Source organism: Xenorhabdus sp. PB61.4 (assembly GCF_963894935.1).
GTDB lineage: Bacteria > Pseudomonadota > Gammaproteobacteria > Enterobacterales > Enterobacteriaceae > Xenorhabdus > Xenorhabdus stockiae.
Map to the genome: position 1 here is coordinate 1 of NZ_CAWQJR010000002.1, position 57671 is coordinate 57671.

25 protein-coding genes (1 of these 25 running past the window's edge) are annotated in these 57671 nt (G+C 46.8%); 4 read left to right on the forward strand and 21 right to left on the reverse strand.

From position 1 onward, the window contains the following. Positions 1-201 precede the first annotated feature (201 nt). On the forward strand, positions 202-339 hold the full coding sequence (locus AACX68_RS00685) for a hypothetical protein (protein WP_228858246.1): 138 nt from the start codon (positions 202-204) through the stop codon (positions 337-339). Between the two features lie 32 nt (positions 340-371). On the opposite strand, the gene AACX68_RS00690 is transcribed toward AACX68_RS00685, so the two are convergent. Then, positions 372-959, reverse strand: a complete 588-nt coding sequence (locus tag AACX68_RS00690; RefSeq protein ID WP_228858247.1) for a GNAT family N-acetyltransferase — start codon at positions 957-959, stop codon at positions 372-374. Between the two features lie 593 nt (positions 960-1552). Between AACX68_RS00690 and AACX68_RS00695 the strand changes: the two genes are divergently transcribed. Next, complete coding sequence (locus AACX68_RS00695; protein ID WP_228858248.1) at positions 1553-2188, forward strand: hypothetical protein; 636 nt, start codon at positions 1553-1555, stop codon at positions 2186-2188. An 11-nt stretch (positions 2189-2199) separates the two neighbouring features. Here AACX68_RS00695 and AACX68_RS00700 read toward each other — a convergent pair whose 3' ends face one another. From AACX68_RS00700 to yfcD, 16 genes are all read right to left on the reverse strand, one after another. Then, positions 2200-3054, reverse strand: a complete 855-nt coding sequence (locus tag AACX68_RS00700; RefSeq protein ID WP_228858275.1) for a DMT family transporter — start codon at positions 3052-3054, stop codon at positions 2200-2202. Between the two features lie 82 nt (positions 3055-3136). Next, on the reverse strand, positions 3137-4327 hold the full coding sequence (locus AACX68_RS00705; RefSeq protein ID WP_228858249.1) for a hypothetical protein: 1191 nt from the start codon (positions 4325-4327) through the stop codon (positions 3137-3139). 194 nt (positions 4328-4521) lie between these two features. Continuing rightward, positions 4522-5619: an ABC transporter permease gene (locus AACX68_RS00710; protein WP_228858250.1), complete on the reverse strand. Its 1098-nt coding sequence runs from the start codon at positions 5617-5619 to the stop codon at positions 4522-4524. Next, complete coding sequence (locus AACX68_RS00715) at positions 5612-6559, reverse strand: ABC transporter ATP-binding protein (protein WP_228858251.1); 948 nt, start codon at positions 6557-6559, stop codon at positions 5612-5614. Before AACX68_RS00715 ends, AACX68_RS00710 begins: the two co-directional genes overlap by 8 nt. Before the next feature lie 10 nt (positions 6560-6569). Further along, positions 6570-8141: a condensation domain-containing protein gene (locus AACX68_RS00720; protein ID WP_228858252.1), complete on the reverse strand. Its 1572-nt coding sequence runs from the start codon at positions 8139-8141 to the stop codon at positions 6570-6572. Next, on the reverse strand, positions 8138-12967 hold the full coding sequence (locus tag AACX68_RS00725) for a type I polyketide synthase (RefSeq protein ID WP_228858253.1): 4830 nt from the start codon (positions 12965-12967) through the stop codon (positions 8138-8140). The genes AACX68_RS00720 and AACX68_RS00725 overlap by 4 nt, the downstream gene beginning before the upstream one ends. Positions 12968-13004: 37 nt before the next feature. Beyond that, positions 13005-19745 (reverse strand): non-ribosomal peptide synthetase, encoded by a 6741-nt coding sequence (locus AACX68_RS00730; protein WP_228858254.1) that lies wholly within the window; start codon positions 19743-19745, stop codon positions 13005-13007. Between the two features lie 65 nt (positions 19746-19810). After that, a complete protein-coding gene (locus AACX68_RS00735; RefSeq protein WP_228858255.1) occupies positions 19811-32842 on the reverse strand; it encodes a non-ribosomal peptide synthetase in 13032 nt (4343 codons plus the stop codon). Positions 32843-32974: 132 nt separating this feature from the next. Further along, positions 32975-33763: an amidohydrolase gene (locus AACX68_RS00740; protein WP_228858256.1), complete on the reverse strand. Its 789-nt coding sequence runs from the start codon at positions 33761-33763 to the stop codon at positions 32975-32977. Between the two features lie 31 nt (positions 33764-33794). Next, on the reverse strand, positions 33795-35027 hold the full coding sequence (locus AACX68_RS00745) for an SDR family oxidoreductase (RefSeq protein WP_228858257.1): 1233 nt from the start codon (positions 35025-35027) through the stop codon (positions 33795-33797). A 42-nt stretch (positions 35028-35069) separates the two neighbouring features. Further along, positions 35070-35837: an SDR family NAD(P)-dependent oxidoreductase gene (locus AACX68_RS00750; protein WP_099108418.1), complete on the reverse strand. Its 768-nt coding sequence runs from the start codon at positions 35835-35837 to the stop codon at positions 35070-35072. Beyond that, on the reverse strand, positions 35834-38956 hold the full coding sequence (locus tag AACX68_RS00755) for a PfaD family polyunsaturated fatty acid/polyketide biosynthesis protein (RefSeq protein ID WP_228858258.1): 3123 nt from the start codon (positions 38954-38956) through the stop codon (positions 35834-35836). Before AACX68_RS00755 ends, AACX68_RS00750 begins: the two co-directional genes overlap by 4 nt. Then, the gene (locus AACX68_RS00760; RefSeq protein WP_228858259.1) at positions 38953-43401 is read right to left on the reverse strand and encodes a hotdog fold thioesterase; all 4449 of its coding nucleotides are present in this window, start codon (positions 43399-43401) and stop codon (positions 38953-38955) included. The genes AACX68_RS00755 and AACX68_RS00760 overlap by 4 nt, the downstream gene beginning before the upstream one ends. A gap of 177 nt (positions 43402-43578) precedes the next feature. Next, positions 43579-49599, reverse strand: a complete 6021-nt coding sequence (locus AACX68_RS00765) for a type I polyketide synthase (RefSeq protein WP_228858260.1) — start codon at positions 49597-49599, stop codon at positions 43579-43581. 187 nt (positions 49600-49786) lie between these two features. Beyond that, complete coding sequence (locus AACX68_RS00770; protein WP_228858261.1) at positions 49787-50785, reverse strand: DUF6347 domain-containing protein; 999 nt, start codon at positions 50783-50785, stop codon at positions 49787-49789. Between the two features lie 879 nt (positions 50786-51664). Beyond that, positions 51665-52183 (reverse strand): NUDIX hydrolase YfcD, encoded by a 519-nt coding sequence (yfcD, locus tag AACX68_RS00775; protein WP_228858262.1) that lies wholly within the window; start codon positions 52181-52183, stop codon positions 51665-51667. Between the two features lie 126 nt (positions 52184-52309). On the opposite strand from yfcD, the gene AACX68_RS00780 reads away from it, so the two are divergent. Both AACX68_RS00780 and AACX68_RS00785 read left to right on the forward strand, forming a co-directional pair. Beyond that, positions 52310-52927 carry a glutathione binding-like protein gene (locus AACX68_RS00780; protein WP_228858263.1) on the forward strand — a complete coding sequence of 206 codons (618 nt, stop codon included), beginning with the start codon at positions 52310-52312 and terminating at the stop codon, positions 52925-52927. Between the two features lie 373 nt (positions 52928-53300). Next, the gene (locus tag AACX68_RS00785) at positions 53301-54215 is read left to right on the forward strand and encodes a TIGR01777 family oxidoreductase (protein ID WP_228858264.1); all 915 of its coding nucleotides are present in this window, start codon (positions 53301-53303) and stop codon (positions 54213-54215) included. A gap of 26 nt (positions 54216-54241) precedes the next feature. Here the strand turns inward: AACX68_RS00785 and AACX68_RS00790 are convergent, their stop codons facing one another. The 4 genes from AACX68_RS00790 to dedD form a co-directional block, all read right to left on the reverse strand. Continuing rightward, a complete protein-coding gene (locus AACX68_RS00790) occupies positions 54242-54826 on the reverse strand; it encodes a UbiX family flavin prenyltransferase (protein ID WP_228858265.1) in 585 nt (194 codons plus the stop codon). A gap of 170 nt (positions 54827-54996) precedes the next feature. Then, positions 54997-56514: an amidophosphoribosyltransferase gene (gene purF / locus AACX68_RS00795; RefSeq protein WP_228858266.1), complete on the reverse strand. Its 1518-nt coding sequence runs from the start codon at positions 56512-56514 to the stop codon at positions 54997-54999. 32 nt (positions 56515-56546) lie between these two features. After that, positions 56547-57035, reverse strand: coding sequence for a colicin V production protein (gene cvpA, locus AACX68_RS00800; RefSeq protein ID WP_099108427.1), 489 nt, complete (start codon positions 57033-57035; stop codon positions 56547-56549). A gap of 201 nt (positions 57036-57236) precedes the next feature. Next, on the reverse strand, positions 57237-57671 hold the 3' portion of the coding sequence (dedD, locus tag AACX68_RS00805; RefSeq protein ID WP_228858267.1) for a cell division protein DedD. The gene runs 258 nt beyond the window's last position; only the last 435 of its 693 coding nucleotides appear in the window; its start codon lies beyond the right edge, outside the window; the stop codon is at positions 57237-57239.

A 57671-nucleotide genomic window follows, 5' to 3' on the forward strand; every position in this document is an offset into this window, starting at 1 on the left:
GCATAAAAAATAAATAAAAGGAGGTATATAATTAGGCAGAGCGAAAAACAGTCGTGTTTTGCTCGGTAATTATTGATTTATTGAAGGTGCATTTTACAATCAGGTATATTTAAAAATATTTGCAAATACGAATTTTTACAAAAAAATAAATATAATTATTTAAAATCAATTAATTACATTAATTAAATCACAGATATTATCATGGCTATTCAGATAAACTGGCCTGATGATAGTTCAACAACTTCCGGTTACATGAATGATCTTCCCGTTAATCAACCAAATAAAGGCAATGTACTTTTTCAGGGAACTGAAACAGAAAAAAGTGCAGAAGAATATTGATACTTCTGCACTGGATGGAATCATTACGATACTTACTGCCTGAGCATTGCGTACATCATGGGACCATTGAAAGGCAGCGGATATTCAGCGGTGACTTCAAACCCCAGTCGCTCATAAATTCTGACGTTTTTTTCATTCGACGTTTCAAGAAACACCGGAAAACCTTCACGTTCAGCTCTCTCAAGCCCGGGTTCAATAACCGCACGACTCAGCCCCTTTCCCTGAAAGTCCGGGTCTACGGCGACTACCCCCAAAAACCAGCACGGAAAATCAGGGCGTTTTTTCGCCATAACGGCTTCAGATGCCTGCATTATGTTAGCTCTTTCTCCTGCGATCTTTTCAAATTCAACAGAAAGCGAAATAAAAACAGATGCTGCATCTTCAATACCGGGAGCCGTCCATATAGATACAGCCGTTCCATCATTAGTGGCCCAGACGTGCCCTACTGCCATACCGACTTTTCGAAGAAAGGCCTCCAGATAACGCTGCACTCTCTGCTGGTGACCATCCTCAGCCAGAAAATGCCGTACCAAAGAATATCCATCAAAAGCACGTGTCAATGTTTGTATGCAACGCGTTAGTTGTATTTCTGATATTTCTTTAGTCTCACAGACCCTCATGTTTTCGCTCCTTTATCTTATTAATACCCAATTAATCCTGGGATATATTCAGTTCAGAACGGCAAAATACATCTTTTAACTACAATAAGATTACTTAACAAATCATCATGCATCAATTAGATATATTTATCCAATTAACTTAATAATAATTTAGGGAAATTGAAAGCATGTCTCATTCAGGATAAAAGTCCAAAAACAAAACAATTCACTTATAAAAATACAAAATGAAAATAACAAGCAGCAACAGTGAAGTTTTTTTATCTGATAATGATGTTAATCACACGAAAAAAACCACGTTGTATTCAGAACATTCTTAACAACTGAAGAGATAGAAAGGAAAATCATCACATGCCATATTACTGGCTTTAAATATCATTAAAAATAATTTATTGAAAATAATATTAAGAATATCCATAAACAAAAAACAAATCGGTTTAACAATAGTTTAGACATCCCAGGTAAAATATATAACTCTGTTTATTTCTTGCGGGATAAACTTTTCGACTATATATTAATATTCAGCATGTTTATTTATTTTCTTTTAGTTTCCATTTTGTATGTAACCCGAACCCCCTTAAATATCAGGTAAAAAAATGCAGCAAACACACTTATCTATCTGGCGTTATTTAATATCACGGGATGTGATGCTCAACATGATTATACCCATTATTCTGTATCATGTTGCTTTCTCTGTAGGCGGTGTTGGTACTGCCTTGCTGCTGACAACAATATATTCAGTTATTCTCAGGATTATCAGTAAAACACAGAGTCTTTGGGTTGTAATCGCTCTGTTGTTAGTATCAGGGCTAAGTCATTATCTTTATATACACGGATATACCCTGTTTGATAAAAAACTAGAGGAAGTTTTCGGTTCAATTAGCAGTGCTGCATCACTGGTTGCAGTCTTCTGTTTTTATTCACTAATAGGAAAGCCGGCTGCAAAAACAATGGCGGAGCAAGCCATGCCGGGATTAAAAACTATCTCAGTTTATGGCAAGCCCATCTATGACAGAGTATGGCACGAAGTTTCTATCGTCTGGATTTTGGTCTACCTTTCAAAAGCTGTCGGGATTTATATTCTTGCAAATCGAGCCGGCTTTCCCATTGATACAATGATCACTTTTTGCGGAACACCACTGACTATGCTGATGATCCTATTCAGTTTTTATTGGCCCAGATATCGCTGGCGCTCGTATCGTAAGAAACAGGAGCGCAATAAATCAGAATAACGATATTCCTGTTACTTTTTTTCTCGGAAAACAAAAGCCAAACCTGTGATTATCGCTACCATTCCAATCATACTTAACGTAGAGAGTGCATTACCTAAAAATAAATAATCCATTAATGCGGTAACACACGGTACAAGATAAAACAGACTAGTGACATTAACTAAATTGCCTGCATTAATAAGCCGATAAAGTAATAACTGTGCAGCTACAGAAATAACTAACCCAAGCCATAAAACAGAGATAATCAAACCAGTGGTGAATTCAATATGAAAAGGTTTAAAAGGAACAAACAATAAGCATGCTATTAAACTTACACCATATTGCAAAGGCAGAACTTCTGAAGGCGACTGCTGAATTTGTTTCTGAAAAATAGCGCCTAAACTCATACAACCTAATGCTGACAAAGCAAAAAACGTACCCAGAAAAGAAAAATTAGTCATTACCAGCCCCTGGAAAACAACTAATATCAATCCCATTAGAGATAAAAACAAACCCAGTAAACGGCGAACGGAAAAATGTTTTTCTATCACCAACAGAGTAATAATAGGCTGAATCCCCATGACTGTTGCTAAAATTCCGGGGGTAATGCCATGCTCTAACGCAAGAAAATAAAAAATAGAATAGCCGGCAATCATCAATAAGCCAGTACCCGCAACTTTTCCGATACTTCCTGACGCCGGTAAGTAATGTTTTCTGAACACACAAAGTAATAAAAGGCAAAGAAAAGCGATGGCAAAACGTACCGTCAAAATGGCAAAAGAAGAGCTATAATCCAACCCCCAACGAGAAAAGATAGCGCCACTGCTCCACAATAGGACAAAAAGAGAAGTTGAACCGTAGGTTCTCCAAATATTTTTGGAGTTCATATCAAATACACCTATTATCCTGTCTAAAGGACTAATAAGTAGCATTTAATTAAGCATTTGTCATCAATCTTCAGATATTCATTCAGTTGCGTAAATTCATATTTTTCTCACTCTGTAACCTTTTGGCTAAAAACGTTTTTTCAATATAGTCAACAATAATATCACTCGCATTATGTTCAAAGATATCCCGGGAAAAATAAGCGTTAATTTTCTCTTTCGAGAGAAACTGGTCAATCATCTCCAGAGCGCGCTTTCTTTCTATAGGACGATTCATGAATAAATCGATGCATTTATCAGTTAACGCTAGCCCCTCTCTCTCTGATAAGTAAGCGGGGAGCTCAGGGTATCCATATTCCGGCTGCCATAGAAAACCATACTCAGGGGGATAATAATGTTGAAGATATATTTCTAACTGCAATTGCTGGCTATAATTTTGTGGTGGTAAGAAAAAAACATCTTTATTAAGCACAACACATTCATAAAATGTGGTAAGCCCCGCATTCGATAATACTTTACGGGCCCGCCGTAATTTTTTGAGAAAATCCTGTCTTGAAAAACAATCAACATGGATATGAGGGTGTGTTTCAGCGAGTATATTCTTCAGGTTTCCGATTGTTCTTCCTCCACCTGCAATCGTAATATTTTTTTCATTTTTCAAATTGGGAATAGAGAGTAATTCCTGAAGAAAATGGTAGTAAAAATCTGTTGTCTCGCTGTAAACCGTGTCAATGCCACCAAGAGTAATTAATACGCCTTCTAATGGATGATCATCCATTAAACATTGTTGCAAAGAATCAGAAAGAATGGGAGGTATAACTTGATAATCACCAAGTTTATCACGGAATTTGGCAATATTTCGTTCTATTCCATGAAAATCCTGAATGAATGTTTTTTCAGTTTGGCGCAGATCAGCGTGGAGATTACTCCACATCCAAAATAGCGTATCGATATAGACAATAGGTGTACCCAGTTGCGAAACAAAATTGATCGAGCCGGGGTTGGTATTGTTAATGTAAAGACTGGCTCCTGAAATCAGCTCAGAATAGCGTGAAAGCTCGGTAACAGAAGTCGTATCACACTCATAAATAATATCAAATAAATTCGATTTTTCACCTAATTGAGAGGAGGTGAGTGTACCTAATAAAATTAATTTAGCATCTGATATCAATTTATTTCTATGCTTTAATTGCTCCACAATATTTAATGTAGTCGATATCGGGCCAAAACAGAATGGTTCTGCGTCAAAAATAATGTATGGAATGTTTTTTAACATATCTTAATCTCACAAGATAATAAATAGCTTGTCAAAATGATAGGAGTATTCCTTACCCCGCGTGACACGCGGGGTAAGGAACACCGCATGCTGATACTCTCACTATTATGAAAAGGTATATATTTATATTTTCTATATCAAATTGCTTTCTATTATATCTTTTTCAAGTGGCTGCTTTGGCAGCCACTGACAGATTAATACCAGCGGAAAATTCGCATTCCTAATATAAAAGTCATGACACCAATGACAACCAGTGCAATAGATGCGGGTACAACCTGTAATAATTCCCCGCCTTCAATAAATACTTTACGCATATTATCAGCCAGAATGGTTAACGGCAGATATTCAACGATATTGACCATCCACTGTGGAAAGTGTTTATAGCTGAAAAAGATCCCCGATAACAAAACCTGTATCAGAATCGAAACTTCCAGTAAGCCATTCGCAGTCTGAGCCTTGCGTGCCCGGGATGCCACCAGCACTGCCACACCAGAAAAACAGATATTCCCGGCAAAGAGTAAAAGCAGGAAAGCGTAAAACGAACCCTGTATTTCTATATCAAAATAGATCTTAGCAAACTGATAAATAATCAGTATTTCAACAAAGTTGATGATAAGACAGGCCAGAATATGTGCCATCAGAAAGGTGGTCTTACGCATTGGCGTGATACACATCTGACGGGTGACCCGCGCGAGGCGTTTTTCTGCCAGTGCCCAGCCGACAGCAATTAAACAGGTTTCCATTATTGCCATCGCCAGTAACCCCGGTATCAGAAAATCCAGATAACGCAGCCCCGGTGTTTCCAGAATGAAAAGATTTTTATCTGTTGGTTTTCCCTCTTGCTGATTGAGCAGATAGTAAGTCAGCAGGGCATCACCATCCTGTGGATCGAGATAGTGAATCTGTTTTCCCTGCGCATTCTGTTCAATGAACATCTGAATATCACCCCGTTTCAACCCGAGAATCACCGCCTCACGGTCAGGATAATATTTAATATGATATTTGACCTTTACCAGATTATTCCGTTTGATTTCATCCTGATTGATAATACCGGAGATGGTGTGTTCATGCGCTGTAAACTGCTCTCCCCATTGTTTGATCTTCTGTTGTTCCGCGACTTCTGCTGGCAGAACAATGCCGATATACCTTTCGGGAATATCCTGTGATGAAAACGAAAGCCCTAATAGCCAGACCAGCAAAAGCGGAAAACCAAATGACCAGAACAGAATTTCCGGTTCACGGATATATTGCCTGAATTGTGTTTTCATCAGGTTGATCAGTGCACTATTCATGGAAGCGTCTCCCTGCCAGTACCATGAACAAATCATCCAGCGTTTTCTTTCTGATCACCAGTTCATTGATATCGGTACCGGCTTTTTTGGCACATTCAAAAAGCTCAGTCACAAAGCTGGCTGAATCGTCAATTATCATACGGATCCTGTTTTTTGATTCATCGTATTCATAACTTGATACCCGATTATGTAGGCTCAGTTCTTGCAAACGTTCAGGGAACCGGGTCGTCAGCTCAATCAGATCGCCGTTACAGTATTTTTTCAGTAATTCATCCATGCCACCCTGTGCAATAATTTCCCCTTTATTCATGATACAAATCCGATCACATAAATACTCAGCTTCCTCCATATAATGCGTTGTCAGCAGCATCGTGGATTTCTTTTCCCGGTTGAGTTTGCGCAGAATATCCCATGTATCATGCCGGAAACGCGGATCAAGCCCTGTTGTCGGCTCATCCAGTATCAGGATTTCCGGCTCATTCATAATGGCAACACCCAGAGCCAGCCGCTGGCGCTGGCCTCCTGATAACCCTTCCACATAAGTCCGGTGTTTTTCGCTTAATTCAACCAGTTCCATCACTTCCTGCACCCGATGACGTGAACAGCCATAGAAACTACCGAACAGAGTAAGCACTTCTTTTACTCTGAGCTTGTTGATAAATAACGTTTCCTGTAAGACTCCGCTGAGACGCCGGCGCAGATAAGGGGCATCATGCTGCCATGTTTTTCCCAATACCCTGACAGAGCCTGAATCTGCTTTTTTTAGCCCTTCCAGTATTTCAACCAGTGTCGTTTTTCCCGCACCATTCGGGCCAAGCAGACCAATGAACTCACCACGATAAACGTCCAGAGAAATGCCTTTCAGCGCCTGATAATCTTTGTAATGTTTCCTGACCTGATTAAACTCAATCACTTTCTCTTCTTGTTTCTGAATAGCCATTCTCTGTATCTCATTCAGTGATAAGTTGGGAGAGAGAAGATAGTTTTTCCTTCAGCAATCCGGTAAAACAGGTCATCCCTGCCTGATTAAAACAGCAGCAGTTAATTTGCATGATTGGTTTGCTATCTTCAGAAAGTGTGACGTAGATATTGATAGAGTCATTTTCCCATTGGGTAGAAATGGCCTGACCGGGCAGCGCCTGATGTTCCCGATGTTCACTTTTCCAGTAGCTGCTCAGGCGTAACCCATCCAGCCTGCTACCTGACGTCTCAGATTTGAATACATCCTGTAATATATTAATGTTTATCGTTGGTTGTGAAATTTCTACGCTGCGTCTGGCTCGGCGAATGATAGATTGCGGTGGTCTGGGTTCCATAAACAAAAAATCAGCCAGAAAATGCGGGTAGAGCCGGGCACGCCGGAATACCTTGCTGTAAAGCCAGCTACCTGCACGGATTGCCAGAGAATAAATACCGGGGCTGCGATGCCAGCGCTGTTCAGCCAGCACACCTACCGGCAAACTCCACGGGCATTCCATGTGGTCATAGGCCGATAAAATCTTTTCCCTGACCTGTTCCAATAAAGCAATTGTCGTCGCCTCATTTTTTCCTTCTCTATCCTTTAGGCTGTCCAGATTGACAGGCACCGGCATAACACGCAGCATGGGCGCCATCAATGTTTCACTTCCGGGCTGTTCCCTGCCTTCCAGCACTGAATTCAGCGAGAAACGGGACTGCCCTGTCATGGTGTAAATCACCTCTGCAACCAATGTCAGAAAAACCATCTGCAATGTTGCTTTTTGCTGTTTAGCCAGCGTGTCCAGCAAGTCATAGCTATTTTCAGGAAATGGCAGGTAAAACTCGTGATCGGTCAGAGTATTCTGGTTGAGATAGCGAGCAGGAAAACGCGCATAAGGATATCCCTTCAGATGCTGTCGCCAGAAAGCCAAATCTTGCTGACCATGTTGATGATGGGTTTCCCGTTCATAACCGACCCATTCATCAATTTGCATCTGATCCGATACACTTAACTGGCGTTTTTTTCCGTGGCATCCCTGTTCATAAAGACGCCATAGCTGTTGCTCAAACAGGTGTATGGCTCCGCCATCTGCCACAATGTGAGGAAAACATAAAAACAATACATGTTTTGATTCTGCCAATCGGAAAATCTGTGCCCGCAGATGGGGAGGCGATTTGAGATTAAATGGCGTATGCAGGAATTTCTGGCTATTTTCAGTCACCCGCTGTTCCTGCGTATCGGCATCATAAGCTGACAAATCCAGCAGCGGCAGATCAAACTCCCGCATCTGGCAAAGCCGTTGCATTGGTGCGTAATCCAGTATTTCCGTGCGCAGGGAAATATGCGACTGGATTAGCGTATTGATAGCCTGTTCCAGCACCGCTATCCGCAGTTCTCCTTCAATCAGAATACCAACCTGATTGTTAGCGGTATCCCCCAGTGCCGTCGATACAAACCAGAAGCAGTGCTGGGCATATCCTAACGGGAACCAGCTTCCCTTCTTGTTATTCCCGGTGCGGTGCAAATTCCGGGCTGCCTTGCCTCTTTGCATTCTGGCTATCATCGCCTTTCCTCCGGGTTGCCTGTCAGGTTGTCCGGCTGCACTTTGTTACGCAGATTGACCTGCTCAGCCAATTGTTCAATCGTGGAGTGCTCGTAAATAAACCCGACAGGAAATACCACCTGTAGCCGCTGTTTAATTTTTGCGATGATCTGCACTGCCATCAGTGAGTGACCATTCAGTTCGAAGAAATCATCAAACACCCCCAATGGGCCTATACCCATTTTTTCCTGCCAGATATCAGCAATAATTTCTTCCGTCTTATTGCGGGGAGCCTGATAAGCGACACTTAATACCGGGCGGGGATACAGATTCTGCTCGCCCGTGTTTGTCGTATTTTCGTCCTGTTCCGCTGGGGTATTGTTTTCCGCCGTGTGGTCAGTATCCGGTAACGGTAAGCCGCGGGTAGAAATCGCATAAACACTGTCCCCATGTGACAGTAATAATTCCAGCAACTGGCAACCCTCTTCCGGCAGAATACCGTGCCTGATACTTTCTTGTCCTTCATTATCCTGATACCACTGACGCAGGCTATCCACAGCCATTCCTACCTCACGCCATGCATCCCAGCCAATAGCAAGATAGCGGGTAGATTTTTTCGTGCCTGAATGTGACTTACTGAAATTTTGCTCATCCAAAACATGTTGATGGCGTGATAAAGCGTAAGCATCTTCAAAAGCATTGGCGGCACAATAAGCGACCTGTCCGATTGTGCCTATGTGGGATGCCAGTGATGAACTTAAAACGAAAAAATCCAGTGGACGGCGTTTAAACCAGTTATCCAGAACCTGTGTTCCCAGTACTTTTGACTGGAATACCTGAAGTGAGTCTTCGAATTTGCGATTCTGGATCAGCCCGCCATCGGCAATACCAGCACAATGAAAGATCCCGTGGATCTGCCCATACTGGAGAACAACATCAGTCAGCGCTTTGTTGACTCTTGAAGCATCCGCCAGATCGGCAGAAATGACTGAAACAGAAGCGCCCATCTGCTTTAACTGTTGTAACAGACGGATATGGCGTGAACGTTTATTATCAGCATCATGAGTTTCCAGCCAGTCTGACCATTCATTACTGGGCGGTAATTCACTGCGGCTGATGAAAATCAAATGGGATTGATAATGCTTCGCCAGATAGAGTGCTATTGTGGCACCAATACCGCCAAATCCGCCCGTAATCAGGTAATTTCCCCCATGTCTTAATAACGGGGACGCCGTAACAGGTAAGACTGCGGTTTCAGTCAACGGTACATAACGATGTCTTCCGCGAAGCGCGACGATATTATCCTGATCCTCCTGTTCTTCCGGCTGTCTGAGGATCTCTGTCAGTAATGCTGATATTACGGCATCAGATGGCTTAGGATTAAGCAAAGGCAGTGACCAGCGAGCAGGCAGGGCAACATCAATACTCCTGCACTGCACCTGTTCAAACTCTTTTGGAATGACACGACATGGGCCAAGTAGCAGGGCTTTGGCCGGATCGTTTCTGTCCTGCTCTGTAATTGAATGCAGTCGGTTGGAGAGGATATCAATTTTTAGTGCAACCGTTTTCAGTTGATCCACGTCTGTTCCATCTGTTGCTAAACGGTCTACCGCAAATTGCCGGGCAATATGTAACAGGGATTCATAATGGGTAAAGGCCGTGTTCAATGGAATGGAAGCTGAACGCGTTATTGACCATGCATGAATGATGTTAGTGACCTTCACTTTCCGGCTGTTAAATAAATCCGCCAATGTCTGATAGTCTTCGCTGTTCTGCGGATTGATGATGACCTGACGTGTATTTGTATCTGCTTTAAAACGTCCGCCCTCTATCACCTGCCAGACTTCACCACCCAATTGTGTCAGTTCAGCCGTTAGCTGTTTGCCTACTCCTGAACAGTCCATAAAAATCAGGAAAACCTGCCCATTTAACCGGGCATAATCTGCCACCGGTATGGTCATTTGTTTCCAGCGGATCTGGTGACTCCACTGCTCCAGTGGCAACCGCCCGTTATCTGAAGCCGTCTGTCTGGTGTGAGAAGACATGTTACGTGAGGTATCACTAACCCATGAGTCCAGACTGTAACGCTGACGCTGGAATGTATATCCGGGCAAAGGAAGGCGGTGGCGTTTCTGTGGCTGATAAAATGCAGACCAGTCGACAGATACCCCCTGTTGCCATAGCTGCCCTAATAGATTCAGCAAATGCTGCCTGTCCGGGATAGTTTGTTTGATACTTCGGGTACTGTTGAACACCCGCTGATGTGCCGCTGAACCTGTAAACTGTATTTTTGCCAGTCCGGTCAGAGCACTGCCCGGCCCGATTTCCAGTAAAACAGGCGCTTTTGAAGGCGAGGCTTTTTGCGAGTGAGATTGCTGTATATGAGTTTGTGGTAAATGAGAACCTGAAGTGACTTCCTGTTGAGATAATAAGCACGTCACTCCCTGACTGAATGCAACCGGTTCACGCAATTGGCGTACCCAGTAATCCGGCGACATCGCCTGTTCAGCGGTGATCCATGTTCCCGTTACACAGGAAATAAAGGGCAATTCTGGCGCTGATAGTGTTATGCCATCAAATGCCTGTCTGAACGGCTCCAGACACGCATCCATCATCGCACTGTGAAAAGCGTGGGAAGTATGCAGCGTACCGGACTCGATATTATCCTCCGCCAGACACGCTTCAAGCCTCAGTATGGCTTCTGTTTCGCCGGATACCACACAAAGTTCAGGCGCATTATAAGCAGCCAGTGTAACGCCCTCAGTGAGATAGCCCTGTAATGTTCTTTCATTAAGTTCTACCGCCAGCATTTTTCCGGCAGGCATCTGATTCATTAAGTGAGCCCGCCTGATCACAATCTTCACTGCATCTTCAAGAGTAAATACACCCGCAATACAGGCGGCAACGTATTCTCCGATGCTGTGACCGATGCAAGCCGTAGGACGTATCCCCCATGCCATCAACAACTGACTTAACGCATATTCGACAACAAACAGAGCTGGCTGGGTATAATGTGTCTGATACAACGCCGGGGTTTTATTCGCTTCAGTCGTATCGAAGATTAACGGACGGATATCGCGCCCCAGCAAAGGCAGCATCATTTCCGCACATTTATCCACTGCGGCCCTGAATATTGGCTCCTGATCGTAGTACCCCTTCATCATGCCGGGATATTGTGCTCCCTGCCCGCTGAACATAAAAATGACCGACGAAGCAACTGTACGTAACGTATTTTCCTGTGCTGTCCGGGATAAATAATTATCCAGCGCCGCTATTGCGCTGATGTGATCATGGCATACCAGACTGTGCCGGTAATCCATTTCATGACGGCCGACATGCAGGGTATAAGCAATATCAGCTAATGGCTGTCGGGGAGATTTTTCCAGCCAATCACGGAAGTTAAGTAACTTTGCCTGTAATGCTTGCGGTGATTTGGCTGAAAAAGAGAGCAACTGTTGCGGGTGAGACGGGCCTGACGGGGAAGTATCGGGTGTTTCCTGCAAAATCATATGGGCATTGGTTCCTCCAATACCAAAGGAACTGACTCCCGCCCGGCGTACGCCCTGACACTGCCACTCTTCACCTTTTGTCGGTATATAGAATCTGGAACCGGTCAGATTAATTTCAGGATTGAGGCGGGTAAAGTTGACCGCCGGTGGCAGATAACGGTGCGTCATCATCTGTGCAACTTTCATGACTCCCGTCACACCTGCCGCCGAGTCTACATGCCCCAGATTCGCTTTGACAGAAGCCACCGCACAGCGCGGCTGTTCTGTTTCCGGCTGCTCATAAGCACTGAGCAGGGCTTTCATTTCCATCGGGTCGCCAAGATGAGTGGCTGTGCCATGAGCCTCGATATAACTGATACTCTCTGGTGTCACATCTGCCACCAGCAATGCACGCTGAAGAACCGCGGCCTGACCGGCTACCGAAGGCGCAGTGAAACCGATTTTCTCTGCGCCATCGTTATTGACCGCAGAACCTTTAATAATCGCATAAATATGGTCGCCACTATCCAGTGCATCCTGTAACCGTTTCAGCACCACAACACCAACGCCATCACCGCTCAGAGTACCGGATGCCTCAGCATCGAAAGTACGACAATGTCCGTCATGGGAAAGAATGCCGCTACCCTCGAAGTGATAGCCACTGTGGGAGGGAAAACCAACGTGAACACCTCCGCCCAGTGCAATATCACATTCTCCGGCTAGTAAAGACTGGCAGGCATAGTGTAGCGCTACCATTGAACTGGAGCAGGCCGACCCGATAGTGAAGCTCGGCCCCCGCAGATTGAGCTTGTATGATACCCGTGTCGAAAGCAGATCGTTATTATTACCAAATAGCAGCATGTCCGGTAAATACGGCCCTTTGGCAGTGTAATGATTCAATAGATAATTCATAAAATAGCTGCTGCTGGAGCTGCTGGCATACACGCCGATTGGTCCCTGGAACTTTTCCGCTGTATAACCGGCATTTTCCAACGCCAGCCATGACGTTTCCAGAAACAAGCGCTGCTGTGGATCTATTGCCTGAGCTTCCCGCGGAGAATAACCAAAAAACTCAGCATCAAAATCTTCAGGATGCTCCAGTACGGAAACATTGCGGATAAAATCGGCCCGCGAACGGGCCTCCATTGATATTCCTTCTGCATCCAGTTCATCATCAGTCAATGGCCTGACAGACTCAACGCCCGCTGCGATATTTTGCCAGAATTGTTCAATATCACTCGCGCCGGAAAACTGTCCCGCCATACCGATAATGGCGATTTCAAAACCGTGCATTTCCAAATCAGACATTGATCCCATTGCCTGTTCCCTCTGAACGTTATTACCATCGCTGTTATTCATGATCCGTTATTCCTCATTCCCGCTATTCATCTTCCGGCTACCTTTTCTGCTGCATTTTTTTCTGCATTTCCGCCAGACGCTGACGGCCATCAGTGATGTTGTTCAGACTGGTTTCTTTGGCTCCCTGCGTCCTCTGCATGACCGCTGATGTTCCTGCGTTTTCACTCTGTCCATGCCCTCCGTTGATAAAGCGGGCAAGCTGGTGAATGGTGGAATAATTCAGCAAATCAATAATGGAGAGTCGGGTATGACCCAGCGCATGCAGTTTCAGATGAACACGGGCCAGCAACAGGGAATCTCCCCCCAGATCGAAGAAGTTTTGATTACAACCGGGAGATTCCATATCCAGCACTTCGGCCCAGACCTGCTGAATGGCAAGCACGACAGGATCGGTCAGTACATGCGTTTTTTCCTCAGCGACAGCGGGAACCGTCTCCGCTAGTGGGGAAACGTTACTCAGTTCATGATAAGCAGCCTGTTGTGGGATATCCTGCGGCAATCGGGCAATATCTAGTTTGCCGTTTGCATTCAGTGGCAGAGAAGAGAGAGCCTGAAAATAGGCCGGGATCATGTAACGTGGCAGCCTTTCCGCCAGATAATTGCGCAGCTCCATCGTGTTCAGAGCCTGTCCGACATGCAGAACGATATAAGCCGCGATCCGTTTACCCCGGTTTTCCTCAATCACCCGAACCGCTGCACGTTCCACATCCGGATGTTTGCACAGGACGGCTTCAATTTCCCTTGTTTCCACCCGATAACCTCTGATCTTGTTTTGGTCATCAATACGCCCAAGGTATTCAATGTTACCGTCAGGCAGAAAACGCCCGCGATCACCGGTTTTATACAGCCGGGCTGAGAGGGATTTATCAAATGGATTTTCAATAAACAGGGTTTGGTAGATGCTTTCCTGATTAAGGTAAGTCATCGCCAGACCCTCACCGCCAACGTACAGCTCACCCGCAGTACCAACAGGAACAGGATGAAGGAAGCTATCAAGGATATAAACCTGATTGCCCTCATTCGGTCTGCCGATTGGCACACTATGGCCTTCGGTTCCCCGGTAACGATAGCTGGTGGTAAACGTGGTATTTTCCGTTGGGCCATAACCGTTGATCAGGATCAGTTCAGGATAACGCTCCTTAATGCGGGCTGCGTGCCATGATGACATCGCCTCACCACCGGAAATCAATTGTTTTACCGGTTGCAATATCTGCGGGCGCTCATCAACAATCAGGTTAAGCAAGGATGCGGTCAGGAACAGGCTTTCTATCTGCGATTCCTTAATGATTTTTTCCAGCAGAAGAACAGACACCACACCTTGCGGGAAGACCACTATCGAACTGCCATTCAGTAACGGCCCCCAGATTTCCCATGTTGATGCATCAAAACTGACGGAAGCCAGTTGCAGATAACGCTTAAAGGCGCGGAAATCAACATAGCTGACATTTTTAACCAGACGAATAATGCCTTTTTGCCCGATCAACACCCCTTTCGGTTTACCGGTAGAACCAGAGGTGTACATGATATAAGCAGGCAGACCACCCTGATGTTCTGGATGAGAATTCAGGCAATCCGGCAGATCCGTCACCGGCATTTGTGCCAGAGCCGGCTGTTCTTCATCCAGCCATAGAACAGGCGGAAGATCTGACATAGTGTCAGGCAACTGCCTGTCTGTTACCCGCCTATCTATGATTAACAAATCACACTGAGCATCTTCTATCTGTTCGATAAGCCGGATATCCGGATCGTCGGTATTAAGTGGCAGGTAAACCGCGCCGAGTTTTACCAGTGCCAGCATCGAAACGATTAATTCAACACTGCGCCCCAGTAATAGCGCCACATACTGTCCTTGTTTCACCCCTTTTTCTGCCAGCAGATGTGCTAACTGGTTGGACTGTTGATGTAACTCCAAGTAACTCAGCCGCCGCTCACCGAATTCAACCGCGAGCACAGATGGTGTTTGGGCTACCTGTTGAGCAAATAATCCAGCCAGTGTTTCCGGTCCCTGATAGCCTGCGTCTCCCTGACTGAAATTTTCCAGTTTCTGTTGCTGCACCATTGGCAGGAAATGATCGGCGCAGTGCAATGCCTGCGGATCTGCCACCATCGCCGCAAATACCGCGCTATAGCATTCCGCCATCGTTGACACCAATCCACGGCTGATTTTATTTTCGTCGTAATCAAGTTGGATGGAAATTTGATCACTGGCCAGCGCCGAAGAGAGCGTGAGATGCTGAAAATGGACATCCAGTGTAAAATGGGTGCCTTCGTAAACGTCCTGCGTATGCAGCCTGTCCACCACTTCCAGCCCCACTTCCGCTGCCATCTGGCCGTAAACATGGAAATCAATATAGTTAAACAGCACCTCATCCAGTAATGGCTGCTGACCGAACTGGCGCTGAATTTCTGCCAATGGATAACGACGGTGCGGAATGGCTTCAATTTCGTTAGCAAAGACCTGCCGGATTAACTCGTTCCATGATACGGAGGTCAGGATTTGACGGAATGGGAGAATATTCAGGAACAGACCATACAGATGCTCTCCTCCCTGCGCTTCCGGCCGTCCGTTTGCGCTGATCCCGGTAAGAATGTCATTCTCTCCGCTGAAAATACTGATGACCTTGATGTGCCCGGCCAGCAGGACGCTTTTCAGCGGGACGCCAAGTTGCAGCATCAAATGACGTAACCCCTGATAAACAGCACTATCCAGCGTCAGGGAAACAGATTTCAGTTTCGGGCTGGTTGCTGGGGGATGAGCACTCTGAATACCCTCCGTATGCTGTTTACGTGGCAATTCAAGGATGGTGCAGTCATCCAGTTTCTGTGCCCAGTAATTTTTTTGTTGTTCATCAGCAATGGCAGCCCGCTCCAGCGCAATAAAATCACGATACTCCAGTGATTTTTTGTCCGGTGCCTGCCAGCTTGTCTGTCCTGTCAGCGTGGCATAACGGTTGAAGACTTCCACGATCATGGTGTTATAACTCCAGCCATCAAAGACCGGGTGACATTCGGTCATAGTAAACTGGAAGGAGTTATCAGTGCGCAGCTGAATGAAGAAACGCAGCAGGGTCGGATTCAGCAGATCAAACGGATTCACCCGTTCTGCTTCCAGTAATGCTTTTGCCCGCACATCCTGCTCTTGCTCCGACAAATGACGCAAGTCTTCTACAACAATCGGTAATTCAGCAAAGTCATAGACCAGTTGCAACGGCTCACTGTAATTTTCCATATCGAACGCCGTGCGTAGTACATCATGGGCTGCCACGGTCTGAGCGGTTGCTTCCCTGAATGCCTGCTCATTAAACGCCCCGTTAATACGCAGATGAGACGTTCCGGTACAATGATATACGTTGGCATCCGGCGACATATTCATATGGTAGAACATACCCGCCTGCATCCGGCTGAGCGGATAGGCATCAACGATTTTTTGCGTTCTTTCCTGTGTCTGTGCCTGCGCCTGTAAATGCAAGCGATCTTTCTCTGATATCAGGCTGAATGGTGCAATACTCTGCGCTGACAATTGATGCTCTTTGCGACGTTCATCAATCAGGGTTGCCAGTTCTGCTACTGTCTGGTGCTGGAACAGATCCGCCAGCGTCAGCAACCAGCCCTGCTCCTGTGCTTTGCCCGTAAGCTGGACACCACGCAGGGAATCCCCCCCCAGCGCAAAGAAATTATCATGGATACCAATTCGCGATACCGGCAATGTTTCCCGCCATAACTTCAGTAATTCACGTTCGGTTTCATTGCGCGCTTCCCGATATTCACTGGCGAGTTGCGGACGTACCTGTTGTGGTGCGGGCAGGGCTTTGCGATCAATTTTTCCATTACTGGTCAGTGGCAGGGCATCAAGGAAAATAAAGACAGATGGCAGCATGTAATCCGGCAGAGTACGTTTCAGCTCAGCCCTGAGCATATCGACAGACAATGCTTCATCCGAGCCTGTTCCTGTCGGCACAATATACGCCACCAGATGCGAAGTATGCTCACCTTCGTTCTGGTAGGCCATCACGACCACCTGTTCTATTTCATCAATACGTTTCAGGGCTGTTTCAATCTCGCCCAGTTCAATGCGAAAGCCCCGGATTTTCACCTGATGATCAGCACGTCCGAGATATTCCAGTGCCCCATCCCGCCGCAAACGTGCTAAATCTCCGCTCCGGTATAACCGCTGCCCTGCTTCTGCCTGCGGGAAAAGCTGCCGTTTATCGACAAAACGCTGGGCCGTCAGTTCAGGGCGATTCAAATAGCCCCGAGCCACACCAGCACCACCAACGTATATCTCTCCTACGGCTCCCAGCGGGGACAACCTGCCCTGTCCATCCAGTAAAAAAATCTCCAGATCGTCCAGCGCTTCACCAATCGGGCTTTTTCCGCCTTGCAAGGCATCTGCCTGCCTGATCCTGCGATAGGTCACATGCACTGTCGTTTCAGTGATGCCATACATATTGATGATTTCAGGCTGCTCATCGCCATGCTTTTTAAACCAGCCCAACAGATTAGCCGGCTCCAGTGCTTCACCTCCCAGAATCACATAACGCAATGACAGAGGTGAATTTATGCCGTTTTTATCCTCTTTATTCAATTGTTCATCAGCCGCCATAAATAGCTGGAAAGCAGAAGGCGTCTGGTTCAGCACGGTAACTTTTTCCTGTTGTACCCACTGATAAAAATGGCCCGGTGTCCGGCTGGTCCAATAAGGCACAATGCTCAGGCGTCCGCCGTGCAATAATGCCCCCCATATTTCCCATACCGAGAAATCAAACGCGCAGGAGTGAAAGAGTGTCCAGACATCATTTTCGCTAAAGGTAAAATGACGTTGACTGGCACTGAATAACCGCATGACATTAGCGTGCGGTATTTCCACGCCTTTCGGTACTCCGGTAGAACCGGAGGTATAAATCACATAAGCCAGTGCATCAGGCTGACAGGCCATATCAGGGTTATCCAGTGGCATAGTCTGAATAAAGGTTTTTTCGCTATCGATGCAGAGATAATCCACTTTTTCGTGGTCAAACAGAGTGCGGTATACAGGAATGCCGATAACCAGCTGAATACCCGCATCTTCAACGTAGAAACGAACCCGTTCCGGTGCATGGCTGCCATCGATGGGTACATAAGCCAGCCCTGCTTTTAATACGGCCAGAATAGCAACCAGCATCTCCTCGTCACGTTCCAGACAAAGGCCGATCAATGGCGTCAATTCTGCCGTTCTCTCCGTTTGCTGCCTGATTTTCAAAATATAGTGTGCCAGCTGATTGGCCCGCTGATTAAGCTGTTCATAAGTGAGTGTCTTGCCATTGTCAGTGCTCAGGGCAATGGCCTGTGGACGACGTATGACCTGTTGCTCAAATGCCTGATGTAAAGTTTGTGTCACCGGATGAGTGTTCAGACTGCGCGGCCATTCTTGCAGTAGCCACTGTTTTTCCGCTTCATTGATACATTGATACTCAGTCAGCGCAGCATGGGCGTTCCGGGCTATTTCCTGCAACAAAAAGCAGAAATTAGCCTCAATCTGTTTAATCGTTGCTGCATCAAACAGGTCAGTACTGTATTCAAATGTGCCCTGCAATTGTTCTCTGCCGTCTGCCTGTAAGACTTTTTCCATCGAGAGCGTCAGATCGAATTTGGCGTAATCCCCCGCAACCGTGAATGGCGTGGTTTTGATCCCGTCTAACTGCCATCCGGCAGAGTCTGAGCTATCAAAGGCAAACATGACCTGAAACAGCGGGGCATAGCTCAGATCCCGTCTGGGGTTGATAGCTTCCACCAGTTGTTCAAAACTCACCTGCTGGTGGGACAAGCCATCAAGTACAGTATTAAAAACCTGTGTCTGTAATTGAGTGAAATTCACATGAGGATCCAGCTCAATCCGGTAAACCAGTGTATTGACAAAGAACCCGACAATGCCTTCCAGCTCCAGCTGCCCACGCCCGGAGACCGGAGAACCAACAACCAGATCAGTCTGACCGCTATAGCGATAAAGCAGCAGGTAAAATGCACTCAAGAGTGTGGAGAACAGGGTTTTATTTTGCTGACGTGCCTGTTGATCCAGCGCCTGTGTCAGTTCAGGCGATAATGCGAAGCAGTGCGTTTTACCACGCAGGCTCAGACGACTGGGGCGTGGGTGATCAAAAGGCAGCGCGATAGGCTCAATGCCGGACAGTTTTTCTTTCCACCATACCAGCGATTCAGCTGATTCTGCATTTTCATGCTGATCGTGCTGCCATTCTGAATAATCAATGTACTGTATGGGTAACTCCGGCAATTCGGGGAATTTACCCTGTCGCCGTGCGTTATAACATGTTGTCAGTTCACGGCTGATAATACCGGCAGACCAGCCATCTGAAATAATGTGGTGCAGCACCATCACCAGATAATGACGCTCTTCCCCGTGTTCGGTTCCACACTGATACAGGGTAAAACGCAATAACGGAGCCTGCTGTAAATCAAACGGTTGCTGACTGTCGCGCTGCAAACGCTGCTTTTGCTCTTCTTCACTCAGCATAGACAAATCAACCGTGACCAGCGGCAAAGATACGGATTCATGGCAGCACTGATAAAGTGAACCATTCTGATATACAAAACCTGTGCGAAAAGACTCGTGTCTTTCCACCATATCGCTGATAGCCTGTGTGAGTGCCGGTATATCCAAATGTCCCTCAAGCACCAGCGCAGTTGTGATGTGATAAATGGCGGATTTTTGTTCGAGTTGTTCATGCAACCATAAACGTTTTTGCGCAAGGGATGCTTTAAACTGAAATGTATTTTCCTGCATAAAACCTCCGGCTAAATACCCGTGACTTTTCTGGTTTCGGGTATATTCCATTGTTATTGTGTTTTTTATTTCCGTCCGCGTACGACACGTTTTATCGTGTTGTACTGTGTATTCTTTTCGATCACCTTTCCGGTCATACGAGAATCCAGAAAATGAGCAAGTTGCTTAATTGTCTGGTGTTGCAAAAGTTCAGCCAGAGAGAGCCTGACTGCCAGTTGCTGTTCGATACGGGCTGCAATACGTAAGGCATGTAATGAGTGCCCTCCCAGAGCAAAGAAACTCTGATCGCGCCCAATCTGTTGTTGTCGTAGCACCTCACACCAGATATCCCGCAGATGGCTTTCCAGTGCCGTTTGCGGAGAATACGACGCGTTTTCTTCTTGTGGCTGATGGGAAGGATGCTGCAATCCGGACTGAAGTTCCGGCAAACGTGCCAGCAAAGCCCGATAATCAATCTTGCCATTGATGGTCTGCGGCATTTCATCCATCGGTACAATGACATGCGGCAACATATGAGCCGGCAGATACCGGCTGAGGAAATCGAGTATTTGCCCTGATATTTCTGATAGGGAGTCGGAAGGTATATCGTCATTTACTGCTGGCTTTAGTGAATCCGGTTTCAGGAACTCAGGTTTAAGAGACACACAAGCCACCAGCTGCATGTCTTCCTGTTTACCGGAATATGCTGTGTCGGAATATCCTTTATCGGAATAGGCAAGCAGTGCACTTTGCTGTACATATGGATGCTGCATCAGTTGTGCTTCAATCTCCCCCGGTTCGATTCGGTAACCCCGAAGCTTGATTTGCCGATCACGGCGACCAAGATAGAGCAGTTTTCCGTCCGGTAAGGCACAAACCCGATCTCCCGTGCGATAAACCCGTATGCTTTCCTGTGTTCCATCTTCCAGCGGAACGGACAATGTGATGAATTTTTCTGCCGTTAATTCAGGGCGATCCCAGTAACCCCTCGCCACTCCCAGTCCACCGATATACAACTCACCGGCCATGCCAAAGGGAGTCGGTGACAAATCATCATTCAGGACAAACAGACGCGTGTTGGCGATAGGTAAACCAATCGGCATCATGCCCTGTAAATCCTGCTGTTTGTCCGCACGATGGACACAGCAGCCGACGACAGTCTCAGTCGGGCCGTATTCATTGAATACGCCGATATCTCCTCCGTCCGACAGCCATCCCTGTACGGTTTCACAACTGAGCGCATCACCTCCGATCACCAATGAATGCACATAGGATCTCGCGGTAGCATCCAGATATTCCGATAACACGCCCAGATGAGCCGGCGTGATTTTCAATAAATGGCGATCTTTGGATGACGGTTGCTGTAATGCCGTTGCTATTGCAGCAATATCCGCATCATTCTTAATCACGGTAATGGTGCCGCCATGTAACAACGGCAGGTAAAGGCTGGTCAGGGTGGCATCAAAGCTGACGGAAGAATGGAACAGGCTCTGAGTTCCGGCCGTCACCTGATAACGCTGTGCGGCATCTGTCAGATAGTTAATCAGGCTGTGATGTTCAATCATGACGCCTTTCGGTGCGCCTGTAGAGCCGGAGGTATAAATCAGGTAGGCCAGTGCACTGGCATCATCAATGACCGGAGGTAACGCGTTCGATGGTAACGGCTCTGTCTTCTGATCCAGAGCCAGAGCTGTGATGTCATGTGTAAGACTGGCAGCCAGAGCCTGATAAGTCAGCACCAGACAGCTTTGGCTGTCAGACAATAAATAAGTGACCCGCTCCGTGGGATAAGAAGTATCAATCGGCACATAACAGGCGCCGATCCTGCTGACAGCCAGCATAACAGCGATATAATCCAGACCGCGGGGTAAATAAAGCGCAACTCTGTCTCCCGCTTTAACACGGTTGTGGTGCAAACGCAGGCTGATCTGTTCAGCCTTCTGCGCTAATTCGGCATAACTGACCTGCTGATGCCCATCAATCACAGCAATCTGGCGGGGAGAATTCTGAACCTGACGGGCAAACAGGCTATACACATTCCCGGCAAAAACAGGCAATGCTTCCCCTTGCCATTGTGTCAGTAGCTGCTGCTTTTCCCGTTCGTCCAGCAGGGCAATATCGTCCGGTCTTCCCGTCATATTATTGATTAACTGCTCCAACAGACGGATAAAATGCCCTGTCAGACGGGTCACGGTAGCGGCATCATACAAACCGGTGTCGTACACCAGCGTACCATGCAGGCCGTCAGAAAATGATGCCACCAGCACCAGTGGATAATTCGTGCTTTCCGTCGCCTGAGTAAATCTGAACAGATTTTTCTCTTCATCGGCCTGTTTGGGTTGCGGGTAGTTTTCAAACACCAGCAACGTCTCAAATTCCGGCAGTTCACAGGCTGATTTCAGATCAGCCAGCGAGATATCACTGAACCTTTCATGTTCCCGCTGCTGCTGTTGAATAGCGTTCAGCCAGTCTGTTGTCGTCTGATAATGGTGAGTAACAATATGGACTGGCAGTGTGCTGATTAACAGCCCGACCATTTTATCAATACCGGCTAATTCTGCCTGTCGGCCGGATACCGTCATACCGAACAGACACTCATCCTGCTGGCTGTAACGCTGTAACAATAAAGCCCATGCGCCCTGTACCAGCGTATTGATGGTTAAACGGTAACGACGGCCTGTTTCAGCGAGCCGCTCCGAAAGTACGGCAGGCAACCGGAAAGCATGACGTTGTTTTAACTGACTGGCAGCCCTGAGCGGATGAGCCGCGGGCAAGGATGTAGCTGCGCCAACATCAGCTAATTGTGCCTGCCAGTATTCCTGACACGCTCTGCGGTTATTTTGTTGCCAGCGAATAAACGATCGGAATGCCGGTGCGGATGGCAGGATATTATTCAGAGGCTGGGAAGCCTGCTGGTAACGAGAAGTATGCTGGTAAATAGATTCAACGGCTGTCAGTAACAGCCTGACTGACCAACCATCAAGAATGGCATGATGATGGCTGAACAGAAGCCGTATCGCCTCATCCGGTAATTGCAGCACGGTGATGCGAAACAGCGTTCCCTGCTCCGGTGTAAATTCTTCTGCCAGATCCGTTGCCAACAGGTTCTGATAATGTTGCTCAGCTTCCGGTCTGCTATAAGACCTTAAATCATGCTGACGCCAGTCCACTTCCTGATTAGGTGTGACAATCTGCAGCGGCTGACTGGCAAGTCTCATTTCAAAACGGCTGCGCAGAACAGGATAATGGTCAGTTACCTGCTGCCATGCTCTCTTTAAGCGGAGAATATCTATCTCATGCTGACTGAGCGTAAAGCAGAGTTGTTCGTGATACAGACCGCGGCCCTGCTCTGCCATTGAATGGAATAGCATCCCTTCCTGCGTGTAAGTCAGCGGGTAGATATCTTCTATTTCGCCATACCGTTGCTGCAACTGGTGCAGGGTTTCCGCATTCAGGCTGGCAAGCGGGAAATCAGATGGCGTGTATGTTGTCCAGTTCTGAGCCACGCAATGATCTGTCAGCAGGAGAAGCTGCTCTTTCATCACCATCGCCAGTTTATTGATGGTTTCATCCCGATAACACTGACGGTTATACGTCCACTCTATCTGTAATTGCCCCTCGTCAATGTAGCAATCTACTGCCAGCGCATATGAAGCGGTATTATCCGCGGCATAACGATCATCCAGCCCCATATCGGCAACACCCTGTAATGGTGTCTGATGGAAGGTACGGGTAAATTGGCCCAGATAATTGAAGCAGATATCAGCCTTCGGAATTGCAGGCAGTTGATGATTGGCATTTGGCTGGGAATAGCGTAATGCACCATATCCGGTACCGCTATAAGGCACCTGACGCACCGCTTCTTTTACCTGTTGAATCAATTGATCCGGTGAACAGAACGCTGGCAGTTCCAGTAGCAGAGGATAAATGGCGGTAAACCAGCCAACTGTACGGCTGACGTCCACATTTTCATGCAAACTTTCCCGCCCGTGTCCTTCCATATCCACATGCAGTAATCCGGAACCACTCCATTGTTGCAGTGTTGCCGCCAGCGCTGCCAGTAACAAATCTCCCACATGAGTGCGATAGGCATGTCCGGTATGCTGCACCAGATTCGTAGTAGCAGAAGGCGCTAATGCCAGCCGGTATTTAGCCGATTCCCTGACTAAGCCGGGGAACGGTTTTTCGCCCTGATCGCAGGGCAGTGAAGGCACGGCCTGATTCAGTTTTTGTTGCCAGAATCGATACTCTTCCTGAGCCTGTTCAGACTGGGCGTAATCGATAAGATGGGATGACCAATTAATCAAAGAGGCCGTTTTTGTCATCAGGGTCGGTTTTTCCCCTGCCAGCAGTGCCCGGTAATAGTGGCTTAAATCTTCGGTCAGAATACGCCATGAAACACCATCTATGACCAGATGGTGAACAGTCAGCAACAAATAGTTCCCTTCAGTGGTTATGAAATGGGTCGCTGTCAGCAACGGGCCATGTTCAATATTCAGCTGGGCCTGCCGTTCAGCCATGACTTGCAACAGCGCTTTTCTCACCGGGGTTGCGGTGATCCGACACCGCTCTATCGGCAATATTGTGACTGCTTCGTCTATCCGCCCATGACTCTGGCCCTGCTCGCCTGTCAGCGGGAAACGTGAACGCAGTCCATCATGTTGATTAACCACCAGCGCTAATGCCTGCTCCAGCCGCGAAATATCTGTTTCCGGCTCCAGAGCATACAGATAGGACTGATTATAATGGTGCGGATTAGCATGGTGATGGGCAAAGAACCAGCGCTGAATTGGCAGCAGGGCATACTCTCCCTGTACAGGCTGAGCATTGTTTCCGGCTTTATCATCAGCATTATTTGCCTGCGTAGCTTCTTGTGTCACGACAGCGGCTAATCCTGCGATAGTCGGATAATCAAACAGCATCTTCGGTGTGATCCGCAGGCCAATTTCCCGCCCTCTGAACACAATTTGCAGGCTGAGAATAGAATCTCCGCCCAGCACAAAGAAATCATCATCAATGCCTAAGTTCTGCTGATCCAACACTTGTTGCCAGATTTCTGTCAGCTGTTTTTCCAGTGCGGTCACCGGCATCCGACGATGCGGGTAATCAGGTTGTTCAGGTAAGGCAATCTGTGCCAGAGTTCGGCGGTCAATTTTGCCATTAGCCGTCAGTGGCAGTGTTTCCTGTATAACCCATTGAGTCGGACACATATATGCTGGCAAGCGCTGGCTCAGTTCTTGCCGCACATTTTCTATCTCTGTTACAGCCTGGCCTGCCACCCGTTTGTTCATGACCAGATAAGCAACCAGATGCTGACGACCGTGAATGTCTCTCATCCCTGCCGCTGCCTGAACCACACCCTGACAGGCAGAAAGTTGAGCCTCTATTTCTTCCAGTTCAATTCGGTAACCGTGTAGTTTGATTTGCTGATCTTTTCGGCCCAAAAATAACAAATTGCCGTCCGGCAGATAACGAGCCAGATCGCCTGTCCGATAGAGTTTTTTCTGTGATGATGAAGAGAAAAGAGAGGTGATAAAGCGGCTTTCAGTCAGATCCGGACGATTAAAATACCCCAGCCCTACACCCTCTCCGCCAATATACAGTTCCCCCACGGAGCCAAACGGCACCAACTGCCGGCATTCATCCAGCAGGTAAAGCTGTGTATTGGCTATCGGGCGGCCGATCGGCAATGCGCCATCACCTTTTATCTCTCCGGCCAGTGTGTCGTAGATACAACAGCCCACGGTGGCTTCCGTCGGGCCATATTCATTGATAATTCTGACTTGTGGTGCATATTGTCGCCAGAAACGCAGGGAACTGGCCGATAAACTTTCGCCACCAATGACCAGCAGAGGTATCCGCCCTGCCTGTTCCGGTGATAACTGCTGGCTCAACAGTTCCAGATGGGCCGGTGTGATCTTCGCCATTGTTAAATCCGGCAACTGTTGCCACGCCTGTATTAATGCCGGGATATCATCTCCTTCCGGCAGAATAAACAGGGTTTGTCCCTGTAATAACGGCAGAAACAGACTGGTAATAGTGGCATCAAAGGAGATGGAAGCATGGAGAGTATTTCCCTGTCTGCTCCGGTCTCCATAATATTCGCAGGCATGCTGGAGATAGTTTTTCAGCCCACGATGCGGAATGATGGTGCCTTTTGGCCTGCCGGTCGAGCCGGATGTATAGAGAATATAAGCAGGCTGCTCCGGTGAAATCACAATATCAGGATTAGCAATATTCCCCTGATCATTGGTAACGGCTTCTGAAATAAACTGTTCCGGATTCAACAAAATACATTGCTGCGCTGGCAGAGCTAATCTGGCCGCCTGCTCATGATTGGTGATCACCCGTGCGACCTGTGCATCTTCCAGCATAAACCGGGCACGTTCTGCCGGATAAGTGCAGTCAACAGGCACATATGCTGCCCCTGTTTTCAGAACGGCAAGGATCGCCACAACCAGCATGGTGGAGCGCGGCAGACAGATCCCCACCTGCGATCCCTGACCAATACCCTGTATCAGCAGATCATTCGCCAACCGATTAGCATGCTGGTTGAGCTGTTCATAACTCAATGTAAACTCGGTTTCGTCTTGATCCCGCAGGGCAATCGCCTGTGGCGTCCGACTCACCTGTTGTTCAAATTGCTGGTGTACCATCTGATATAACAGCGGCTGAGCCGTAGCATTAAGTTCGTTTGCCTGTTGCTGATATTCTTGTGGTGACAACATAGGCAACTGATAGATTGGCTGCTCTGGTGTATCACACAGGCTGTTCAGCAGACGGACATAATGCGTCACCAGTTGCTCCACCATTTCCGGTGCAAAGCACGCCTGACGATATTCCACGGTTAATAACAGGCTATCCGTCATTTCCGGCTGAGACAGTTCCTGAACAAACATCTCCTGAACAAACAACGTTAAATCGAATTTAGCTTCCGGGTTATTTATCGACTGACTGTTTATTGTGCCAGTCCGGCATTGCTGATGCTGCTGCTGTGCATTGAATACAAACATGATTCTGAACAGCGGAGAAAGAGAGCGTTTTTCCGCGGGTAATACCGCATCCACAACCTGCTCAAATGGCACATCTTTGTTAGCCATTGCCTGATTCAGTGTTTGCACACTGCTACGCAGGAACTCAGTAAATGACAGCCTGATATCCACGTTCTGACGTACAGCCAGCGTATTGAGCAATAATCCAATAACAGATTGCAGTTCGGGTTTGTCACGCAGTGTTACAGGGATCCCAACAACAATATCCCCCGTTGCGTCACCTTCCCCGCAGTAACGCTGTAATAAAATCTGGAACGCCGCCATCATCAGGGTAAACAGTGTTGTATCCTGCTGCTGTGCCAGCCTGCGCAACGCGGCGGTCTGTTCAGCGGAGAGCGGCAGACGGTGATAAGCCGCTTTTACATCTTCAGTCCGTTCAGAATGCTGTTGAGGGAATGTCACTACCGGTGGCAGATGGTGATAGACCTGACGCCAGTAATCTAACTGGCTATGCCAGATTTGCTGGGCTTCTGCACTGTGTTCCCATGCGGCAAGCTGCATATAATCGGGGACTGCCGGTTGAATGGCCTTTTCTTCTGCCAGATACTCTTCTGTCAAATACAATGACAGTAACTCATTATCCAGCAGCGCCAGTGACTGCTCATCCACCAGAATATGATGCAGGCAGACAATCAGTGCGCTGCCTTGTCTTACATCCGTAACCAGCAATAACCGATACAACGGTTGTCCGATCAGCTGAAATGGCGTTTCCGCCATATGCATAGCCCGCTGCTGTAACTGCTGCTGCCATTCCTGTTCATTCTGTACTTCGATAATTTCGTGCGGGCAATCAGGTAACTGCTCACTGTAGTATTGCCGTGGCGTGGTTCCTTCCATCCGTAAACGCAGATTGAGCAATGGATTGCGACGGAACAGCGACATGATGCTGTTTTGTATCCGTTCAGCATCTCCGCGGTTTCCGGTTGTGCTGGTCAGAGAATCAGTACGGGTAAACGTTTTGATACTGGTAATGTGATAACGACAACTATCAGGGTATAGCTGATCAAGGAACCACATCCGTTGCTGGGCAAAACTCAGCGGAGCTTCATGAACGGCTTCCAGATGCAGAGGATGAACACGGGCTGTTAAATCGGCTTTTTCTGCCAGCCGCATCGGAGTACGGCAGAGAAAAACATCACTGACTCTGAAATACAGCCGGAACTGGTCAGCCAGCATAGCGACCATTTTAGCGGCCAGCAGCGAGTGCCCGCCTGCGGCAAAAAATGAGGTATTACGTCCAATCGCCTGATGCCCCAGCAAATCCTGCCAGACCTGAATAATGGCCTGTTCTGTGTCGTTCTGGGCAGGTTCTGCAACAATTTCGCTTTCCTGCCTGACGGGTTTGGGGAAGCGCTTTCTATCTACTTTATTATTCGGCAGACGAGGAAATTCGGGCAAAAACACATAGCAAGAAGGGCACATAAATTCCGGCAATAAGCCGTTCAGATGCGATTCAATCTGCGCCTGATCAAGTTCAATTTCAGCTTTGGGAAGTATATAGGCGACGATTGCACTGGCATTCAGGTAATCTTCCCGTACCATTGCCACTGCATCAGAAATAGCAGAATACTGGCGCAGGGCGCTTTCAATTTCGCCAAGTTCAACGCGATAGCCACGAATTTTTATTTGCTGGTCAATGCGCCCCAAATAATCAATATTGCCGTCAGCTCTGTAACGGGCCAGATCGCCGGTGCGATAAAGGCGGGCATCCGGTCGGGAGCTGAACGGATCGGGGATAAAATGGGATTCAGTCAGGTCAGGCCGATTCAGATAGCCCGCCGTCACGCCCACCCCGCCAATGTAGAGTTCGCCCGCAACACCAATCGGCAATGGTGCCTGATATTCGTCTAAAATCCAGACCTGTGAGTTGGCGATTGGGCGGCCGATATGAATCTGATTATCATCTGTCGTCAATTCAGCATTCGTCGTACCCACGGTGGCTTCCGTCGGGCCATAGGAGTTAATAAAACGCCGGTTTTTCCCCCACTTATGCAACAAATCCAGCCCACAGGCTTCTCCGGCGACGATCAGCACCTGCAAATCCGGTAAATCAGCTACAGGCAGTGCAGCCAGTGCCGACGCCGGTAAAGTGACATGAGTAACACGTCGTGTAATAAGCTGTTCCAGCAGATCAGGGCCGGGCATGATAGCAAGGCGGGAAGCCATTAATAATGTGCTGCCGCTACAGAACGCCATCAGGATTTCCCAGACGGAAGTGTCGAAGCTAAAAGAGGCGAACTGAAGTATCCGGCTGTCTGGCGGTATAGCTAAAAATTCCACTTCCGTTTCTGCCAGATTACAGACTCCGCGATGGCGGACAGGAACGCCTTTCGGTTTGCCGGTCGAGCCGGAGGTATAGATGATATAGGCGGTATTTTCGGCCCGGACATCTGCCTGTGGATTGTCAGTACTGAATGCAGAGAGCTGAGGCATCAGCGTTTCAAGACAGAACAGAGGAACATTACCGTCCTGATAACGTGACACAAACTGCTCCTGTGTTATCAACAAACACAGGCCCGCATCTTCAATCACATGAAGGCTGCGATCCAGCGGGTAGTCAGGATCAATCGGCACATATACCCCACCCGCTTTCAGGATCGCCAGAAAACAGATCACCAGTTCCAGTGAACGCTCAACACTCAGCCCGACACAAATTTCAGGCCCGACACCTTGTTGAATCAAAAAACGGGCCAATTGGTTGGCACACTGATCCAATTCAGCATAAGTCAGGCATTGCTGACCGAATTCAACAGCAATGGCATCAGGCACTCGTTGTACCTGACGTTCAATAAGCTGATGCAGCGCAATATTATCGCTGAAGGGGCGTTCAGTCCGGTTCCATTCAGTCAGCTGCTGTTGCTGGCCGGGGCTGAGCAGGGCTACACGCCCTACAGCCTGTTGTGGCTGGTTCATTAACTGCGACAGAAAATAACAGAAGTTTTCCGTCATGCGGGAGATGGTTTCCGGCAGGAAGCGGTCGCTGGCATATTGAAATACGCCCTGTAATTCTCCGTCTTCACACCACATTTCCAGTGCCAGCTCGTATTTGGCGATTTGCACATCCCAGTGGCGTAACGGAGAAAGTTGTACTGCCCCCAGACGTTTGTGGGTAACGGGTGTGTTTTGGTAGGTAAACAGGGTCTGAAACAGTGGCGAGATCCCCGGATGATGATTATCTTCACCTCCGTTTTTTCCTGAACTGTTTTTTCCTGAATCCTCTTTGAGCAAAAGTAACAACTGGCTGAGAGGCAGATCCTGATGTGCAATCGCATCAATGAAGGTAGATTTAACCTGCTCCAGCAAGTGTTCGAATGACTGGCTGAGATCAACCTGATTACGTATCACCAATAAGCTGAGTAACAGGCCAACCGGCTGCTGCTCCTCACTATAATGACGATTGGAAACCGGTGTTCCCAGCAAAATATCGCTCTGACGTGAATAACGGGCCAGAAATGCAATAAATCCCGCCTGTAAAATCAGATAAGGCGTGACGCCATACTGATAGGCCAGTGTCTCAATCTGTTTATGGGCTCCTGAGGGCAGGCTGAAGGGCATATGTCGTCCCCGATAACTGCGGACGGCGGGTGTGGGAAAATCATAAGGCAGCTGGAGTAACGGCAGTGTTCCTGCCAGTTGTTGTTGCCAGTATTCACGGGCCGCCATTCCGGTTTTCCCGTTCACCCGCTGATGCTGGATACGCACATGTTCCCGCTGACCATAATGAGATGACCGGATAGTAAGCTCTTTTCTTGCCTGCAACTGCGTGTAGTTTTCCAGTAATTCATCCCACAACTGTCTGACTGATTCTTCATCTACAATCAAATGATGAAAAACCAGTACAATCAGATGATTGTGCGGTCTCAGTGTCAGCCCTGCCAAGCGTAACAATGGTGAATGAGCTAATTCAAAGGGTGAGGAAGCAAACTGGCTGATAATCTTTTCTGCCTGCAATGGTGCCTGCGCACCGTATCCGGTCAGATCCTGCCAGAGAATATCGGCAGAAACAGTCGCAGCTATCCGGGCGGAAATCTCGCCTTCCTGCATGACAAAGCCGGTTCTCAGCACATCATAACGGGTAAACAAAGCATCAAAGGCTTGTTGTAAACGATGCTGATCCAGCGCCCCCTGCCATTCGGTAACATAGGCCATATTGAAAATCGGGATGTCAGGAACAGCCTGTTGAATCAGATAAATGCCCTGCTGTTCATAACTGGCAGTATGTAAATCTGCCGTTATCTCTTCTGGCTGTTCGCTGGCATGCAGCATAGCCGCACATTGGGCCAGTGTCGGCTGCCGGAACAGATCACTGAAATGCAGCTTCAGCCCCGTTTGTTCCCGAACCTGAGCAATCATGCGGATTGCCTGTAGAGAATTACCTCCCAGAGCAAAGAAATTATCGTCACGTCCAATCGGGCCAACATGCAGTAGTGACTGCCAGATAGCCGCCAGTTTTATTTCCTGTTCGCCTAGTGGAGGAACTGGATTCTGTCGCTGAATGGAACTCTGGCGAATAGTCGGTGCCTGTAATGCCTTACGATCAATTTTTCCATTGGATAACAACGGGAATTGTGACAGGAACTGATAATCAGCGGGGCGCATAGCCGCAGCCAGCTGGGGTGACAAATAAGTATCTAGTGCCGTCTCTGTCACGGTTGTCTCAGGAACCGGACGGACAAAGGCCACTAGCCTGATGCCCTGCGGTTGCTCAAATGCCTGCACAATGGCCTGCTGTACCGCAGGATGCTGTTCAAGCAGGCTCTCAATTTCTGCTGTTTCAAGGCGCTGCCCGTTGATTTTAATCTGAAAATCATTTCGCCCAAGCAGGAGTAAATTCCCCTGCTCATCAATGCGTCCCAGATCACCGGTTCGGTAAACCGGCTGACCGGCCAGTTCCCCATTTTCCGGTGTAATAAAACGTGAATGGTTTTCAGCTCCCGATGACAAATAACCGGCACTCATATAGGGCGTACTGATCCAGATCTCCCCTTCCATACCTGCCGGAACACTTTCTCCCCTCTCATTTACTACTGCGATAACGGTATCATCAATGGGCTTACCCGCAGGGATCAGTGACCGCTGTCGGTCTTTCTCTGTAACCCGATAACAGACTCGTGCCAGTGTGGTTTCCGTCGTTCCATACAGATTGATTAATTGAGCCTGCGGTAACCGGCGCTGATAAAACAGATCCACCAGCGAACCTTTCAACATTTCTCCTGACAACACCGCATAGCGCAGAGACCGAAGGTCATGAGAAGATTGCGGGCACTCCAGTAAAACCTGAAACAGGGAAGGAATGAGATGCGTAATGCTGATTTGTTGTTCACGCATCCAGCCAAGCAATTCCTGCGGTGAGTAACGGATATCATGGACAGTAGGAATACACAGGGTTGCACCGTTTAACAATGGCAACAGCATATCCCGCAGGAAAGGATCGAACATCTGATTGATCAATTGACTGACTTTGTCAGCAGGCGTCACGCCCAGCTCACGGCTTTCCCAATGGATAAAATGCAGCAGGCTGTCTTCACGGCCTAAGATGGCTTTGGGCTGCCCGGTCGAGCCGGAGGTAAAATAGACATACGCCAGCCTGTGATGCTGAGTGTCACTGTCATGAATACGGGTAGGCAATGCGTTTTCAGGTACTCTGACAGACGGAATGATTGAATGTTGTTCCTGAATTTCATCCGCCAGCATTTCATCAACCAACACCAGCGAATAACCTTCGGACAAATGTTCCAGCAGTGGCAGCCACTGACGACAGGTCACAATCGTTGCGCCACGAAATTGGTCCAGCAATGTGGCAAGACGTTGTTCCGGCAGTTTTAGCGATAATGGCACAAACACTTTGCCTGCTTTCATAATGGCTAATGCTGCGGTTATCAGCGAAATACTCTCTTCCATCAATGTCATGACGAACTGACTGCCAGCCTGATCATGCAACGGTTGGCTGAGTCTAGTCACGTGCTCTGACAGCATGCGATAGGTCAGACTTTCATTTCCCTGTGTCACCGCGATATTTTCCGGGAAACGTGCAGCAATTTGCTCAAACTCGGTTGAAATAACCATTAGCCATCTTCCTTCAATTAAAAACATTCGCTTTGAATTAAAACAGTTGTGTAACCAGACAGCCCTGAAACGTGCCTTACAACGATCCTTTTCACATGATCTTTTTAAGACGCTTCTTTTAAAGCGCTTCTATTAAAACGACGGTGGAAAAACAAAAGGATCTGCATCTTTCAAGAAAGGAAAGCGTTCTCTGGTCTCCCGAACATGGTCAAGAGAGATGGTCATGGTTTTTACTGCCTCGGTTTCTTTTTCGTGCAGCAGGATTTCACCTAACGGATCAACCAGCATGGAATCCCCCGTATAATCGAGCTGGTTTCCGTCCTGCCCTACACGGTTAACGCCGATGACATAGCTCTGGTTTTCAATTGCCCGTGCCTGTAACAGGGTACGCCAGTGCAGAGAGCGTCTGGCTGGCCAGCTGGCGATATAGAGTGCGGCATCATATTGTCCGTTAGTATTGCGTGACCATACCGGGAAACGCAGGTCATAACAGATAAACGTGGCGATTTTCCACCCTCTGTACTCTACGATCAGAGGGGTATTTCCTGCGGTATATTCGTGATCTTCGTGAGCGAAAGTGAAGAGATGTTTTTTGTCATAATAGGCAATGGAGCCATCTGCATTGACCCATAACAGACGGTTATAGAATTGCTGGTTTTCAGTGATGATCATACTGCCGACAATGGCACAGTTTTTCTCAGCCGCCAGTTTTTTCATCCACAGAATACTGGGGCCATCCATCGTTTCTGCGATAGCCTGCGGCTTCATACTGAATCCGGTCGTGAACATCTCCGGCAAAACGATGAGATCACTCTCCACCAGTTGCGTAATGTAGCCTTCTATGTGTTCCCGGTTTTTTTCTGCATCTTCCCAAAACAAATCGGTTTGAATTAATGTCACACAGAGATCTTGTTCAATCATTGTAAACCCCGTTTTAGTCCGTATTTTCTTATTACAAATCCGCATCAAACAAATTTTCCATATAACCGCTGCCCGCTGACAATGAGCGGATTTCGGCCTGTTCACCCTGCTGTTGAGGTGATGGAATAAAGTTATTTTCAATCAGATAGTTCACATAACAGGAAAGCAGTTTTTTATCTGATGGCGGGCATTGAATACCGCTGCCACTGAGTAAGTCTGTCGTTATTTTGGTGGCATATTTGGCCGTTTCATTCATTTCTCCACCACCATGAACCAGCGCCAGCAAATCAGTAAAAACTGAACGATAAGGTTGTCCATTGAGATACAGGCAGCTTTGTGCCAGTGCTTCCATGTAAACTTCATTTTTGATGGTTTCAATGCGGTAACCAAATTCCCGCAAGAAAGCGACAATATCGTTGTATTTGATTGGATTGGGCGTCGTCAGGTGAAGGGTTTTGCCGTTAAATTTATCGATATTCAAAATGGCATACAATGATGCCTGCGCGATGTAATCAACGGGGGTAATATCGAAATCGTCCGTTGCACTAAAAGTCAGCCCGGTTTCGACCAGCGCCCTGACCATTTCATAATAAAGACCTTTGACTCTGGTATTTCTCAGTGGGTAATTGCCATTGGCACTATCGCCCCAGATGTTACCCGGACGCACAATAACCCACCTGAGTCCTTTTTCCCCCGCACGGTGAACAGCCTGTTCTGCTTCAAATTTCGTACGCTCATAGTCCATGTCATCGAATCTCTGCCCCACATCCAGATCCGTTTCATGCATGACAAAGCCATCACGGTACAGGTTTTCCCCCACGATACTGAAACTGGAGGTATAGAGCATGGGGATATCACCCCGCAGACAAAATTCAATGACATGACCTGTTCCCGTCACGTTGACGGCAGCAAGACGGCTATAAGATGCGACCAGATTTGTCCAGGCAGCACAATGGATCACCCTGTCAATTTTACCGGCCAGCTCAGAGTAAAAGGGTTCGGTCAGCCCAAGATTGGTTTCTGTAATATCACCCAATACAGGAATAATGCGATGTAAACTGTCGCGGGTCCGTTTTTCCGGATCGTAGGTAAATAAAAAATCTTCCAGACGCATCAGTGCCTGCTGATTATTTTCAGCTCTTGTCAGGCAATACACATTCGCATCAGTTGTCATCAGAATTTCAAGTAAAACTCGTCCTCCCATAACACCCGTTGCACCGGTCACCAGAATGTTTTTGATATCCTTTTGAGTATTGTTGAGCATGTTCATCCTCTACACTATCTACGTTAATGGGTTAAACAGGTTTCATATGGTGCCAACGCGCATTCCGCCATCCAGCGGGATCACCGCAGTATTGAGATAATTGGTTTTACAACTCGCCAGAAATCCGACAACTTCCGCCACATCATCGGATGTTCCCCAACGTCCGACAGGTACAATGGAACGTACGATCTTATCTTCCGCTGCTGATTCCATTGGGCTTGAATTGACAAACTGCTCCAGCATGTCAGTTTTGCAGACCCCCGGAGCAATCGCGGTTACGCTGATATTAAGAGGCCCCAGTTCGCGCCCCCAGGATTCGGTGGCAGAAATCAGACCCGCTTTTGATGCGCCATAGGCCGCACCACCCGCAGCTCCCCAAATACCGGCAATCGAGGCGATGTTAATGATGCGTCCGTATTTCTGCGCTGCCATGTAACGGACAAAAATCGATGTGCAGTTAAAGGCGCCTGTCAGGTTGACATCTATCATTTTGGCGACTTCCGGTAATCCCTGACCTGACAGGCAGAAAGTCCGGTGAATAATGCCGGCATTATTCACCAGTACCGTGATCGTTTTACCCCATGTTTCAGTGATCTGTTGTGCCGCCTGCTCAACAGAGGCGGGATCAGTGACATCCATTTCAAATATCGCCAGAGATTCCGGCTGCCCGAGACGCTCCTTAAGGAGCGTCAGTTTTTGTATGCTGATATCTGTTGCAGCCACCTGATAACCGATATCCAGTAAAGTTCTGGCAATCGCGGTGCCGAATCCCCCACCAGCCCCGGTTACAACAGCAATCTGCCTGCTCATCCGGTGATCCCTTCTTTAAAGGCGATATCAATCACTTTGCGGGCATTTTCCATGGCATCGAAAATCCGCTCTTCGAAGAAACGTACGTCATCCTGTGACATCAGCAGATTGGGATACATGCGGGACAATGGAGAGAACTGAATGCCATAGCGTTTGGAAATTTCACGAATGATGATGTCGCAGAATTTGACTTTATCGCTGTAACCTTCAGTAGACATAACCGGTGTATTCTGAGAGTGATACACCAGTGCCGTCGGCATTCCCTGTACTACCAGTGGTAAATCGACAGCTTCTGCGGCTTTCACAAAGATATTCGAAATCTGGCGCATGATATCGCCCATCCGGTCATAACAACCGGGATCCTGTTCAATCAGGCTGAAAGTGGTTTTAATGGCCGCCAGACCGAGTGGATAACCGTTGAAAGTTCCGGCGTGAATAACTTTACCGCGGGTATAGAGATTCATAATATCCCGACGTCCGGCAATGGCAGAGATTGGCATGGCTCCGCCTCCCAACGCTTTACCAAACGTCGCCAGATGAGGCGTCACACCCAGTATTTTCTGTGCTCCACCCAGCCCGATACGAACGCCGGTAATGATTTCGTCGAAAATAAGCACGATGTTGTATTTTTCACACAGCGCCTTGGTTTTCTCCAGATAGCCTTCGACCGGGAAAATACCCCCGCCATTAATGCAGATCGGCTCCATCAGAACGGCACCGATTTCATCGTGGTAACGCTCTATCGTCGCTGTCAGAATATCAATATCATTCCACGGCAACATAAAAGACTGATCTGTCATCACGTTAGGATCACGTCCCAATGTATCCAGCAGATCACCCTTGAACTGTTCCGGCACCGGATACGTCAGATCCTGTTTCTTACGCCAACCCATGATATTGTCTGCATTACCATGATAGTGACCATGGAAGCGGATAAAACGGTTTTTACCACTAAAAGCACGGGCGAGACGCAGCGCATTCTGTACAGCTTCGGTTCCGCTCAGGCAGAAACGCACCATTTCAGCACAAGGAATATGTCTGACCATCGTTTCACAGACAGCAACTTCCAAATCACAGGTATCAACGGAAGTGACTTTATTCATATATTCGATCAATGAGCTGTTGTAAGCCTCATTGTGATGCCCGACCAGTAATGCACCGAATTTACAAAACATATCCAGATGTTCATTACCATCCAGATCCCATACACGGGATTTTTCCCCGCGATTAAACGGGATCACTAACGGACGCTCAGGATCGCCAAAGTTATAGTGCGATCCTCCGGGCATCAGATCCCAGCATTTCTTATAAAAGCCTTTTGAGTTATCCAGACAGAGTTTTGTTGAAGCATCCATAGATTCTTTACTCCTCACCTTTGATTTTTGATCAGGTTCTGTTTTTTGGTTAGATTCTATTTTTTGGTCAGGCATTTGTTTTGTAACGATTTTTTCCGAAACGCTTTGTTCTGTAACGCTTTGTTCTGTAACACACTGTTTTGAGCTGTATTGCCCGTGACTCAACAACAGATGCTGTTTTATCTGTTCAGGTACAGCAACATTGAGTAATTCGAGTAATGCTATGCGGGTAAGGCAGGCCGCCCCATTCATCAGAAGTCTGGCTATGTCGCTGACGTGCCGGTTTTCAACCGCCTCAAAAGGAGTGTCTTTCAGCCATTCATTCATGGCCCCCATTGCCGCACCGCACCAGATTTGGTAATCCATATTGCGCACGGGATCGCCGGTAATCGCCCAGCGTGACGACTGACCGAGATACCACTGGAATACCAGCGCCATTTTTTTCTTCGGCTGTTTGTCTGCTTTGGCGATAATGTCGGGCTGATGGGTTGAGTGGAAATAGTCGATGGTTTCTTGCCAGATGTCTGACAGCGGTTTATGAAATATCTGTTTTTCCAGCAGAGTTATTTCTTGCTCTGGCAAGTCATCCAGACTGTCATACTGTTTATACAGGCTGTACAGTTTCTGTGCCCGTACGGCATACATGCTGCCTTGTTTCAAAACCTGTACTTTGGCACCCAGCTCAAACATATCCGCTGATGGCGCGGTAGCAACGTCACTGATACGGGCCTGCCCCAGCATTTTTTTCACGGCAGAGGATGTTCCCGCTTCCACACAACTCTGGTTGACTGAGCCGGTGACAACGTAAGCCGCTCCCAGTGCGAAAGCGGCCAGAATGGCATGGGGTGTCCCCAATCCTCCTGCTGCGCCGATCCGTACCTGATAACCGATTTGGCTTTCATATGCCGCGATTTCATCCCGTAGTTGTACAACCGAGCGGAAAATACAGGCCAGTACGCCCTGATCGGTGTGTCCGCCGGAATCACCTTCTACGGTAATATCATCTGCCATTGAAACCTGACGGGCCAACTCAACCTGTTCAGCCGTAATAAGGCCGTCTGCCCACAGTTTTTGCAGCAGGTTTTCGGGAGCCGGACGCAGAAAATGCTGGGCGACTTCCCGACGGGAAACTTTCGCTATCAGGCGATGGCGACGCAACACGGAGCCATCTGGCTGCTGAGCCAGCCCACTGACACGATAATAAACCAGTGCCGGACTGAGGTTGATATAAGCTGAAGCCTCGATTACCTGCACCTGATTTTCTATGCACAGACGCACACAGGCCATTTCCCAGTCCGGATTACCGGGGTTATGCAGCAAATTTACCCCGAACGGCCCTTCCGGTAATGCCTGCCGGATACGGGCAATCGCTGCGGTAATCCGGGGAATACGCAAACCACCGGAACCAAAGATCCCCAGAATTCGTTGCCGTCCCAATGCAATAACCATCTCTTCAGAATGGATACCGTTTGCCATTGCACCGGCATAATAGGCGTAGTCCACACCATAATCTGCCATAAAACCGGCATTCCCCAGATTGCCTGCCGTTATTGCAGGCAGACTACCCAGAACAGTAACCGGATCGGTTATTGGCTCATCCGTTGATAACAATTCCGTTGATAGCAATGAAATAGAAGTGCCGGATTTAACTACCCTCAGTTCAGTGCCCAAATCCTGCAAACGGGAAACGCTTTCCATCGACAGACTGTTTTTTAGCAATCTGTTTTTTAACAATTTTGACGAAATTGCTTTCGGCTGATTCATTTTGCGGCTTCCTGTTCCGGCGCTGCCGTTTGCTGTGGCTGACGACGGATGTACTTCACCCCCATGTTGTCACTGATACCCACGACATTGCCGCGATAAAGGGTTTCTGCGATGAAAAACAAGGTGATTGAATCCAGTGTGCCGTCCTGCTGTTTATCAGCGGTATAGCGGGCATCAATGGATTTACAGGTCAGCCGGAATTGCAGCACATCCCGCGTACATTTCACTTCCCCACGGAATTTGGCGCTGGTTGTATGTTCTGTCAGTGTTTGTGCTTCCAGATCCGGCAGAGAATGTAATCCGAGATAAAATAAGTAGAATTTCATCAATTGCTCTGAACCTTCTACCAATAGTGTTCCCGGCATGACCGGATCATTTTTGAAATGTGCCCTGAACGCCCAGTGTTCAGGATCGATATCAAATTCCCCCACTATCTGCCCCAGACCAAATTCCCCCCCCATTTTGTCAACGCTCAGGATCCGGCTTAGCATACGGGTATCCGGCGTACACAGGTTTTCACTATGAGTGCGTCCATAACGGGAGCCGAAACAGGCAGACAAATCCCCATTCATGACATGCGTGATATCTTGTGTATTAAATGTGGTTTTGTCGCAGTGCAGAAACGCGCTGGGCAGGAATTCAGCATACGATGGCGTTTTCTGTCCCCGCCTGTCTGGTGATGACTTATTCGGGGAAGGCTTATCAGATAATAAAAGCGTGAAGGGGTTTTCCGTGGCCGCAGCTCTGGCCTTGGCAAAATAAGCCTTACTGTCAAATGCACCTGCTTTTTCGATTTCCTTACGGCTAAAGAAGCCCGATGTGGCGACCAGCCGGAAAACCAGACGATCCCCCACATAGCAAAGATATTCGTAACCCGCCAGAAACCGGCTTCCTACCCGCATGACAGAAGTGATATTGACACGTCCGCGCAATACTTCTCCGGCTTTCGGCATTTCGCTGTAAATTGTCGTACTACAGTCAACCGCGCGGTAACAAAGCTGTCCTTTGAACAGCATGTCACAGCCAATTACGGTAAACGCGACAATCATCGCATGGGATGATTCCAGCGCGACGAAGGAAGGAACGCGGCCATTAACGGCATACCACGCATTTTCAGGAATATCGTATTCCCATTCGATGTAACAAGGCTCCAGCTTGTCTTTAACAGCAGAAAGCCCCGTAATACGGGAAACAAACATAAACGGAGGGGATGGCATACGGGTACGGATCGGGTAGTTATCGACTTCGGCATAATCCGCTCCCAGTACTTTTGCCACGCTCCCGTCGGTCAGCTCCAGTAATTGATGTTCATCAAAAATCACAGGGGCAGCCACTGCGGTTTTCTCCGCTATTGGCGACGCCTGGTTGGTTGATTTTATATCCGTGGATTGCGCTAAATTCTGCTTTATCAATTGATAAAATGTCTGTTCCAGTTGCAGATAACACAACTGAGTACGGGCATTGCGTATGAAATGGTTCACTTCCGCTGGTGGAAGGGCTTTTTGAGTAGTTTCAGTTTCTTTTGCTGATACGGCCTGTTGTTGTACAGAAATAGCTCTCAGAGGTGCAAATCGGGCTAATGTCTGCTCATTGAGAATAAATTCGTCTACTGTTTTTTCTCTTGCAGTATAAGTCGTCACTTTCAGGCCCGGCTGATTTGATACCGGCGGCGGTGTCAGACTCACTCGTTTACTGTTTTGTGGTTCACTTAAAATGACATGGCTGTAAGAACGGTCAATACCTAAGTGACTGATGGCAGCACGGCGCGGAGCACCCTCTGAAGCAGGCCATTCCTGAGTCTGTACCGGTAAATGGAATTTACCCGCAGCATGCTGGGCCAGCGTTTGTCTCTGAGGATAATCCGGTAATATCGGCAAGTAACACTGCGTTAATTGCAGGGCGGATTTGATAATGGCGAGCAAACCCGCAGATGCCGATAAATGACCATAATTTGCTTTCAGCGTACCAATGGCCGCAGTGGGTTTTCCGTCTGGTGCACCATAAACCCGCCCGAGTGCGGACAGTTCCGTCGCAATCTCGCCGGATCTTCCCCCGGCATACAGTTCAATATAGCCAACCTGATCCACACTACAGCCCGCAGCAGTCAGGCTTGACTGTGCAGCAGCAACAATCGCGTCTTCATTTATCCGGAAATCAAGTGAATGATCAGGTACGTAACTGATGCCAATTCCATCTAACATGGCATAGGCCGGTGTCTTCTCCTTGATGACATCCTGTTCACGTTTGAGGACAATCACACCTCCCCCGTCTCCGACTATCTGATTTCCATGCTCGGACTGGTGATCCCACAACACATTTTCCAGACTGCCACCAAAACTGCTACTGGCGATCATGACTGCGTCCACATGCTGTCTGCTCAGCATAAACTGCGCCAGTTCCAGTGCCTTAAACGGAGAGCTTTCTTCGTTATAAAGCGTAAAGGCCGGGCCATTCAGTTTCAGATGTGCAGCCAGACGGCTCGCCACGATATTACCGATTCCGCCGGTGATGCCTTCGGGATAAGGTTTCGGGAACAGGCTATCTTTAACAATTTCCTGCAATGCGCTGATATCTTCTGCCGATAGCTGAATACCGTGGCTCACTAAACTTTGTTCCAGCTGCCAGCTAATTTCATTACGTATCTGATAACGCAGGCAGCTGTAGTCAATTCCTCCCGCCACAATGACGGCGATATTACGTTTACTGCCATCCAGCTGATATCCCGCATCAAGAAAAGCCCGCTCTGCAATTGGCAACAAAAACAGATGGCAGCTTAGATGCGCTCCGATAACATTGGGCGGTAATTTGAATTTCCTACAATCAACGTCAAAAGTTTCAATATAGGAGCCTAACGGTGGCTGACTGATCCCGCGCATCGCCAGAATATCCGGGCGTTTTTCCATGCCAATCCAACGGGTTTTCGGCAGCGGATAAAAGTGTTGGGTTCCCTGCTGTAACGCCTGATCCAGCGTCTGGTTATCTTCCGTTTTTGCCAGATGAACACCAATACCAACAATCGCCAGACGCTCCGTTTTCTGCATTTTTTGCATCTGGGAGGGTATACAGGCGGATCGCCGTTCAGGACTATCTTCACTGATGACCATATGCCCGTTGACACCACCAAAACCAAAAGCATTAATACCGGCCCTTTTGGGGCGATGACGCTCAGGCCAGGGTCTCGCCTGCCGTACGATATGACTGATATTAAGCTTGCCCTGCGGTGTCGATACCAGTTGATTAACCCGTGGCGTGGCGGGGATCAGATTATGCTGCATGGCTAACAGCACTTTCAGCAGACTGCCCATACCTGATGCTGTCAGCATGTGGCCATTGATGGCTTTATTAGCACCAATTAATGGAATGTTTTCACTTTCATCAGCATTTTTACTGCCACCAAAAAAGGCTTCAATCGTTGACAGTTCGATTTGATCGCCGATATTGGTGCCGGTGGCATGACATTCAATGTAATCAATTTCCCGCAGACAGTTCTGATAGGCACGCTCCAGTGCAATATTTTGTCCCTGTTGATCCGGCACCAACAAATGTTTAGTACCAGCATCATTAGATAACCCAATGGCTTCAATCACTCCATAGATTTTATCGTTATCACGAACCGCATCGGAGTAACGTTTAATTGCTATAACGCCAATACCTTCACCGGCTTTTACCCCTTTGGATGATTTATCAAAAGGAATGGAATCTCCTTTTTCCGGAAAAACCTGCAATATATTAAATCCGTGATCGATATAAATATGATCCACATGGCAGATTGAGCCAACCAACATCATGTCAGCCTTGTGACTGAGAAGATAATCCGCTCCCAGTTGGATGGCATACAATGCCGATGCACAGGCGGCATCAAGGCAATACCGAGGCCCGGCCAGCCCTAATGCTAATGCAGCAATTGTGGCGTTATAGCCACCGGTTATTAAATTCTGCTCAGAATGATTAGCCTGAGGCCAGAATTGATTAAACTTAAAATCCGGTTGCCCAATTAATTCTCTGATATAAGGCTGTAATATTTTGTGATAAAACGGATTCATTAATTGTTTAGTGGAGTGAGTCGGCATACCGATACTGCCAAGAATTAACCCGGTTTTTTGCAAAATATTTTTATGCTGTCGATAGCCACTGTCATTTAATGCCTGATCTGCGGCATAAATTGTCCATTTAAATAGATCATCCAGTGTATTTAATTCTTCTTCCGGCAAATGATAACCTTTGCCATCAAAATGAAAATCACGAACATGACCATTATTAATATAATTAATTGTGTCAGGTTTAGCCGCTTCAGAAGAATAATAACAGGCCGGATCAACACCTAATTCCTGAGCTGATAAAGGAGTGGAACAATCTTTTTCATGCAATAGATTATCCCAGTATTTTTCAGGGGTATCCGCGCCGGGAAATAAACATCCGACTCCAATAATAGCAATATGTTCCATAAAGGAGAGACTCCTTAATATGATAGCGTTTCCCTGAGCGGATATTTTCGCTCAGGTATATTGTTTTATTATTCACAAGCCATAATTATTTTTTGCTATACACTTCGTCTTTCAAGGTGCTTTTTTGTCGGCTGCATTAATTTACCACTACGACGCACCTTGAAATCGGTTGAAATATCATGGTGTCATTTTTTTCGGGGCCATATACATTCTTCCACCAATAGTAATCTGGCGTGAGCGGGAGTCGAAGAACTCACGGACAAAACGCTGTACTCCTTCTTCAAGCGGGATAATCACCATATTCTGAGCTTTATAGGCCCGCTTAAGCACATCGCTGACCATTCCACCATCCCACGGCCCCCAGTTCACTGAACGGATTATCTGTTTGTTTTTGTTCCGAAACGGCAGGTAAGCAAATTTATTCAGTATTTCATTCGCCAGCGAGTAATCAGTCTGCCCGGCATTACCAAAAAATCCGGCAACGGATGAAAACAGGATGATATGGCGCAGGGATGTGCAGTCTATTGCGCGACACACATTTTCAAGCCCTCTGACTTTGGCATGAAAAACTGAATGTAGATCGGCCAGCGTTTTCTTTTCGATCCGCTTATCCGCCAGATTACCGGCACCGTGAATCAATCCCGTTATCTGACCGAATTGCTGCTGTGCTTTCTCCAGTGCAGTTTTTACTTGCTCCGGCACAGTAATATCACAATGCAGATATATTGCCCGTGCCCCCGCCTGCCTGATCGCCTGTAATGTGGCATTAATCTCATCAATATGGATCAGGCGGCTTAGCATGTTATTCACTTTAACCGGAGTCGGCTGAATACCTTGTTCCTGAAGGTAATCAATGGCCGCAGCTTTACGTTCAGACAGGGTTGTTTTACCTGCTGACCATACCGGCAACGGTGCGGTAATATCAGTACGCCCAAGCAGGATAAACGCCGCCTGACTCTGTTTTGCCAGTTCAGTAATACAGTGTGCAGTTATGCCGCGGGCACCTCCGGTGACAACCAGAACATCACGGGGACTGACCTGCATCTCAGGAGCCACTGAGAGTGCTTTTTCTTCCCTCAGGGCTAATGTCATGCGTTCATTATTCACGCCACGCCCGATTTCACCCATTTCAGTCCGGCTGTCCTGAAGCTCTTCCATCACTATTTTTGCCACATCGCTGTCTTTGACTCTGGCATCAATGTCTACTGTCCGGCAGAAAACATTAGCCCATTCAATGTTCAGCGATTTTGTCAGCCCGGTGATACCCGCAGAAACGACAGGTAAGTACTCACGGCCGGAGGTCAGCAGTTCACCGTCCCCCCGCATAATCACCATGAAATACCCCGATCTTTTCCCATCACCGGTAAGGCTCCCTTGCAGGCGTTTAGCCAGCAGAAAAGTTGTCTCAACTGAACGATAATCCTGCTCACTGAATACATCAGTCAGCCCCTTAACTGGCTGTTTGACCGCCTGTAAATAGATAACGCCGTCAATAGGGCCATGTTGCCGTTCAATATCTGTCAGGGCGGCATCCAGTAGCGATTCATCGCTCATTAATGCCTGATCCCGCCTCAGTGACATAATGACGACCCTTTGGCCCTGCGTTTTCAATGACTCAGCAATACTATTCGCACAAGTATTCGCACAAGTATTCGCACAAGTCGATCCGGCTGTTGCTTCATCGACGATCAGCCAGCATTTCGGGGATGCAAAAACATCCTGCAAACGCTCCGGCTTCGGCAATGCCTGTTTCACCACGGCAAAACGGGAAACCGGCGAGGCAGCAAAAGGGTCTTTTTCAGTTTCTTTGTTCGGTGCTTCTTTATTCAATACAGTGTGATGATTCAGTACAGGCTGAACCGCAGAGGTCTCTATCCGTTGCGATTCAGCCAACTGCTTTTTTACATTGGCACTCGCAGATGATGTCGTTGATGTAACGAACCCCAGAGAGCGTAATTTATCTGATTTCTCGCCTCTGTCCGTCACCATTTCTTTCATTTCTTTCTGCTGCTTTTCAGCAGGATGGTTTTCTGTCAGTGTTGGAGATTGCACTGATTCGGGACCGTTCTCCCTGCTATATAAGGCATTAATCGCTTCATCGACCATCTCCCTGAAGAAACTACTCATTCTGGCGATAGTACTCAGTGAATCGACTTCGAAGTTTTCCAGATCTTTATTTCTTGATGTTTCACCGTACAACTCCAGATTTGCCGAGAAGGCATCAAACATTGCGCCAAAAATTTCCAGCCGTTTGATGGAATCAATCCCCAAATCGGCTTCCAGATCCATTTCAGGGCTGATCATATCTTGCGGATAACCCGTTCTTTCACTGACGATATTTACCAGTTGGCTGATAATGTTTTCTATGGTGATCTGATCAAGACGCCTGACCAGTTTTTCTATTTCCGGAGTGAGTTTTTGTGTTTTTACTTTGATTTCAGCCGGTTCCGGCTCTGGTTTAACCGGCTCATTGGCAGGTTCAGAAGCGGTCATTGATACCATCGGCGCAACCGGCATTTCCTCGGTTGCAGGCAATTCAGGCATTTCCGGCACGACTGGACGTACAGCCACAATCTCTTCCATTTTTTCGGCTGAATGGATGTTCGTCATTGCTGTCGAAATTGGTGCCACAGGCGTAACCGGAGCAGAGTATTTCACTGTAGGCGGTGTTACATGGCTCACCGATAGTGATGACTTAGGCGATGGTGACATAGATGATAATGACATAGCAGAAGTTACCTGTCCGGACTGGAACAGGCTCTGCTGAGTCATAAAATAACGCTCGTGATTGGTATGGTACAGTTCAAGATTTTTATCCAACAATTGAACACTCTGACTCAGGCTGGAGAGCATCACTGGCAGATTCTGATGATCCCGGCAGGTTTCCATCAAACTGTATTGTTTTTCCAGCAACATACTCAGCAACTGAATATATTCTTTCTGATTTGTCTGGAATTGCTGATGTAGTTGGCTCATCACTTGCTGGGCCTGCAACAGTTCATTTAGTGTGTCGGCATTCAGGCTTTCACTTATTTTATTATTCTGTTCCATAGGGTTATCTCGTTTTTGAATAATTGTCAGTACGTTCTGTCGGATAAATTCGGCTGAAACGGGCTGGTTATGCTCTACCACTTTTTCGGTTTCAATCTCGGTTTCAATCTCGCTTTTAAGATCACTTTCAGCGATAACTTCGACTCTACTTTCAACTTCATAAACAGGGGGACTTTCAACTTCTGCCTGTACGGGCAAAGATCCTGCGATAAACCGCTCAACAACAGCATGATCGCCAACACGTAATGCGTGCTGACGCCGGGCTTTATTTTTTTCAGACAGGAAGAAACCGCCACTTAATCTGAACGTCAGACGTCTATTCTTTTCTTCTTCCACAGGCTGAATACGGACATACCGGTTGATATCCCGCAGTTTTACACCTTCTGCCAATAACCGGGCCTGAACACGGGCAAGCTGTAATCTCTCCTCCCCTTTATCGGTGGGGTTAGTTGAAATTACAGTGTGCTGCCGATTTTTCAGAATATCGGACACGAGTTTGCCCAGAACGCCTTTTGGCCCAAATTCAACAAATAAACGCCCTCCTTGTTGGTAGATGGCTTCTATGGTCTGGCGGAATTGGACGGGTTTTATCAGCTGCTCTGCCAGTAATTCTTTGATCAGCTGAGGTGAATGGCTATAAGGTTCTGCCGTTGCACTGGAAAATAACTGGCACTCCGGTGACTGGAAGTTAATATCCGCCAGATATTCACGATAAGGCTGATAAGCAGGCTGGATAAACCGGGTATGGAAAGCGGCAGATACCGGCAGAATACGGCAATGAATGCCCTGTGTTTTCAATTCATTATGTAGCTGATTAATCTGAGCAGTATCTCCTCCGAAGACGACCTGCTGTTCAGAGTTATCATTGGCAATAATAACGTCTGTATAACGGTGGAGTATTTCTCCACGCCGGTCATGAGGTAATGATGCCGCCAGCATCGCACCGGCATCAGAACCTGTACCACAAAGCTGACTCGCTGATGCGGCGGCCCTGCCTCTGGCAAGGGAAATCCGATGGAAATCTTTGTCGGAAAGGACGCCCGCTGCCCAAAGTGCCGTTACCTCACCATAGCTGTGACCGGCCACAAAATCAGGCCTGAATCCCATATTTCCCAATATATTGAAATAACCGGCACTGACTGCACCCAATGCAGGCTGAGCATTAGCGGTATCTGTCAGCCGCTGCTGCTGTCCGGCATATTCTTCATCTGAGAAAGCCGGAACAGGGTAAATGATCGGGGATAATTCGTGACCTGATTCACTGACGGCAATATCATCCAGCACTTCCAGTGCCTGACGCATTTCAGGGTAATCATTAGCAATATCCCGCGCCATATTGACATATTGCGAACCCTGACCCGGAAACAGGGCAACGATTCTGCCATCCAGCATTTTTCCTTCAGGCTGATAATAAATCCCGTGAGGGTGTTCCCAGCCTTCTGTGCTGTTTTTCTGTAATTGCCTGATCGCAGTGGAAAGCAGTTCCACCGTTTGTTCTATGGACTGAGAAACGAACAGTATTCTGGCCTGATGCCGCTGTAAATTATCAATATCCTGTTGTTCAAGATGCCTGCGGATGGCATTTTCCGCTGAATCACGGGTAAAGAGGGATAATGTGGCTTCACACTGCGTAAGTAATTCAGCGGGGTTTTCCCCTTTAAGCAGCACAACCCAGGGGGATTCATTCAGCCGATAACGCCCATTTGCCTGTTTCTCGTATTCTTCCAGAATGGCATGAAAGTTAGTTCCGCCGAAACCAAATGCACTCAGCGCCGCCCGGCGTGGCGCATTTCTGACCGAACGTAGCCACGGTCTGGATTCACTGTTGACATAGAACGGGCTGGTTTCCGACATCAGCAAATCTGTCGGTTTTTCCACATTAATTGTGGGTGGTAATACCTTATGGTGTAATGCCAGTGCCACTTTGATCATAGAAGCAGCACCAGCGGCGCAACGGGTATGCCCAATCTGGGATTTGATACTGCCGATTGCCACCGATTTCGGCGGAAGCTGAGATTCCCCAAAGACCGCGTGCAAGCTCTTGAGTTCAGTATCATCACCGGAAGCTGTACCGGTGCCATGTGCTTCAACGAGCTGAATATCAGCCGGCATAATACCTGCACTGGCATAAGCCCGTTTCAGCGCTTTTACCTGCCCTTCCAGACGGGGGGCAAAAATACTTTTTGCACGGCCATCACTGGAGGCTTCAACGGATTTTATGACTGCATAGATTTTGTCGCCATCCAGCTCTGCATCTTCAAGGCGCTTTAACACCAACATTCCCACACCATCCCCCAGCATCATGCCATCAGCACTCTGATCGAAGGGCCGGGATACGTTATTTCTCGATAAAGCAGGTGTTTTACTGAAACACAGGAAAGAAAAAATGGAGTTTTCCAGATTGACGCCGCCCGTTAAGACAGCATCACAGCTACCTGAATGTAATTCCCCGATAGCGGCCTTGATTGCGGCAAGACTACTGGCACAAGCCGCATCCACCATATAGGATGTTCCGCCAAGATCAAAATAACTGGCGATCCTGCCGCAGGCCACATTACCCAAAAATCCCGGAAAACTGTCTTCGTTCCATTCCAGATACATTCCGTGCGCACGTTCAATAATTTCATCCGCGACTTCTTCGGAAAGACCTGCCTTTGTCATGATTTCACGCAGATAAGGTGCCTGCTGGCGGGCAGCCAGCGAAAATGATGTATTGCCGTTGCCGCCACCGCCTAAAATCACACCAATACGATCACGGTCAGTTTTACTGTTTTGCTGATCCAGCAAGCCAGCATCCTGCATTGCCTGTTTAGCCACATACAAGGCAAATAACTGAGCGGTACTGAGTGAATCAAGAATAGCGGGAGGAATTTTGAATTCTACCGGATCAAAATCAATCGCTGGCACAAAACCGGCTCGATGACCATAAGTTTTATCAGTGACTGTCGGGTCTGGATGATAAAAGTCTTCTTTTTTCCAATATTCTTCTTTTGACATCTCCGTGATATCGATCAGCGAATCCTTTTTACCTATGATGTTTTCCCAGAATTGATATAAATTCGGAGCATCAGGGAAATGAGTTGCCATCCCGACAATCGCAATATCTCCATTAATTTTTCTGTCATGCAAAAAATATGTCCTGGACATACATCCCTCGCGTTCTGAATAAAGCAATCCCATATCCAGCGCATATCTCATGCACTGTATTGAGTGTTTTCACTGCTATCAGGAATACCATTCTCAATCTATTGAGTATATTTTCGAATATGTATTCAAATACCCGCAGCCAAAATAGATTAGCAAGATATTCTGACAAAAATATTAATTAAACTTTTTAGGATAACGTTTTTGATCTTCCTCTTAATAATCCGGCTAATGAACCCGCTACAGCAGCCGCTGCTCCGGCAAGTGTTTCAATAACGATGATTTGTATCAGAGAAAAATGCTCAATCGATAAAAATTTAGACGCAATAAAAATTAATGTTATGACACCACCACTGAAGAGATGAATGAGAAAATACATTGAGTATTCATCAAGCTTATCATCTTTTTCAAAATGTAATAAATTTGCTTTAATATCGAGGATAGATTGTTTTTGTGTTACATAAGCTATCCATAAAGAAATAATATAAGATGTTCCGCCTGCACTGAAGGCTACCATTGAAACGGTAATTACATCGGTAAAATTACCACTCTCGGCACGAAAATAACCATATGCCAATAAACCTGCAATCGCAGCACCAATAATTGCCCAGGGTAAAAAATAATTAAATATTATATGAGAATCACTGTCTTCTTTTTTTACTTCACCTTTTTTAGCGGAGAATAACTGGCCATATAGTTCAATAGCGTAATGTTTAAGTCTGGATACAATGAAACAACTTGAAAGTGATATCAATAAAAAACTGCCAGTTAATGCTAACCAAATATTTAATTGTGACGAAATAGAAATACTCTGTAATAAAAAACAAAATGGCAGGATCAGTATAATATAAAACATAAAGGCATAAAGGGTAATCAATCCCCATAGCCGATAAACACTGCCATTCTTGTTTATCAGGACACCTGAATTTTTAATATTATTTGATAGAGTCTGATGACTATATTTATCCGGAACAGATTTGACATTATCAAATATAATCTCAAAAGAAACTGTAACAATCGAAACTAAAGGGTAAATAATAAGATAAACACTGGCTGAAGGCGCTTCTCCCTGTAAACCACACAGGAAAAAATAAATTCCGCCAACGATGGTGACATCAATAAAGGTACGCACAATGGCATTGTAAAAATCGGCCATTGTCAGATGTGTTTCGTGATTCAATGAAGCCATAACACTCCCCTAATGAATCTGACCTAAAAGACGAAGCCTATATTAAGTATATTTATTATTTTCTTCATTATAAATTTTATAATGTTTGCCGCTATAAAGATAAACGACTAACGTTTTACGTAACAGGGTATTGGTATACCTTTAATCCATTATTGTTTCAATTTAAAAAATTACTTTAGCTTAAGAAAAACCACGGGTTATTCTTTAAAAAACAATAAAATAACACCATTTAGACACAAAAAAAGATTAATTAATATGTGATAAATAAAAAATATCAGGAGGATATGGTGAATAAAATATGACTTAATGAATGGAAATAAAAAACATCTGGCTTTCTCTCTGAACTGTTAAAGGAAAGATTAAAAGGTATAGATAAAATCTGAGAAAGAACATTATCAGATAAAACCACGAGTTATAATTTAGCATTTAAAATAAGATTTTTTGTTTATCAAATATGATCCTTAGAACTTTCTGATGAGATTGACTTTCTCTATAAAAACGGAACAGCCTATACTTCTGCTGTAACATTTTTTGCGGGCAGTATGCAGTTTTGGAATGGTTTTAGTGTAATTGGTCATTTTGAAGGTTTTGGAAAAGGCACAACAGACGGCGAAAGTGCTGGTAAAGGTTACTGGGAATAATATGTTGCATTCCTGCCGGTATTTAGCGGGAGTTAACATCAGATTTTGCTAAGCAGAATTAAGCATTCTGGCTCCATTCTGCTTATACACTTCGTCTTTCAAGTTGCCTCTTTGTTGGCTGCGCTCACTCACCCCAGTCACATAGTTATCTATGCTCCCGGGGTTCACTCCCTTGCCGCCGCAACGCATCTTGAAATTCATTGTGTATATACGCAATGAAAAGGGAATATTTATTGGATCAGGATAGATCTTTATTACGTGACAGCCATAGAGAGAGGGCTTTCAGAGAATCTGGCGTAAATTCATCACATCGGGCTGTAATTTCTTCCGGTGATAACCAGTAAACCGCAGAAACCTCGTCTTCCTGTAATGCGAATGGCCCACGGCTGACACAACTGAACAATCCTCCCCATATACGGCAAATTTCTTCTTCATAATAGAAGATGCCATGTTCAGCAAAAGGAATTCCCGCAATTCCCAGTTCTTCCTCTGCTTCACGACGGGCTGATTCAAGCAGATGCTCTCCCATCGTGACCACGCCACCCGCAGTTGCATCCAGTTTGCCGGGGTAAAAATCTTTTGTTTCTGTACGGTGCTGAACCAGAATTTTCCCCATGCCATCATGTACAACAATATAAGTTGCCCGATGCCTCAGGTTTTGATTACGCATTTGCTCACGGGTTGCCTGCGCGATGACTTCATTTTCTTCATTGACAATATCAACCCACTCAATATCTACTGATTTTTCTTGAGTCATCTTCAAACCTTTACTAAATAATATATATGCCGACTTTTGCTTCGATGGAATTTTACAGTCAAACAGGAACAATGGTAATGTAATAAATCTAACATTAATCCTAACATTATTATTACTAGAGGTTATATGATAGACCTATACTATGCTCCTACACCTAATGGCCATAAAATCGCGCTGTTTCTTGAAGAAGTGGGCCTCCCTTATACGATTTATCCCATCGATATAAGCGCCAATGAACAGTTCACGCCAGAGTTTCTCGCCATTTCACCCAATAATAAAATCCCTGCTATTGTCGACCATCAACCTGCCGATGGAGGAGAACCCTTATCGCTCTTCGAATCAGGTGCTATTTTGCTCTATCTGGCGGAAAAAACCGGGAAACTATTGAGCCAGAATGAACGGGAACGTATCCGGCAATTACAGTGGCTATTCTGGCAGATTGGGGGATTCGGCCCGATGCTCGGACAGAATCATCACTTTAACCGCTATGCGCCTGAAGTTGTTCCCTACGCAATAAATCGCTATGTAACAGAAACTCAGCGGCTATACAAAGTACTGAATACTCAGCTGGAAAAAACACCTTATCTCGGCGGCAATGAATACAGTATCGCGGATATTGCTACTTATCCGTGGGCGTATTGCTATGAATATCAAAAAATTAATTTGCAGGATTATCCCGCTGTAGAAAAATGGTTAGAAAAAATCAGCCAGCGTCCTGCCACGCAGGCCGTCTACAATAAGTAAGCTCTCCAAACTGATTCTTTGTATCTGAGTTTCCCCCGGTAACATAATTTATGCTATCGGGGACTAATGAAAGGCTCCTGCCTTTCACCGAAGACCTGTCTTTGGCTGGTCACATTCGTTCCCGATGAGTTTGTCGCTTCTTTGTCGCCGTGAAGTTGCCCGAAATCTACCGGGCCTAATTATTTATCCACGTGAATTTTTCATCTGAAAACTTGATGTCGATAGCAGATAACAGCATATCTCGCTGCTGCGTACATCATCCCTTGCTATAGTCAGTCATTGACTATACTTTACGTTTTCAGGATACCGCCTAGCTGGTGTGCCTGAGAGATCCCTGATATACCCGCTTTTGCTTTGTTCACAAGGAGTGGTTATGCATATTTTAGTTACAGGGGGAACTGGACTGATAGGCCGACGGTTAGTCTATCAATTACTTTCACTCTCCCACTCCATCACTGTTCTGAGCCGGTCTCCACAAAAAGTTTATTCTTTATTTAGTGATCAGGTGGAATGCTGGACGACATTGAATGACCGGAACACTCTGGATGGCTTTGATGCAGTTATCAATCTTGCCGGTGAGCCTATTGTAGATAAGCGATGGACACCAAAACAAAAAGATAAACTCTGCCAGAGCCGCTGGGAACTGACCGAAAAATTAAGTGCGCTGATAAGAACAGGTGAGTCTCCTCCTTCTGTTTTTATTTCCGGTTCAGCCGTCGGCTATTATGGCGATCAAGGGCAGTCCGTTGTATCAGAAGATGAGCCTCCCCATGATGAATTTTCCCACCAACTCTGTGAACGCTGGGAGAAACTGGCCTTACAGGCTAAAAGTGAAAAAACCCGGGTATGTTTGCTGAGAACAGGTATTGTGCTGGCAAGTCAGGGAGGTGCTCTTAGTAAAATGCTGCCTATGTTCCGTTTAGGGCTTGGGGGAGCTATAGGGGATGGCAGGCAATATATGCCGTGGATCCATATTGATGATATGGTCAATGGTATTTACTATCTGTTGATCTCTCCTGAGCTGGAGGGCCCTTTCAATATGACCGCGCCCTACCCTGTTCATAATGATCAGTTCAGCGCAATACTGGCAAAAGTACTGCATCGCCCTGCTGTGTTCAGGATCCCTGCTTTTGTATTAAAAATAGTTATGGGAGAAGCCGCAGCACTGGTATTAGGCGGGCAACAGGCGATACCGAAGCGGCTGGAAGAAGCCGGATTCGGCTTCCGCTATTTTGAATTAGAAGAAGCCTTAAAACATTTACTGACGGAAAACGTCAGGCAGTATTGAACGCTGACGTTTTAAATACTGATATGTTAAATATTGACAGATTTTGCTCCCTGCCAACGATTAAATAGATCCGCTGGCAGGTCGATATCAAACTGATCAAGCACACGGTTGACTGTCTGGTCGACAATATCCTGAACAGATTCAGGCCGATGATAAAATGCAGGTACTGGCGGCATAATTACTGCCCCTATTTCAGCGGCCTGAGTCATTAACCTTAAATGCCCCAAATGTAATGGCGTTTCCCTGACTCCCAGCACCAGTTTACGCCCTTCTTTCAAAACAACATCGGCAGCACGGGTGATTAGGCCATCCGTATAGCTATGCACAATGCCCGATAATGTTTTGATGGAACAAGGTAAGATCACCATCCCTGATGTCTTAAATGATCCCGAAGAGATAGAGGCGGCAATGTCACGGTTATCATGTACCACATCAGCAAGGGACTGCACTTCACGCAAAGTGTAGTCTGTCTCCAGTGCCAGTGTTTGCCGGGCTGACTGGCTGATTATCAGATGTGTTTCAATGCCCTCTACAGATTGTAAAACCTGTAGTAGCCGAATGCCATAAATTGCACCACTTGCCCCTGTCAGACCGACGATCAGTTTTTTCATGTGCTCCTCAGTAATACCGGAAATAACTCAATGATATACACTTCGTCTTTCAAGTTGCCTCTTTGTTGGCTGCACTCGCTCACCCCAGTCACATAGTTATCTATGCTCCCGGGGATGAACTCCCTTGCCGCCGCGATGCATCTTGAAATCCATTGTGTATAGGAGTGTTATTATCCTTCATTATATATTTCCAGGCTCTCGATTTCGCTCTGTCCCTGTAATTTCATGGCATCATCTTTACGCAGGTTTTCCAGATAATCGAGATAAGTCTGATCAATATCTTTCGTGACATAGATACCGTCAAAAACTGAACATTCAAATTTTTCAATATCCGGGTTTTCTTCATGCATCGCTGCGATTAAATCAGAAAGATCCTGATATATCAGGGCATCAGCACCAATCAGCTGGCGAATTTCATTAACTTCACGACCGTGCGCTATCAATTCATTAGCATTTGGCATGTCGATTCCGTAGACATTCGGGAAGCGGACTTCAGGAGCAGCCGAAGCAAAATAGACTTTTTTAGCGCCAGCTTCCCGGGCCAGTTCCACAATTTGCTCCGACGTTGTACCACGGACAATAGAATCATCCACCAGTAAAACGTTTTTGCCACGGAATTCAGCACGGTTGGCATTCAGTTTACGCCGCACTGATTTACGGCGTTCATGCTGGCCGGGCATAATGAAGGTACGCCCGACATAACGGTTTTTAACGAACCCCTGACGATAAGGTTTATCCAGAATATGGGCGATTTCCAGTGCTATATCGCAGGAAGTTTCAGGAATAGGGATAACAACGTCTATTTGTAAATCTTCCCATTCGCGGGCTATTTTTTCCCCTAGCTTTCTTCCCATCCGTAACCGGGCGTTATAGACGGAAATTTTATCTATAAAGGAATCTGGGCGGGCAAGGTAAACAAATTCGAACAGGCAGGGAGTTAATGAGGGGGTTTCTGCACACTGGCGAGTAAATAATTGCCCCTGCTCAGTAATATAAATAGCCTCACCTGAAGCGACATCCCGCAGGAACTCAAACCCTAAGGTATCCAGTGCCACACTTTCCGATGCCACCATATATTCACTGCGGCCATCTGCCAGTGTACGTTTCCCTAATACCAGAGGCCGGATCCCGTTCGGATCACGGAAAGCCACTAAACCATGCCCGATAATCATCGCGACACAGGCATAAGCACCCCGGATTTTCTGGTGCATTGCCGCAACTGCCGCAAAAATATCATCAGGTTCTAATGGGAAATGCGGAAATTGTGTTAACTCATCGGCAAAAATATTCAGCAGGATTTCAGAATCAGACGTTGTGTTGACGTGACGGCGGGCATTTTCAAACAGACTTTTTTTCAGTTCCGGTGCGTTTGTCAGATTGCCGTTATGTGCCAATGTGATACCAAAAGGTGAGTTCACATAAAAAGGCTGGGCTTCAGAAGCACTGGAACTCCCCGCTGTCGGGTAACGGACATGCCCAATTCCGATTGTTCCTTGTAAACGTAACATGTGTTTTGTTTCAAACACATCTTTAACCAAACCATTGGCCTTACGTAAACGGAATTCATTGTTACCATCAATAGTCGCAATACCTGCTGCATCCTGTCCACGGTGCTGAAGCACCGTCAATGCATCATAAATCGACTGGTTAACCGATGTAAAACCAACGATACCAACAATACCGCACATGTAGTCTTTCCTCATCAGTCAGGCGGAGAAGGCTATTTCTCCGGTAGGAAACTCGACGCGTTTTGCAGGTAGTCAAAAAACCACCTGATAATTTGACTGAACTGAGGGATCAACTGCGACTGTTTCCAGTCCGCACTTTGGGGAAGCGGAGTAAATGAGTCTGCAATAAATAAAATGGCAGAAACGATTAACACACCACGCAACGCCCCGAAACAGATCCCCAGAACCCGATCAGTACCTGATAAGCCTGTTCGCTGAACAAGTGAACCAATCACATAATTTACTACTGCACCAACAATCAGTGTTGCAATGAATAAAATAGCAATCGCTACCCCATTGCGCACCAGCTCATCGCCAAGACGGGTAAAATAAACCGCCAGATAAGTATAGAAGTGGCTTGCAACAAAGAAAGCACATCCCCAAGTGATCAGTGAAAGTGCCTCACGAACAAAGCCCCTAATCAGGCTGACCAGTGCAGAGAAACCAATAATGGCAATAATTGTATAATCTATCCAGACCATATTTTAATCCAAAACAGGCTCCCGACTTTCAGGTCGGGCGCATTCTAACAGAAAACGAAAACGTTTGCGTAGCAGATTTATCACTCTGCTATTAAAAATAATTTAAGGAACCGTTCATATCTGCCTGTACAAGCTATGTGCATTATGAAGGGTTCCGGATCTTTCACGGCGGGTTGTAGCCCAGCATGTAAGAGCATGATGTTATGGCGTGTAATTTTTAATTTGCCCCTGTAAGCCGGTTAATTCTCTCAGTTCAGGCAAAATAGACCCCAAAGCCTGTTTTGATGCATTCGGCCCGACATAAATCCGGGTTAACTGGCCTTGTACTGCCGAAGAAGGAACTGTATAGACCTGATGCCCTGAAAGACGTAGCCTAGCCACAATTTCATTCACTTTATCCGCATTTTTTAATGCCCCAAGCTGCACAACATAAGCAACGGCCTGCGGTGCTTGTTCAGCAGCACGGGGTTTCACTTCCGGCTGGCTTTCAGTGCGGTTCTCTACCTTAACCTGCGGTTTGGTTTCTGTTTTAGGAATAACAGAAAGATCAGGTTTTGCCTGTTCTCCGGTGTCTTTTACTGTTGCTGCCGGTGGCTCAGGTACTGATTCCGGGGTTGAAGAGTCGAAAAATGTATC

What these genes read in the sequence shown, in the direction of transcription:
- purF (WP_228858266.1), bottom strand. Translation starts at nt 56,514, where the DNA reads ATGTGCGGTATTGTTGGTATCGTTGGTTTTACATCGGTTAACCAGTCG.
- AACX68_RS00760 (WP_228858259.1), bottom strand. Translation starts at nt 43,401, where the DNA reads ATGGAACATATTGCTATTATTGGAGTCGGATGTTTATTTCCCGGCGCG.
- AACX68_RS00695 (WP_228858248.1), top strand. Translation starts at nt 1,553, where the DNA reads ATGCAGCAAACACACTTATCTATCTGGCGTTATTTAATATCACGGGAT.
- AACX68_RS00740 (WP_228858256.1), bottom strand. Translation starts at nt 33,763, where the DNA reads ATGATTGAACAAGATCTCTGTGTGACATTAATTCAAACCGATTTGTTT.
- cvpA (WP_099108427.1), bottom strand. Translation starts at nt 57,035, where the DNA reads ATGGTCTGGATAGATTATACAATTATTGCCATTATTGGTTTCTCTGCA.
- AACX68_RS00755 (WP_228858258.1), bottom strand. Translation starts at nt 38,956, where the DNA reads ATGAATCAGCCGAAAGCAATTTCGTCAAAATTGTTAAAAAACAGATTG.
- AACX68_RS00745 (WP_228858257.1), bottom strand. Translation starts at nt 35,027, where the DNA reads ATGCTCAACAATACTCAAAAGGATATCAAAAACATTCTGGTGACCGGT.
- AACX68_RS00785 (WP_228858264.1), top strand. Translation starts at nt 53,301, where the DNA reads ATGCATATTTTAGTTACAGGGGGAACTGGACTGATAGGCCGACGGTTA.
- AACX68_RS00735 (WP_228858255.1), bottom strand. Translation starts at nt 32,842, where the DNA reads ATGGTTATTTCAACCGAGTTTGAGCAAATTGCTGCACGTTTCCCGGAA.
- AACX68_RS00780 (WP_228858263.1), top strand. Translation starts at nt 52,310, where the DNA reads ATGATAGACCTATACTATGCTCCTACACCTAATGGCCATAAAATCGCG.
- yfcD (WP_228858262.1), bottom strand. Translation starts at nt 52,183, where the DNA reads ATGACTCAAGAAAAATCAGTAGATATTGAGTGGGTTGATATTGTCAAT.
- AACX68_RS00770 (WP_228858261.1), bottom strand. Translation starts at nt 50,785, where the DNA reads ATGGCTTCATTGAATCACGAAACACATCTGACAATGGCCGATTTTTAC.
- AACX68_RS00750 (WP_099108418.1), bottom strand. Translation starts at nt 35,837, where the DNA reads ATGAGCAGGCAGATTGCTGTTGTAACCGGGGCTGGTGGGGGATTCGGC.
- AACX68_RS00700 (WP_228858275.1), bottom strand. Translation starts at nt 3,054, where the DNA reads ATGAACTCCAAAAATATTTGGAGAACCTACGGTTCAACTTCTCTTTTT.
- AACX68_RS00685 (WP_228858246.1), top strand. Translation starts at nt 202, where the DNA reads ATGGCTATTCAGATAAACTGGCCTGATGATAGTTCAACAACTTCCGGT.
- AACX68_RS00730 (WP_228858254.1), bottom strand. Translation starts at nt 19,745, where the DNA reads ATGCAGGAAAATACATTTCAGTTTAAAGCATCCCTTGCGCAAAAACGT.
- AACX68_RS00765 (WP_228858260.1), bottom strand. Translation starts at nt 49,599, where the DNA reads ATGTCCAGGACATATTTTTTGCATGACAGAAAAATTAATGGAGATATT.
- AACX68_RS00790 (WP_228858265.1), bottom strand. Translation starts at nt 54,826, where the DNA reads ATGAAAAAACTGATCGTCGGTCTGACAGGGGCAAGTGGTGCAATTTAT.
- AACX68_RS00725 (WP_228858253.1), bottom strand. Translation starts at nt 12,967, where the DNA reads ATGAATAACAGCGATGGTAATAACGTTCAGAGGGAACAGGCAATGGGA.
- AACX68_RS00705 (WP_228858249.1), bottom strand. Translation starts at nt 4,327, where the DNA reads ATGTTAAAAAACATTCCATACATTATTTTTGACGCAGAACCATTCTGT.
- AACX68_RS00710 (WP_228858250.1), bottom strand. Translation starts at nt 5,619, where the DNA reads ATGAATAGTGCACTGATCAACCTGATGAAAACACAATTCAGGCAATAT.
- AACX68_RS00715 (WP_228858251.1), bottom strand. Translation starts at nt 6,559, where the DNA reads ATGGCTATTCAGAAACAAGAAGAGAAAGTGATTGAGTTTAATCAGGTC.
- AACX68_RS00720 (WP_228858252.1), bottom strand. Translation starts at nt 8,141, where the DNA reads ATGATAGCCAGAATGCAAAGAGGCAAGGCAGCCCGGAATTTGCACCGC.
- AACX68_RS00690 (WP_228858247.1), bottom strand. Translation starts at nt 959, where the DNA reads ATGAGGGTCTGTGAGACTAAAGAAATATCAGAAATACAACTAACGCGT.